22 protein-coding genes (1 of these 22 running past the window's edge) are annotated in these 57671 nt (G+C 39.6%); all 22 read right to left on the reverse strand.

Features of this window, described 5'->3' with window-relative positions; genetic code table 11:
* Positions 1-371: 371 nt before the first annotated feature.
* The gene (locus tag LC653_RS19850) at positions 372-1301 is read right to left on the reverse strand and encodes an oxidoreductase (protein ID WP_229496410.1); all 930 of its coding nucleotides are present in this window, start codon (positions 1299-1301) and stop codon (positions 372-374) included.
* 151 nt (positions 1302-1452) lie between these two features.
* Positions 1453-2817 carry an MATE family efflux transporter gene (locus LC653_RS19855; RefSeq protein WP_229496412.1) on the reverse strand — a complete coding sequence of 455 codons (1365 nt, stop codon included), beginning with the start codon at positions 2815-2817 and terminating at the stop codon, positions 1453-1455.
* 4 nt (positions 2818-2821) lie between these two features.
* On the reverse strand, positions 2822-3847 hold the full coding sequence (locus tag LC653_RS19860; RefSeq protein WP_229496413.1) for a ferredoxin family protein: 1026 nt from the start codon (positions 3845-3847) through the stop codon (positions 2822-2824).
* 76 nt (positions 3848-3923) lie between these two features.
* A complete protein-coding gene (locus LC653_RS19865) occupies positions 3924-4790 on the reverse strand; it encodes an SDR family NAD(P)-dependent oxidoreductase (protein ID WP_229496415.1) in 867 nt (288 codons plus the stop codon).
* Between the two features lie 63 nt (positions 4791-4853).
* On the reverse strand, positions 4854-6230 hold the full coding sequence (locus LC653_RS19870; protein ID WP_229496417.1) for a cytochrome P450: 1377 nt from the start codon (positions 6228-6230) through the stop codon (positions 4854-4856).
* Positions 6230-10342 (reverse strand): non-ribosomal peptide synthetase, encoded by a 4113-nt coding sequence (locus LC653_RS19875; RefSeq protein WP_229496419.1) that lies wholly within the window; start codon positions 10340-10342, stop codon positions 6230-6232. The genes LC653_RS19870 and LC653_RS19875 overlap by 1 nt, the downstream gene beginning before the upstream one ends.
* A gap of 150 nt (positions 10343-10492) precedes the next feature.
* A complete protein-coding gene (locus LC653_RS19880) occupies positions 10493-11248 on the reverse strand; it encodes a class I SAM-dependent methyltransferase (RefSeq protein ID WP_229496421.1) in 756 nt (251 codons plus the stop codon).
* Positions 11249-11292: 44 nt separating this feature from the next.
* Positions 11293-15912: a type I polyketide synthase gene (locus LC653_RS19885; protein WP_229496423.1), complete on the reverse strand. Its 4620-nt coding sequence runs from the start codon at positions 15910-15912 to the stop codon at positions 11293-11295.
* Positions 15905-20587 carry a type I polyketide synthase gene (locus tag LC653_RS19890; RefSeq protein ID WP_229496425.1) on the reverse strand — a complete coding sequence of 1561 codons (4683 nt, stop codon included), beginning with the start codon at positions 20585-20587 and terminating at the stop codon, positions 15905-15907. The genes LC653_RS19885 and LC653_RS19890 overlap by 8 nt, the downstream gene beginning before the upstream one ends.
* Before the next feature lie 56 nt (positions 20588-20643).
* Positions 20644-22284, reverse strand: coding sequence for a pyridoxal-dependent aspartate 1-decarboxylase PanP (gene panP, locus LC653_RS19895; RefSeq protein WP_229496427.1), 1641 nt, complete (start codon positions 22282-22284; stop codon positions 20644-20646).
* Positions 22285-22416: 132 nt separating this feature from the next.
* Positions 22417-25767 carry a non-ribosomal peptide synthetase gene (locus tag LC653_RS19900; protein ID WP_229496429.1) on the reverse strand — a complete coding sequence of 1117 codons (3351 nt, stop codon included), beginning with the start codon at positions 25765-25767 and terminating at the stop codon, positions 22417-22419.
* A gap of 265 nt (positions 25768-26032) precedes the next feature.
* Positions 26033-32104: a type I polyketide synthase gene (locus tag LC653_RS19905; RefSeq protein ID WP_229496431.1), complete on the reverse strand. Its 6072-nt coding sequence runs from the start codon at positions 32102-32104 to the stop codon at positions 26033-26035.
* Positions 32105-32250: 146 nt separating this feature from the next.
* Positions 32251-33387, reverse strand: coding sequence for an iron-siderophore ABC transporter substrate-binding protein (locus LC653_RS19910; RefSeq protein WP_229496433.1), 1137 nt, complete (start codon positions 33385-33387; stop codon positions 32251-32253).
* Between the two features lie 102 nt (positions 33388-33489).
* Positions 33490-36162: a TonB-dependent siderophore receptor gene (locus LC653_RS19915; protein ID WP_229496435.1), complete on the reverse strand. Its 2673-nt coding sequence runs from the start codon at positions 36160-36162 to the stop codon at positions 33490-33492.
* 167 nt (positions 36163-36329) lie between these two features.
* Entirely contained in the window at positions 36330-39608 is a 3279-nt protein-coding gene (locus LC653_RS19920) for a non-ribosomal peptide synthetase (protein WP_229496436.1), read from the reverse strand.
* 1 nt (position 39609) lies between these two features.
* Positions 39610-47595, reverse strand: a complete 7986-nt coding sequence (locus tag LC653_RS19925; protein ID WP_229496438.1) for a non-ribosomal peptide synthetase — start codon at positions 47593-47595, stop codon at positions 39610-39612.
* Complete coding sequence (locus LC653_RS19930; protein WP_229496440.1) at positions 47592-50339, reverse strand: non-ribosomal peptide synthetase; 2748 nt, start codon at positions 50337-50339, stop codon at positions 47592-47594. Before LC653_RS19930 ends, LC653_RS19925 begins: the two co-directional genes overlap by 4 nt.
* 56 nt (positions 50340-50395) lie before the next feature.
* Positions 50396-51652, reverse strand: coding sequence for a diaminobutyrate--2-oxoglutarate transaminase (gene ectB, locus LC653_RS19935; protein ID WP_229496485.1), 1257 nt, complete (start codon positions 51650-51652; stop codon positions 50396-50398).
* Between the two features lie 86 nt (positions 51653-51738).
* A complete protein-coding gene (locus tag LC653_RS19940; RefSeq protein WP_229496442.1) occupies positions 51739-53139 on the reverse strand; it encodes a condensation domain-containing protein in 1401 nt (466 codons plus the stop codon).
* Complete coding sequence (locus LC653_RS19945; protein ID WP_229496445.1) at positions 53136-56522, reverse strand: non-ribosomal peptide synthetase; 3387 nt, start codon at positions 56520-56522, stop codon at positions 53136-53138. Before LC653_RS19945 ends, LC653_RS19940 begins: the two co-directional genes overlap by 4 nt.
* 27 nt (positions 56523-56549) lie before the next feature.
* Entirely contained in the window at positions 56550-57620 is a 1071-nt protein-coding gene (locus LC653_RS19950) for an HAD-IIIC family phosphatase (RefSeq protein ID WP_229496447.1), read from the reverse strand.
* 4 nt (positions 57621-57624) lie between these two features.
* Positions 57625-57671 carry the 3' end of an acyl-CoA dehydrogenase family protein gene (locus LC653_RS19955; protein ID WP_229496449.1) on the reverse strand. Its footprint extends 1135 nt past the window's final position, so the window shows 47 of its 1182 coding nt (coding positions 1136-1182); its start codon lies beyond the right edge, outside the window; its stop codon occupies positions 57625-57627.

Consider the following 57671-nt stretch of genomic DNA (forward strand, 5'->3'; position numbering starts at 1 on the left):
CAGTTCTTCTTTGGGCAACTGGCTCAAACTTTCTCGGTCTAATTCTTCAGGCTGGCTTTGGTTCATATTTGTGATACTCACCCTCAAGTGTCCTCCTTGTCAATACTCTGCCACCTGAATCCTTACGAAGACGCTTCTAGAATTCGTACTAAACCTTTACCCCAGATTTTTGCTATCGCTCGTAATTTAACTCTGAATTTATATCGAAGTCAAATGTTTGAAAATATGGTACAAGCGAGGGCGTTTATGTTCATTTGGGTTAGACACACTTAAGCAATTTTTTAGAATGAAATAGCCCTGGGACTAATGCCCAGGATAAAAATATGAAGCTGGTAGATTACAAGTTGCTCAGAATCGGATATTGGTTCATCTTACCGTATTCCCAGTCCCATCTCCCCCGAAAAAAATCGCTCTCCTTGTTTAGCAACGCCAGTTTTCTCTGCTACCACTTCATCAAAATCAGTACTCAAAGATACTTCCTTCCAAGCATCCAACTCTTCTTTTATAAATTCCAATGCAGCATTAATAGTTTTTATGGTATCTGCTCCCAGTGCCAATCTAATTGGTGGGTTATCGCTATCAACAGCTTTAATCATTGCCAAAGCTGCTTTTTTTGGATCTCCAAGTGCGTTTAAATCGTGATTCAACATATTCTGGCGTATATTTCCAATTGATATTTCATAGTCTTCAATTTGAGTATCAATTACAACAACAGAACGTTTAATAAAATCTGTACGGAAAGCACCAGGTTCAACAATTGTAACCTTAATGCCGAATGGAGCAACTTCACTTAGCAATGTTCCAGAAATTCCTTCTAGCGCAAGTTTACTACTGTTGTAGAATCCCCAGGCATTAGCAGTGGAAAAGCAACCTATTGATGAAACATTAAGGATGTGTCCGCTGCGTTGTTGTCGCATATAAGGTAACACTACCCGTAGCGTTTCTAAAACACCAAAAAAGTTTGTTTCAAATAGACGACGAACTTCTTCATCGCTGACTTCCTCAATTGTCCCAATAGTGGAAACCCCGGCATTGTTAACAAGTACATCAATACGTCCAAAGTAAGCAATTGCCTGCTTTACTGCTTCCCTTACCTCTTCGGGTTTCCTAACATCAAGTTGCGCCACGATGGCACGACCTGGAAACTTTGAAGCTAAATCTTCAACTTTCTCAGCTTTTCGTGCTGTTAAAACTACTGCTTCACCTTTTTCTAGTACTGCTTCTGCTAAAGCTCGACCAAGACCGCTTGAGCTACCAGTAATAAACCACACCCGTTCTTGAGAAATAGAAGATGTCACCATGAAAACTCTCCATTGAATAATAAAAAGTTGTGAAATAGATGGATTACTGTTACTCAATAATGACAGGTAAATCCAACTTTACTCAGTAAAGTAAGACCTTGAGGCTTCGTATTGAGTATTAATATAATATCAATATAAAATAATAAAAATATCAGGTAAAGTTGAGTTTAGATAAATTATTAAATTCTATAAATGTTAAAACAAAAGTTAATAACATAAATAAAATATCTGCAAATATTGAGCCAATATATATACCTCTTAAACCTATCAATCTTGATAATAAGACCATCATTGGTACGTTGAAAACTATGCTTTTGAAAAATATGGCGAATAATACAATCTTACCTTTACCCATAGATAAAAATAGAGTATTGCTACAATATGCTAAAGGCCATAGCGGTGTTAACATATTGATAATTCTAAAATTTATTATATCATCTTTTGTGAAATTAATCCCTGGCAAAATTATGCCCAAGAATGTACTAGGAGATAATTGTAAAAGCAGCCAAATCGGTAGTAATACGATAGCTCCAATTATTGCAAAAATTAAGTATGCTTTTTTGAGCCTACTATAATTTTTTGAACCATAATTCATACCAATTACAGGTTGTAATGCTTGTGCAAAACCAACGACAGGAATAAAGAGTAATGAAATAACTTTCATTGTTGCTCCCAAAAAAGCAATATCACTATTTTTTCCGTAATAGGAAATTAAATTAAACATTACAACTTCTTGAACCAATATCATAGCTGGATAAAATAGTGCTGATATTCCCACTGAAAAAATTGCAGGTAATAAATCTATTGCGATCGCTAACTTTTTCGGATTAAATGGGATAGAACTTTTACCCGCAAAAAAGTACGCTAAGTTCATAATACTATAAATAACCATTGCAAGAACTGTAGCTAGAGCAATACCTTGGATTCCCCAATGATATACAGTAATAAATATATAATTTAATAAAATGTTAACAGCCACAAATATCAAGTTAAATATTGTAGTAAATCTAACTTGTCCCTCGGAATTTATAACTGTATTACAAGCTTCTCCTAATATCAAAAAGACAGAGCCTAGTATATAAGTCTTAAAATATTTCGTTCCTTCGGAAGCAACTTCACCACTTCCTCCCATGAATGCAATTAATTGTCGATCAAAATTATAGCCAATAATTGTAATAAAAAAAGAGATAACAATACTCATAATTATGAGGTTGCCAAAAACTTTGGACTGAGTTTTAATATCTCCAGAACCAATAACTCGACTGAGAACAGAAGCTGAACCTACCCCAATCAAGCCAGCAAAACCATTTACTACACTTGTAAGTGGTAGTGCAATTGATATACCAGCTAAAGCCGTTTCACCAATGAATCTTCCTGCAAATAAAGCATCGAGAAAAGTGTTTAAACTAAGCATCAATATCCCCAGAATACTGGGTATTGATAATTTAAACATCAATTTAATAAGATTGCCTTGAAGGATTTCATTCGTGATTTGAGATTGTTTTTGTGAAGTCATTTGTTTACTTAACCTTAACCAAATGACTAACACAATACTGCTTCACTGCTTTTAATTCCATTTCTTTGGCTGAGTTCAATGCACTCATCACCTCACTACAAACTTCAATTCTGGCTTCATAGGCACTTGTTTTGCCGCCATCAACAAAATCAATCCGAACTTCTGCCCAGTCAGGATTATGTCCTTGGACAACCTCTTCCATCGCCAGTACTTTGCCTGCTTTCAAATAATCTAACCAACTCCACCCAGACTGCATCCAAATTTCGCGCTCGGCAATTTGCTCAAATTCGCTTAAACCAGTCCATCCTCGGTAGTATTGACGCAAACCAGAAACTGAACCATTTCGCTGCACCAGTAAATCCAATACATCTGCCTCTAAATGTCCCCACAAACATCCTTGAGGTAAATCAATTAGGGTAGGAGCAAACTGATGTCCGCCAAAATGAGTTGTTTGCCAGACTCTTAACTTTCCGTTGGAAGCAGGAGCATATTCTTTACGTAATTGTCGATATATAGGATTCCCAAATCTGCCACAGGCAAGGTCTACTTGAGCATGGGTACAAACCATGAGTTCGCGAATGTCACTTGTTTGTTGTTGATATTGCTGAAATTCTGATAAATCATTGGGTTGTTGCAGCAACTGCTGGAATATTGCCGTTACTAAAGCAGCAGATTTGGTTTCTGGAACAATAAATTCTTGTTTCTCAAACTGAGAAAATAGCTTTGCAGGGCGATAGTAGTACAAGACACGGGTAAAGCCGGGATAAGAATACTCGCGGTCAGGAGCAATTAGTATCGGTTTTAATTTGACCCCATGATTAAAAACTAACTCCTGAAATAAACCCATCAACCCTCTAATAATGGGATTTTTCTCAAATATTTCTTGCGGCCAAGGTTGTGAAATTTCCATTATTAACCAATGATCGCAAGTATCTGCTGTACCAATTGGATCTTCTCCATTAGCTTTAGAAACTAAGGAACAAAAACGACAATCTGCTGTGAGTAATTCATGAGTATGTTGAGTTTGCATATTTTCTATACTCTGCTACAGATGTTTGTTATTGAAAAAGAATGAAAAAGGTGTAAAATACTAATTTTCATGTTTTTCATATATCCTTATAAAGATTGTCATAAAAATACTGGTGCGGTACTAATCTTTTGTACAATGCATACAGCTTCAACTGCCACGGTGATTGCACAACAAAATATTCTCTTTTGGGTTTCGGAGCTTGGAGAGCCTGCAATATTACTGCTGTAACTTTTTCAACTGGTAAACCTCCACTGCGATTTCCTTTTGCGGAATCTTCCATACATATTCTGAAATTCTTGCCATATATAGCTTTCATTTCAGTTGACATATTTCCTAAAACTTTCTGGCAATTAGCTTCTACTTTGTCAGCCTGTTCTGGGGTGATTATTCCCCCTGGTAATATGGATAGTACTTCAATTCCACTGGAACGTAATTCTATTCGCAAAGTATCTGTAATTGCCTCAAGTGCAATTTTGGAAGTAGATAAAAGCCCTCTATATGGTATGGCAAATCTACCACAAATTGCACTAATATTAATTATTCTACCTTTCACTTGTCGGAGCATTGGTAAAAAAGCTTGTGTGACTGCAATTTGACCGATAACATTTACTTCAAAATTCCATCTTATATCGTCTATTGGAATACATTCTAATGGCCCATCTACCCCAGCATATGCATTATTAATTAATGCGAATAATCCTTCATTACCGAGCGCCAATGAGACAAATTCTGAAGCTGATTTGATTTCTTGGGCTTTTGTGATGTCTATGATAATGGGTGTTAAATTTCCAGATGCAGCCTGCTTTAGGGATTCACCATCTTGTTCTGTGCGGATTCCCGCAAAAACTCGATATCCTTGCTTGTCTAGTAAAAGCGCGGTTGCTCGACCGAGACCTGTGGATGCTCCAGTTATAACGACAGCACCTTTATTATTCTTTGTCATACCTACTTCCTCGATAATGAAATATATTTTTAGCTTGAAAAAAATGGGTTATAAATCTGATGGCTAAAATAAGCCAGAAACAAGTGGTTGTAGCTGTCCTTTATTTTGACGCACACCGCGCACGACCATTTTCACGCCGCTAGCAGGGTAACAAATCAAACCTCCAAATTTGGGACGTTCTGGACGCTGACTGACTAGCTCTAACTCGTAACGTGAAAGAATGGTTGCTAATATCAGTTTCATTTCAAATAGGGCAAAAGTTCCGCCAATACACACACGAGAACCACCACCAAATGGCAGAAATTCGTAGGGAGAATATTGTTTTTCTAAAAAGCGCTCTGGCTGAAATTCTTTTGGTTGTGAATATAAATCTTCACGCTGATGTGTCGAATAAATATTAGCAAGCAGTATTGTTCCGGGGTTCAACTCGTAGCCCATCACCTTGACTGGAGACTCTACCAATCTAGGAAATGCAAATAACTGAGTTGGGTAAATTCGCAAAGCTTCATTACAAACAGCACTTAAGTATGGTAAGGCGAAAATGCTCATGGGGTCTGGGTTTTCACCAAGACTGTCGAGTTCTGATAGTAGGCGCGATCGCACAGCAGGTAAACGATGAATCCAATACAAAGACCAAGCGATCGCAGTTCCAGAAGCATCACCAGCTGCAAATATAGGAGATAATAACAGATCCCGTACTTCTTCATTGCTTAATGGTTGACCCGTTTCATCTTCAGCAAAGATCAGATCGCTAATCATATCAGCGCGTGAAAAATCTGCTTGCTTACGACGTTCTTCAACCTCAGTCAATAGCAATTGAAAAAGCTCTTGTCGAAGGTAGAGGAGATATCCTTGTGGACTCCATCGACCTAAATCTCTTTCTCCAAAAATATTCCTCAGAATCTTATCTATTGGTGATTGTCCATATCTCAGAATAGAAATAAACAAATGCTTGATTTTATCAGAAAGCTTTCCTTCAGTTAAACCCATTACAACTTCTATACCCACTCGTAAGGTAATATCTTCAATTGTTGGGTATGCAACAAAAGGCTTTCCAAATGTCTGTTTACTAATAATCTTTTCTGTGAGTTCGCAGATACGTCGCCCACAGGCTTGCATCCGCGCTCCATGAAAAGTTTGCATTAACAATTTGCGTCGATTTTTGTGAATTAAACCATCAAGTTGGAGAACTCCTTGATTTCCTGTCAACAAGGCGAAACCCAGGTTCAATTCGCCCCTAGCTGTAATTTCTTTAGTGTTGTTGAAAATCTCCTTTATTCCTGAAGGATTACTGACATAAATTGTTGGTGTAGAACCAAACATTAGAGTAACTATATCACCATAACATTTGGAAATAGCATCCATATAGCCAAAGGGATTGGTCTCGAATTGCAGAGCTATTAACCAAGAAGGAGTTTTTGGTCCTGGGGGTAGTTTCATCAGCTTCTTTTACTCGCATTATTTAGAACACATACAGCATTATCGATACAATTTCTGAGATGTTTAGCTAATTCTTGAATATGAGGTTCAACGAAAATAGAGAAATGATCCCCAGGAACTTCAATAACTTGAATAGGTTGACTAGAACATTTACCCCAACCTAATAAGGGGTCATTACTATACCATTCTGGATTGTCAAAGTCATGAATTATTTCTTGGTTAGCTCTAAATAAAGTTATGGACTGAGGATAAACTTGAGGCACATAATTCCGCATAGCTTTAACATGCGCTTTAAAAAGTTGGTAATGACGGAGGAAATCTTCAATTTCTGCATCACTAAAGATGAAATTTACCTTTTCATTAATTAAATTAAGTTGCTCAGTTAATGGCAAATCTCGAAGTTCTTCAAAAGGGACTGAAAAATCTATATTATTATCAGTTTTTATTGATTCAGCTATGCGAAGTAAAAATTTTGCATCGTCATCGTCTGTCGATTCAATGGGTGTTTCTGATAATATGGCATCGATAACAACCAATAAACCTACTGTTTGTCCCTGTTTTTGTAATTGTTGCGCTATTTCAAAGGCTAGTACACCGCCGTAACAATGACCACCTAAAAGATAAGGGCCATTTGGCTGTACTTTACGGATTTCTTGCAGGTAGCGAGTCGCTGTTTCTTCTACGGAAATGACTTCTGGTTTATCTTGTTCTAGAGTATCTTCCAAAGCATAAAGTGGATAATCTTCACCAAGCCTCTTGGATAAATTAAAGTATGGGCTAATATTTCCACCAGCACCATGTATACAGAAGAAAGGTATTTTGTCACCAGAAGAGTTAATTGCTACTAGATGAGAATTAGCAGTCTGACGGAATGGCTGACTAACAATAGTCGCTAGTTTTTCAATCGTGGGATTTTCAAAAAGAGTAGACAGGGGAAGATTATGCCCAAATTTGTCTTGAATCTGAGCCATCAAGCGGACAGCCAAAAATGAATGGCCACCCAAGTCAAAAAAGTTGTCTATCACCCCGACAGGGCTAGTATTGAGAAGGTTTTCCCAAAGTTTTACTAAAACTAATTCCGTAAAATTTCTGGGATTAACAAATGATTTATTAGTATTGTATTGTGTAATTTCATTATTTTGTAGCGCAAGTTTGTCTACTTTACCATTAGGTGTAAGTGCAAGTTTACTCAGTACAACAAAAGTAGACGGTAGCATATAGTTAGGCAACTTTTGCTGCAATTCTGGCAACAATTGTGTAGCTATATCCTGTTTATCTGTCACCAAATATGCAATCAAACGCTGATTTTCTTGAGCATCGTTACTGGCAATTACAACCGATTGTTGTACGTCTGGATGTTGTGTAATAACAGTCGCAACTTCACCTAATTCTACTCGAAAGCCTCTGATTTTTACTTGTTCATCATCTCGACCTAAATATTCTAGATTACCATCTTTGATATATCGGACTAAATCGCCAGTTTTGTAAAGTTGATTTCCTGGAATAAAGGGGTTATTAATAAATCTTTTTTCAGTTAATTCTGAACGATGTAAATAACCTTTTGCTAATCCGTCACCACCAATATAAAGTTCACCAACAACTCCTATCGGTGTTAGTTGTAAATCACGATTCAGCACATAAACTTGGGTATTGTCAATCGGACGACCAATGGGTACACTATTTGCTTGCTCTTGCAATAAAGTGGTGTCGTAGTAAGTGGCGTTGGCGGAAACTTCCGATGAGCCGTAAAGATTGATGAGTTTTGCAAATGGTATCAATTCTTGGAAAGTTTTAACTAACTTAACAGAAAGTGCTTCTCCGCTAGTTATCCAGACTTTTAGCTGTGATAACTTCTTGGCTAGATGGCTGTAATTATCAAGAAGCAAGCGTAGTAATGAAGGTACAAGTATGATCCGAGTAACTTTGTAATGCGCTAGAGTTTCTATAAATAATTGTGGGTCTAGTACAGTTGCATTGCTAATAATTACTGTAGGAGTTCCTTGAAGTAAAGGAGCAAAAATTTCCCATACAGAATCTACAAAACTAATGGCTGTTTTCTGACAACAAACTTCTCCTTCAGTAAAAGGATAGGTTTTCCATAACCAGTGTAAGCCGTTGATTGTACCGCGATGAGTGCCAAGAACACCTTTAGGTATTCCAGTTGAACCAGAAGTGTAGATAATATAGGCGAAATTATCAGATGAAGAGATGTTAATAGGATTTTCCAAACTTTCTTGAGTAATTTCGTCTTTGTGGATATCTAAACAAACGATTTTACTCGAAGACAATGATAGTTTTCCTAATATCTCTTGGTTGCTAATTAACAGCAATGCTTGAGAATCAGAGAGCATAAAATTCAGACGCTCTACTGGATAACTTGGGTCAAGAGGAATATATGCACCGCCAGTTTTCAGAATAGCTATAATTCCTACTACCATATCTATGGAGCGTTCTAGACATAGAGCAACCAGAGCTTCTTTTGCTACACCCTGTTTTTGTAAATAATGTGCAAGTTGATTAATTCTATGGTTAAGTTGACGATAAGTTAATTCCTCGGACTCGCTAATTAGTGCTAAAGAATCAGGTGTTAGTTCAACTTGCTGTTCAAATAATTGATGTAGAGACGCATCTTGGGGATAATCTGCACGAGTTTGATTAAACTTAAATAATAGTTGCTCTTGCTCAGAAGCAGTTAGTAGAGACAATTCCCTGAGATGCTGCTCTGGATTTACAACGATATTTTCCAACAGGGTCTCAAAGTTGTTGATAAATTGGGTAATTGTTGTTGAATCAAAAATATCCGTATTATACTCCAAACATCCTGTTAATCCCTCTTCGGATTCAGACATAGATAGGAAAATATCTAGTTGAGCAGTACCGCTGTCAAAGTCTAAAGTACGCAAGGTTAATCCAGACACTTCTTCCACAGACGTTGGAGTATTTTGCAGGACAAACATAACCTCATAAAGTGGATTTCGACTTAAGTCGCGTTCGGGTTGTAATTCTTCTACAAGCATCTCAAAAGGCAAATCCTGATGTGCATAAGCATTGAGAGTTACCTCACGCACTCGATGTAAAAGTTCGCGGAAACTGGGATTACCACTGAGGTTATTACGTAACACCAAAGTATTAACAAATAAACCTAACATCCCTTCTAATTCTGCACGGTTGCGGTTGGCAATTGGAGAACCAATTAAGATGTCTTCTTGGTCTGTGTAACGATATAATAATATGTTAAATGCTGCCAGCAAACTCATAAATAAAGTGGTGTCTGCTTGCTGGCTTAATTGTCTGAGTGCATTAGTTAAAACTGTGGAGAATGTAAAGTATTGTTTAGCACCAGTGAAAGTAGTAACGCTAGGTCGTGGACGGTTTGTGGGTAATTGGAGTACAGGTAACTCACCCTTGAGTTGTTGCTTCCAATAATTTAATTGGGTTCTGAGGAATTCGCCTTGAATGCGATCGCGCTGCCAAATGGTAAAATCTGCATACTGAATGGGGAGTTCAGGTAAGGGAGAGGGCTGATTTGTAGAAAAAGCAGCGTATAGCGTTGACAACTCCCGCAGGAACACACCACAAGACCATCCATCGGTGATAATGTGGTGCATGGTAACAAGCAAAACGTGTTCTCCTTCACTCAAGCGCAGTAAAGTTGCTCTGACTAAAAGACATGAAGCTAAATTAAAAGGTTTTTTTGCTGACTGTGCTGCAAGTTGTTTGACCTCTGATTCCCAATCTTTACCAGACAAATGCTCAAGATCAATCATGGGTAAATCCCAAGTTAATTCTGGTATAATATTCTGCACTGGCTCTCCATTGACAAGCGTAAAATTTGTCCGCCAAACTTCGTGACGCTTGAGGATTTCATTCAAACTTTGCTCAATAGCTGTGACATTGAGTTGGCCTTTGATATGAAAAGCGGTAGGAATATTGTAGAAAGAACTCCCGTGATAAAGTTGGTCAATAAACCATAATCTTTGTTGGGAGAAAGATAAAGGAATAGTCTCAGAAACTTGACGTTTGGGAATGGTGTCAGCTTGAAACTTTCCTCCTTTCCATTTTTCTAGAAGGGCTTTTTTGGCGGGTGATAAATTAGAGTATTTTTGATCCATGATTTGCACCTATATCCATACTAAACCTTTCGCATTAGATTGTGTATGAGCTATATAAAAATCCAATTCATAACAATCTAATTTTAGATATGCGTAAATCTATTATTTCTTGGAAGGGATATATCCCATCTCTACATTTACAATTGCGTGTTATATTCCTTTCTTTCGACAAACAAAGCAAGTCATACTATTATCGTCAGCGCCAAAATCTTTGAGATTGTAGTAACTAATATCTGTAAAACCCGCTTTTTCTAGACCAAATTGCACTTCTGCTAAAAAGAAATCTCTTCTTAACCAAGTAGTATCTGAACGTTTCCAAATATTTTCTATTAACTCAAATCCAGTAACCTTAATTTCCCAAATCCTTTCTTCTGGTTTATAGTGGAATATTTCAATCAGTGCACATTCGTCATTAACATTAACATGGTTGAAAATTGGTGGAGCAATTTCATGGAACCAATCTGTTATTGGTATAGTAAATACAAATAATCCATTATCTCGCAGTGCTGCATAGACGTTTTGGAAAACAGATGTTAATTCTTCAGCGTTTAAAATAAATAGTAGAACAATATGCGATAAAACGGCATCAAAAGTAGCTGGTAGTTCAAATTGACGTATATCATTAAGGATAAATTTACTCTTAGGTGCGTTGATTCTGGCATAACGCAACAGTTCCTTAGAAGCATCAAGTCCAGTCATTTGATACCCTTTAAGATGAAGCTGTTGTACTAATTTTCCTGAACCACAACCAAGGTCGAGAATATGTGCTTCCTTAGGAATATGTTGTAGCATTAAGTTTTCTAAAATAGGTATTATACCTGCTACTATTTCTTCATCTGTACTCTTTAATTCGTTCTGCATCCGAGCAAAAGCTTCATAATCTGGAATAGGACTGAGTAGAGACATAAACTATTTTTCCTGTTTGCAAATAAAAGTTGAAAATTGAATAATTATTGTGGAAGATTAGCTAAAAAAGATTCTACCTCTTTGTCGGATAACTCTTCAATTTTTTCTAACATAAGTTGCTCAATCATTTCTGCTTGTTTAGCTGGTATCATTGCTTCTAATAAAAGGTCGCGTAGTGGTAAATCTACAGGAAATTTTGCTCGCAATCGAGAAACTAGTTGGGTTGCAATGATGGAATCTCCTCCTAACTCATAGAAGTTATCGTAAATACCAACTTCTGCAATTCCAAGTACCTCTTGCCATATTTGGGTAATTTGTTTTTCCAACTCATTTGTTGGAGCAATATAGGAATTACTCAGATTAGGTCTGGAGTAGTGTGAGGATGAGTCTACTTGAGAGGAAGATTTTAAATCTGGTAAAGAGTCGAGATTAAATGTGCGCTCCCACCTAGCTTTTATATCTATCGTAGAAACAACAAACTGAGTTCCTTTATCTAGAGATAATATTCGTTTAAATACTTCTACAATTTCTGTTGGAGTAATGGCTAATTCCACCCCAAATGCTTGTTCAAGTGTTTTTTTATCTTGAGTCGTATTGAGTTGTATTTTGTCCCAATTTACAACGTACCACGGTAAAGAATTATTTCGGTTATGTCGGTTAGTAAAGGCATCTATGAAATGATTAGCTGCCGAATATAAACCTAAACCAAATCCTCCTAAAATGGAAGATAAAGAAGAGAATACAACACAGAAATCTAATTTTCTATTTTTTAAGACTTGTTCTAATACAGTAATTTGGCGATGTTGAGAGTCAAATAAATTTCCTAATTCTATCTTACCAATTTCTGGAATTGAACTAAATATATTTTCACGCTTTATTCCAGTCGAATAAATAACCCCATGAATTTGACCAATATTCTCAGGTGCAAGACTATCCTGCATTTGTTCATAGTTGGTTTTATTTGCCCCCAAGACCAAAATTTCTGCACCCAACTCAGCCAATGCTTGTAGTTTTTGGATTTTGCGGCTCATCTCATCTTCTGGCGTGTGAGTTTCCAGCCATCGTAAATATTCATCTTTTTCTGGAAAAGCAGAATCCTCGATAAATATGAGTTTGGCTTGTAGAGATTTTGCTAAATATTCTGCAAGTACAACTTCAATCGTTTCTAATCCACCAGGAAAAAGGTAAACACCCTGTTTCTTCAACGGTATTTTTTCTTCAACTATTGACTCTAAGCAAACTGGCTCAAATGTTTGTACCCAACGATAGGAACCACGATAAGCAACAACTAAATCTGAAGATACATTTGTTAACTCACTTAAAAGTTGATTAATAATACTTTTATCATTTTCTTCTTCTCCATCTTGTTGATTTTTGAAGGCAATATCAATACACTTACAGCTAATATTAGGATATTCTTGAGGAATAACTTTACACAAACCTAATATTGTTGCCTTTTCTGGGTCTAGTTTTTCATTCCCATTTACTTGTTGAATGTTGTTTGATATGACATAAAGTTGTAAGCGATCGCTAATCTTTAATTTACTAAGACTTTGCATTAAAAACAACAAACTATTAAATTCCAAATAATCCTCTTTTTGCCGATTTTCAAGATTATTGACGCTCCATAAATAGGCAATTTTTTGAGGAATTTTTCCTAATAATATTAATTCTTTAAACAGAGTATTATAATCTTCATTTATATATGGATTAATTGTATAAAAAACCTGACTTATTTTCCTAAAGCTGTCTCCCTGCTTAACCAAAATAAAATTTTTGCCTTGATTATTGAATGCATTAATTAATTGATCACCAATATCACAATCATCAACAAAAAACAGCCATTGTTCCTGTGTAGTTTTTATTTTATAAGAGTATAAATGAGGCAGCAAAGAGCGTTTCCATGAAGGAATATAGAACCAGTTGGCAATATCTTGTTTCTGATCTAATATTGCTAACTGGCTACTTAAAGAAGGTGATGAAGATTTAACATCAATCCAGTATCTTTGTCGCTCAAAGGGGTAAGTGGGCAAAGGTAGACGATGACGCCGTTCGTGAGTATAAAATTTTGACCAATCTATTTCTACACCAGAAAGCCATAACCTACCTAATGTTTGCAATAACCAAGAAACATCAGATTTTTCTTCTTTGACATGGTGTAATGAACTCACTACTTGCTGTTTAGCATTTTTATCTAAATGCTGTGTCGTTAATGTGCTTAAAGTTCGTCCTGGCCCCACCTCTATAAAAACACCTTCAAACTGCTTTAACAGTAGAGATATACCATCAGAAAATCTCACAGGTTGTCGTAGATGTTGGCTCCAATAACTGGGATTTGTAGCTTGTTCATTGGTAATCCAACTACCAGTTACATTGGAAATAAAGCGTATACGAGGTGGGCTGAACTTCACTTTTTTGAAAGCTTGGATAAATTCTTCTAATACTGGTTCCATCATCGCAGAATGAAACGCATGAGATGTATGCAACAGCCGACATTCAATTCCTTGAGAAGATAGTTGATTTTGTAGGACAGCAATTGCTTCGTTTGTTCCAGAAACAACACAGGAAGATGGGCTGTTAATCGCTGCTATTTGGAGATAATCTTTATCCAATGTTTGTGATTTTAACAACAATTGTACATCTTTTTCTGCAAGTGGAATTGCCAGCATACTTCCTGAAGATAACTGTTGCATTAGTTGTCCCCTTTTTGCGACAATTTCTAACGCATCTTCTAAAGAAAATACACCTGCAATGGTTGCGGCAACATATTCCCCAATGCTATGACCAATCATCGCCGCAGGTAAGACACCCCAAGACATGAATAACTGAGCTAGGGCGTACTCAATGACAAATAATGCTGGTTGGGTGAGCGCTGTTTGTTGTAGTTGTTGGGTAGCTGCTTCAATTTGTTCTTGCTGTGGAAAGAGTATATGACGGATATCAAGATTGAGTTGGGGTTGCAAAATAAGAGCGCAAGTATCTATATATCTTCTAAATGTTGGTTCGGTTTTGTATAATTCCCTTGCCATGTTTGCATATTGCCCCCCTTGTCCAGAAAACATGAAGATGACCGGACAATGACCTGGCTGACGGTGATAAGTAAAAATACGTTGTGAATCGAAAGAAGCCAGTGTTTTTAGTGCATCGTCTAGACCTTGGCAAACTAGTATGCGGCGATAGTCAAAACCCCGACGACCCACTTGTAAGGTGTAAGAGACATCAGTTAGGTTAATGTCAGGATTTTGCTCCAAGTAAGTACATAATTGGGCTGTAGCAGTTTTTAGAGCCGTGCTGGTTTTGGCTGAAAGCAGTAACAATTGCCAAGGACGCGAGGGACTAGAAGCTTCAATTACTGGAGCTTCCTCCAAAATAAGATGGGCATTAGTTCCGCCAATGCCAAAAGAGCTTACACCTGCTCTGCGAGGTATAGCATTGGTTTGCCACTCTGATAATTTCGTGTTGACGTAAAAGGGACTATTGGCAAAGTCTATCTCCGGGTTGGGTTTTTCAAAATGCAAACTCGGAGGTATTTGTTTATATTTTAATGCTAGGACTGTTTTTATTAGTCCTGTCACACCCGCTGCTGTATTCAAATGCCCAACATTGCTTTTTACTGATGCGATCGCACAAAATCCCTTTTCTTTGCTGCGTGCAAATACTTTTTTTAAGGCACTAATTTCAATCGGATCTCCCAATTGCGTACCAGTTCCATGAGTTTCGATGTAAGTGATTGTTTCAGGAGTAACCCCAGCGATCGCCTGAGCTTCAGCAATCACTTCAGCTTGACCAGCCACACTTGGAGCTGTGTAACCGACCTTAGCAGCACCATCGTTATTAATAGCTGAACCTTTGATTACTGCGTAAATATAGTCACCTTCTGCCAAAGCATCTTCTAATCTTTTGAGAACAACAAGACCGACTCCATCCCCGAAAATAGTTCCTTGGGAACTAGCATCAAAGGCTCGACAGTGACCATCAGGAGAAGTGATACCCCCTTCTTGATAAAAATAACCTTCTTTTTGCAGAGATTCAATACAAATACCACCAGCTAAAGCCATGTCGCACTCGTAATTTAGCAATCCTTGACACGCTGAGTGAACGGCTACCAATGATGTCGAGCAAGAAGTCTGAATATTGATGCTTGGTCCTTTAAGGTTCAATTTATATGAAACTCGTGTAGCGGCGAAATCCTGACTGTTGCCATATATAATCGGAAGACCAATAGATTCAATTAGGTCAGGATGGGAACTTAAATTTCTTAGAAAGTAAGAACTCATATTGGTTCCCACATAAACACCGGTCAAGCCTTTGCCTGAAGCAGGTTCATAACCAGCATTTTCCAATGCTTCCCAAGCACATTCGATAAGAATACGATGCTGAGGATCTATAATTTCAGCTTCCCTTGGCGATAAATCAAAAAAGGAAGCGTCAAACATCTCAATATCTGACAGAATAGCACCAGCTTTTACATACTGAGGGTTACTCAGCCATGTTGGATCTATGCCATTCGCCTCTAATTCCTCATCACTAAAAAAAGAAATTGACTCTCGTCCCTCGCACAAATTTTTCCAAAATTCATCAACATTTTTGGCTCCTGGAAAACGACCAACTACACCGATGACAGCTATGCCTTTAGTAGAATCGTCTATTTGTTGATTAGACATCTATTTTTCTCCTTTGCTTCATTAATTGTCGCTTTTCCTGCATAGCTGCTTCTTTTCTGCTAGCACGGTCATCAGCTTGTTGAAATATCGTTTCTTCAATCTGCTTTCCACCGATATATTCAGCTAAAGTACTTACTGTCGAATATTCAAATAAATCAGCAATTGATAAGTTTTTATTTAATATTTTTTTGATTTTACTGCGAACCTGAATTATTAATAGAGAATCTCCTCCTAATTCAAAAAAATTATCATGAAGACCTACATTTTTTATTCCCAGAATCTCTTGCCAAATATTGGCGATTTCTTGTTCAATTTCATTGCTAGGAACAACGTAAGGATTCTGCAAATCCGGTCTAGAATATAGTAAAAAATTGTTTTGCTGGCTCTCTGCTTGTTGTTGCAATGATTCGAGCTTAACCCATTGCTTAATTCTAGCTTGAAGTTCTCCAGTGGAAACAACTATGTGATTAAGTACAGCGTAATTTAAAATTCTTTCAAAAGCTTTGACTCCTTCTTCCGACTTAATAGCCAATTCAGTCAAATTTGCACCTAAATCTGTATTTTGTTCATTTTCATTTATGTTTTCAATTTGCCAGCCATCCCAACTTATGCTACTCCATGAAGCCGGATAATTTCGATTATGTTGCTCTACAAAAGCATCCATGAAGATATTCGCTGCTGAGTAGGCAACAAATCCTAATCCTCCTAACACCGACGATAATGAAGATAGTAATAAACAAAAATCAAGCTCTCTATTTTCCAAGACCTTTTCTAAGGCTAAAAGTCCATATACTTTTGGTTGAAATTGGTGTTCACAATCAGCATGGCTGATATTTTCAATTGCTTCAAAAGATTTGCCTTGAACAATCCCAGCAGCATGAATAACACCATTTATTTGACCAAATTGCTGTTGAGCTTGAACAATAGCACTTTGCATTTGTTGTGTGTTGCTCACATCAGCACTCACCACTAAAACTTCTGCACCTAAATGTTCTAGTTCCTGAACTTTGCGAATTTTATGACTAGTGTTATCAGTTTCATCATGAGTATTGAGCCATTGTTCCCATTCGTCTTTTTTAGGTAAAGCAGAACGTCCTATCAACAGTAGCTTTGCTTGTACAGTTCGAGCCAAGTATTCTGCCAAAACAAGTCCAATACCACCGAGTCCACCTGTAATTAAATAGACTCCTTTTTCTCTGAGTCGAGGATTTTCAATTTTAGTTTTCTCAAGGCGCACTGGCTCAAAAGTTTGCACCCAACGATTCAAACCTCGATAAGCAATGAGTTTTTCAGAATCAGGAACTTTAAATTCTGCCAGCAATTGTTCTAGAAGTTTTTCTTCTTGCCAACTTCCACTTTCTGGAAGTATAACATCAATACTCCGACAGTTTATATTTGAATATTCTTGAGATATAACTTTAATTGGACCAAGTAAAGTGGCTTTCTCCGGAGAAAGCACTTCATTTCCTGTTACTGACTGTAGGTCGTTAGAAATAACTGTGATTTCAAAATTATCAGTAGTGTCTTGTATTCCCAGAGCTTGGGCAAGAAATAAAAGACTATAAAATCCTGTTGTTTGAGCTTGATTAACTTTTTCAATTTCTAATTTTTGGTTAGTAGTCGGTGTGACATTCCATAAATGTATAATTTTTTTTTGTATTTTTTTTTGTTTGAATATTTCCTCTATTAGAACCTCATAATCATGATTTTTTTGGGGATTTATAGTATATTCAAATTCACTTTTTATAGTAAAAAGTTCACCAATTTTTACAGTAATTACATCCTGGTTTTGTTTCTCTAATTCGCTTACTAATTTGATACCCAAGCCACATTCATCCACAAACACCAAAATGCTGGATTTTTGAGATACTGATTCTTGATGTTGGAGTTGTAGTGGAGCTAAAGAAGGCTTCCAAAAAGGAATATAAAACCAGTCAGCTATATCAGCTTTTTTACTGAGTGATACTGGAGTGCGACCGCCATTTTGTCCTTGTCCTGACTTTTGAGGCTCAATCCAATATCTTTGTCGTTCAAAAGGGTAAGTGGGTAAAGGTAGACGATGACGGAATTCGTGAGTATAAAATTCTGACCAATCGATATCTATACCAGAAAGCCACAACCGACCTAATGTTTGCAACAACAAGTTACTATCCGATACTTGTTCTTTAACATGGCGTAAAGAAGTCAGCGCTACCTGTTTAGCACTTCTATCTAAATGCTGTTTTGTGAATGTGCTTAAACTATGTCCTGGCCCAACCTCCAGAAAAACTCCTTCAAACTGCTGTATTAATTGGCATATACCATCTGAAAATCTCACAGTTTGTCGTAAATGTTGCCCCCAATAACTGGGATTTGTGGCTTGTTCATTGGTAATCCAACTACCAGTTACATTGGAAATAAAGCGTATCCGAGGCGGATTTAGTTGAAATTTACTTACCCACTGCACAAACTCCTCTAATATTGGTGACATCATCACAGAATGGAACGCATGAGATGTATGCAACAGACGACATTCAACTTCTTGAGAGGATAATTGTTTTTGTAGTCTGGCAACTGCCTCGTTTGTTCCAGAAACAACACATGAAGATGGGCTATTAACAACTGCTAGTTCTAGAGAATCTTTATACAATGCCTCTGTTTCTAAGAGTAAGTGTAGGTCTTTTTCTGGAAGTTTAATCGCCAGCATACTTCCTGTGGATAATTGTTGCATCAGTAGTCCTCTTTTGGCCACAATTGCTAGGGCATCTTCTAAAGAAAATACACCTGCGATCGCTGCTGCAATATATTCCCCGATACTGTGACCAATCATTGCTTCTGGACGTATCCCCCATTCTATGAATAATTGAGCGAGGGCATATTCAATGACAAATAATGCACTTTGGGTAAAAGCTGTTTGTTGTAGTTGAAAAGAAGCACTTTCAATATCTTGTTCCCTAGGATAAAGTAGGCGACGAATATCAACACCAAGGTAAGGTTGCAATATAACAGCGCAATTATCTATATGTTGTTTAAATGTTGCTTCCCTTTCGTATAATTCCTTTGCCATATTTACATATTGCGCCCCTTGTCCTGAAAACATGAAGATGACTGGACAGTGACTAGGCTTGTAGTAGTTAGTAAAAACACGTTGTGGGTCGAGGTCAGCTAGCGCTTTAACTGCGTCTTCAAGATCACTACAAAGGACTATGCGGCGATGATTAAAAGCTTGACGACCCACTTGTAGGGTGTATGCAACATCAGGTAGGTTAATCTCAGAATTTTGCTGCAAATGGGCACTCAGTTGTGCTGTTGCAGTTTCTAAAGCCGTGCTGGTTTTGGCTGAAAGAACTAACAATTGCCAAGGACGCGAGGGACTCGAAGCCAGAATTACTGGAGCTTCTTCTAAAATCACATGGGCATTAGTCCCACCAATGCCAAAAGAACTTACACCTGCTCTCTTGGGTGTACCATTAGTTTGCCACTCTGATAATTTGGTGTTGACGTAAAACGGGCTATTAGCAAAATCTATTTGTGGATTGGGCTGCCTAAAGTGCAAGCTAGGAGGTATTTGTTGATGTTTTAATGCCAGGACTGTTTTAATTAATCCTGTCACACCTGCTGCTGTATCCAAATGTCCAATATTAGTCTTAACTGAACCAATAGCACAAAAACCTTTTTTATTTGTGCTAGCACGAAAAGCTTGTGTGAGAGCCTTAATTTCAATCGGGTCTCCTAAGATGGTTCCTGTACCGTGGGCTTCTACATAAGTAATAGTCTCAGGCTCGACTCCAGCCAAGGCTAAAGCTTCTAAAATTACTTCCCTTTGACCATCAACACTAGGGGCTGTATATCCAACCTTTAAAGAACCATCATTATTAACAGATGAACCCTTGATTACTGCATGAATAAAATCACCATCGGCAATAGCATCTTCTAATCTTTTCAAGACTACTACACCTAAACCATTGCCACCATTAGTTCCTTTGGCTTGAGCATCAAAAGCTCGGCAATGACCATCAGGAGATTGAATTCCTCCTTGCTGATATTGATAACCAGTTTTTTGCAAGACTCCAACGGCAACACCCCCTGCTAAAACAATATCACTTTCACCATTGAGTAAACTTTGGCAAGCTAAATGCACGGCAACTAATGATGTAGAGCAAGCAGTTTGAACGTTGATACTTGGCCCTTTCAAGTTCAATTTGTAAGAAACTTGCGTGGGTAAAAAGTCTTTGTCATTTCCAATCAAAATTTGGTGGCTGTCTACCGATTCCATCAAATCACGATTGGAATATAAGTTTGAAAGTAGGTATGTACTTGCAGCTACACCGGCGAAAACACCTATTTGACCGCTATAAGTTTCCGAGTTATAGCCAGCATTTTCTAAAGCTTCCCAAACACATTCTAGAAAAAGCCGATGCTGTGGATCTGTAATCTCAGCTTCTCTGGGAGAAAAGCCAAAAAATGAAGCATCAAATAAATCTATATTTTCTAATATACCGCTTGCTTTAACGTAATTTGGCTCGTTAAGCAATGACGGATCTACCCCAGTAGATATTAGTTCCTCATCTGTAAAAAAAGAAATTGACTCTACACCATCCCGCAAATTTTCCCAAAAGCTATCAACTTTATTTGCTCCAGGAAAACGACCCGCCATACCAATAATAGCAATTTCGTCTTTATTTGCTATATCCATAAGTAAAAGCCCAAATCTAAATATTTTTTGTCTAACATCCAAGCATTGAATGAGAATTATTTAATTGAAATTCCAGAAGCAATCTGAATCTGATCATTTAAAACTGCATCAATATCTTCTTCAGTAGTTAATGGATTGGCAATGACAGCACGCATGGCAGTTACAGTAATTTCTTTATCAAAGTTTATTCTATTTTTTGTCGTTCTTGAGATAAAAGTGCGACCAATATGACGCTGCATTTTTTGTAAATCTTCATTAAAATCGTTGATCATTTCATTAGTTTTTTCTGTTAACTGCTTATTGGCAACAGCTTTTCTAAATTTCTCTGGAATATACCGATAAATTAACAAATTAGTATCAGGTTCTGCCAACAATTCAAATTCGGGCATCGCTGAAATACGAGTAGCCATGTATTGAGTTTTCCTTATTCCTTCATCAATCAAAAACTCATATCCCTTAAGCCCAATTAGCTTTAAACCAGCGTGTAAAAATAAAGCCATGCCAGGTCGAGAACCTTCCAAAGCACGTTTACCTAAATCAAACGATCCCTTACGCATGGTATAACTAGCCTGTTTTTCTATTGAAGAAGCTAGATAAGGATCGCGGAAAAAGACCATACCAATACCCATTGGTAAATATAATTGTTTATGTCCATCAATGGTTACTGAATCAGCTTTTTCAATACCAGCAAGCTTATGTTGATGTTTTCGGGAAAAGATAACTGGCCCACCCCAAGCAGCATCTACATGAAAATGTATATTATTTTCTTGAGCGATCTCCGCAATATCTTCTAGGGGATCGACACTACCAGAATCTGTAGTTCCAGCAATGCCGACAATGGCTATGATATGTAATTTTTGTTCGCGGCATTCTGCAACAGCTTGACGTAGTGCTTGTATGTTAACTCGATTGTTCGAGTCAACGGTTACTCTAATCAAATTTTGGGTACTAATGCCCATCAAATCTGCAACTTTATCAAAAGAGAAATGCATCAATTCGGAGCCAATCACAACTGCTCCTTTGTAGCCATAAAAATTTAGGGCTGCTGTTAAACCTTCTTTTTCTATGCCTAAAAACTCATTTTTAGCTCCCAAGGATTTATTTCGCGCGCACCACAGTGCTGTAATATTGGCTGTTGTACCACCAGAAGTTAAAATTCCTAATGTACTCTGATTGTTTTGAATATGCTGGGTGTAAAAATTATCGGAAAAACTATAAATTTGTCGATGCATCATTGCTAAAGCTTCACGTTCATAAAAGCTCAAAGCTTTAGCAGTCTCTATTTTGACAGCATTTTGATTCATTGCTGTCATTAGTTTAGCTAGAGGTCGTACAAAAGAAGGAAGCGCCGAGGTCATGTGGCCGATAAATTGTGGCGAAGATGTATGTATAGAGTCAGAAACAACGTTATCACCTAAGTATTGGAAATAGCTTTCAAAATCAGTAGGTTCTAAAGGTATTTGGCTCTCACTAAATCTTTTGATTATCAAGTCAATCTCAACATTAGTATTTGCGCTTTTTGTAATTAAAAATTCCTCAGAAAAATCATTAACTATCTCATCTATCCGCGTTTCAATAGATTTCCCTAGAGTAGGTACAAACATTTGTTTGACATACTCACCAATTTCAGAATATAATATTCGCTCAGTTTGAGAAAAGCTATTTGTAGATAAAAAACTTTTTTCACTTAATGTCATTTTTTCTCCTGCAATAGGTAATTTTTATTCTGCATTGCTAATACTTTTGATAACTTACGCAAAAACCTTTCGATCTCTCATTTTCCCTGTTTTTTGCGCCATATACGGTTAGTTTCTTTAATTGGATAAATTTTATTGTTCACCTGATTTAGGCGAAACTATACCTTCTTTGATGGCTGTTCGGTGTTCTTTTCTGGCTTGTTTTCGACGCTGTAATGAAGCTGTCCTATCTTCAGAAACATGAGAATGTTTGATAAAAGATGTTTCTTCTCTTGATTCCTGACTAAAATATCTAGCTAGGTGGCTGATGGTTGGATATTGAAACATTTCTACCAACAGAAAATCTCTCTGAAATATTTTTTGCAATTTACTATGAACCTGAACTAAAAGCAGCGAATGACCACCAAGTTCAAAGAAGTTATCATTGATTCCTATGTTCTCAACATTAAGTACTTCTTGCCAAATATCGGCAATAGTTTTTTCGACCTCAGTTTGGGGTGGCTGGTAAACTGCTTCCAATTCAGGGCGTGCTGTATCAGGTGCAGGTAGCGCTTTGCGATCGACCTTTCCATTTGGTGTTAGTGGTAGTGTCTCCAGTGTGATAAAAGCTGTTGGCATCATGTAGTTTGGTAACTTTGACTCTAAAAAGTTACGTAGTTCAGCAATTATCAGTGTTTGCTCTTTTTCAGGGACTACATAAGCAACTATTAGTTGAGAATCTCCTGAATCATCGCGTATTATAACTACAGTTTCTTGCACTCCTGGGTGTTGACTGATGAGTGTTTCAATTTCTCCTAGTTCAATGCGGAAGCCGCGAATCTTCACCTGATCATCAATACGTCTCAGGTATTCAATGTCTCCATTGGGTAGATAACGCGCTAAGTCGCCTGTTTTGTACAAGCGTTCGGAATTTGAGGATTGGTCTTTTTTCCCTCCCCTGCCTCTTGGGAAGGGGTTAGGAATAAATCTTTGAGATGTTAGTTCTGGCCGGTTTAAATAACCCCGTACCACGCCAGCACCACCAATATACATTTCGCCTGATACTCCGATGGGTACTGGCTGGCGATCGCTATCTAGTAAATAAACTTGCAAGTCAGGAATTGGACGACCAATTACACTTCCTGATGGTACTTCTAAGTCTACCATTGTTAGGGGACGATATGTAACATGCACGGTTGTTTCCGTAATGCCGTACATATTGACTAACTCTGGAGACTGGTCGCCATGACGCTCAAACCAAGGTCTTAAACTCTCAAGTTGCAAAGCTTCCCCACCGAAAATAACTTTTCGCAGGCTTAAGTTGTTACTATTTCCCAGCGATTCCTCTACCTGCATCAGTTGGCGGAAAGCGGAAGGTGTCTGGTTAAGTATCGTTACTTGTTGTGTTACTAGCAATTTATAAAAGTCTTCAGGTGAACGACTCAGCCAGTACGGTACTACTATCAATCGTCCACCATACAGCAAGGCACCCCAGATTTCCCAAACAGAAAAATCAAAGGCTATTGAATGGAATAGTGTCCATACATCCTGTTGGTTAAAGTTATACCAGGACTGTGTTGCAGCTAAAAGACGGACAACATTGGCGTGATTAACTAATACAGCTTTGGGTTGACCTGTCGAACCAGATGTATAGATGATGTAGGCTAAATTATCAGTTTTACAGTCATTAATGGGGTTTTTTTGGCTTTTTTGAGCTATAGTTTTCCAATCTGTGTCTAGACAAACAATTTTAGTCTGATGTTTCGGTAAATTCTCTATTAAGTGTTGCTGTGTGAGTAATATTGTCACTTCAGCGTCTTGCAACATCAAGGCTATACGTTCTGGGGGATAAGCTAGGTCTATCGGTACATAAGCACCACCAGCTTTGAGGATGGCTAATAACCCGATGACCATAGAGAGCGATCGCTCTACACAAATCCCCACCAATACCTCTGGTTTTACTCCCAATGAACGCAAGTAATGCCCTAGCTGATTTGCTCTGGCGTTGAGTTCCTGATAGGTTAGCTGATCATCTTCAAACACCACTGCAACAGCATCAGGTGTCAATTCTACTTGAGTCTCGAATAACTGATGGATACATTGCTGTTGAGGATACTCAACTTCTGTATTATTCCACTCCAGCAGTAATTGATAACTTTCTTGAGCAGTAAGCAACGGCAAGTGCCGAAGTTGTCGATCAGGGTTAGCCACGATACCCTCCAGCAAGGTCGCTAAATGTCCTAATATTCGACTAATGGTATATCTGTCAAAGCGACGGGTATCATATCCAATAATCAGTCTCAATTCTGAACCAGGATAGACTTGTACACTAAGGGGATAGTTCGTCTTTCCAAAAAACGACTGAGAACCGCCGACAATCATGCTTTGAGCTAGCTTTTCTTGGCTAGGATCTACTAAATAGTTATTAAAAGCTAAAAGGCTCTCAAATAGTGGTAAACCACCGGGGATCTCACTCCATTGTTGGATTTGCATCAGCGGACTATACTCGTACTGACGTATTTCCGCTTCTTTAGACAGAAGCTCTTTCAGCCAGGGTACGAGGAAAGCATTAGATGGTACTTGTACTCGTAGCGGTAGTGTATTGATGAACAGTCCCATCATAGACTCTGCCTCCGCCAGTGCAGCAGGTCGGCTTGAAGATGTGGCTCCAAAAACTATATCTTCCTCCCCACTGTAGCGGCTCAAAAGCAGCGCCCAACATCCCTTTATTAGAATGTTCAAAGTTATCTGATGCTTTTGCACAAAGGATTTTATGGCGGCTGTCACAGTCGCTGATATCTGGATCTCCTGTTGATCTTCATAGTCTTTTTCTTGGCTAGAGAAGCTACTTAAAGCCTTGCTTACCAAAAGTGGTGTCGGTAACGTGAATCCTCTGAGGGTCTCGCGCCAGAAATCTTCAGCCTTGGATAAATCTTGCTGTTGTAGCCAAGCAATATATTCTTTGTAGGGACGGGGGGGTTCTAGATGTAAATCCTCACCTTTGCAAAAGGCATTATAGAACTCATAGAATTCCTTCCACAGCCAAGTTAAAGACCACCCTTCCATTAGAATGTGGTGATAGCTAAAGACAAATTGATAAGTGTTGTCAGCTACCTGAATCAATGTCAAGCGTAATAGTGGTGAGTCGGAGAGTTTAAAGCCTCGCTTGGGTTCCTCTGTTAAAAAAACTTCTAGTTGCTTTTGTTGCTCGTGTAAGGATAGTTTCCGCCAGTCTTGAAATTCCCAAGGTAAATCCACTCGCCGATACACCACTTGATATGGCTTATCAAGATTTTCCCAATAGAAGGAGGTACGAAAAATCGGGTGTCGCTCTATAATTCGCTGCCAAGCTTTCTGAAAAGCTAAGATATCAAGCTGAGTTTGCAAGGTGTAACAAGACTGCTCAAAATACACTCCGGAATTAGGTGCAGCAAGCGTGTGGAAAAGCATACCCTGCTGCATGGGTGAAAGTTCGTATATATCTTCAATATTCTTTTGTTTCATTAAAAATTCCTCCTGTCAGCAATACCTTCGCCAATTTACGAGCCTTGATATAGAACAAACCTAAGATTTTACACGCTTGTTTTTGCTGGATGGCAAAAAACTGAGCCAATAAAATCTGCAAAAGTTTGTGTGGAAGTAATAATGAAAGTCCTGTACGTCTGGACTGGGGTTTTACGTTTTACTTAATAATCAAGCATGGTCTTGTGTTGGGCTATTTCAGCAAAAGCTAGCAGAACTTCTTTTTTTGGCTAAGGTATTGGTCAGATTAACCAATCTGAGTCAGTAACTTACTCAAATTTTCTTGATTGATGTTTGCTTGCAAAAAGTCTGAAGGAGTGTACTCCCCTGCCTCAGGAGACTGACAGTGGGCAATGAGAGACCTGAGCGCTTCTACAAAACTATGAGATAGTTTTTCTATTGTCTCACGTCTATGAACATTCGAGCTATACATCCATGACACTTCTAACTTTCCTTCAACAATACTCGCATTCACACGTAGCAAATGAGTCCGGTTCGCTTTGGGACTGAGCGTCGACCCAGTGAATTCTTCAGTCGGTTTGAATAGGGAAAACTGAGGAAAGCTCTTACCAAATTGACCAAAATAGATGAAAAATACCTCTGCTTGGGGAATTGACCGAATTTTGTCTGCAATTACTGTATCCTTGCTTAGGTAGCGTAGCACTCCATAGTCAATGCCTTTATTAGAAATGCGACGAAATTGCTCTTTGACGGCTTTCAATGCATCGCCTGGATTGTCGGACTTTTCCAAATCCAAAAGTACAGGATAGAGAATAGTAAACCAACCAACTGACCGTGATATATCCACATTATCTATACCACCTGTACTTACCTCCCGCCCATTTTCTTCCAGATCAACTAGTAGCAAGTTTACGCCTGTCCATTGGGCAAAACTCTGTACAAGGGCACTCAGCAGAATTTCTTGTGTATTAGTTCGATAGACTGCTGGAACTTCCTGAAGCAATGCTTGAGTCTCTTGTGAGTTCAGCATTATTGACAAAGTTTGCTCCGACACAACAGTGTTAAGGCCTCCAGGATAATCCATAGGTAGGCGGGAAACTTCTTTGTGACGTTCGCTCAGCCAGTTATTTTGCCGTTTGTGCAACTCTGCTGATTGAGCGTATTCTTCTAGTTGTAAAGCCCACTGTTTGAAGGAAGTTGTTTTTTGTGGAAGCTCAATTGCCTTACCATGACTGAGCTGCTGACAAGCAGTCTCAAGATCCTCTAACAAGATCCGCCAAGAGGCGGGATCTACAGTCGAGTGGTGGATGATGATTAGCAAGCGACTTGGCTTGTTGGCGCCCAGTTCAAAAAGGGCAACCCGCACAGTCGGTCCTTCACAGAGGTTGAGGCTAGTTTGTAGTTCAGCGGCAGCTACCTCCTGAGCAGATTTTTGAATCTCTGTTGACAATGCCGACAAATCTATGTATGTAAAAGGTATCACTTCTTGAGGGCTAGCGTTGACCTGCTGCCAGCCAGATTCAGAGGGTATAAACCGAAGGCGAAGTGTATCGTGGTGTATTAATAATTGCTGCAATGCTTGTTCCAACAAAGCTGGATCGAGAACTTGCAGTACCTCTAAGAAGACTGATATGTTCTTGTGGTGCGGTTCTGGTTGATTCTGTTCAAAAAAATTGTGTTGGATAGGTGTAAGAGGCAGCGAACCAGTTACTAAGCCTTGTTCAGCCTGTACTACTTGCTTTATGCTTACCACGTTTGCTAGAGCGGCAATTGTTTGGTGCTCAAATAATTGCTGAGGAGTCAGCCGAAAACCTGCTTTAGCGGCTCTACCACTGACTTGAATGCCAATTACGGAGTCTCCACCTAACTCGAAAAAGTTATCTTCAATGCCTAAGCGTTCAATTCCAAGGAGTTCTTGCCAGATATTGGCTATGGATTGCTCTATCTCATTTCTAGGAGCAACATAGTCATTATCTAAATTAGGTCTTAAATAAAGTGAAGCAGAACTGGCTTTTTGTGTAAGTTGATGACCTGGACTAAATTCAAGTTTAATCCATCTTTTGATACTAACTTGCAAGTCTACCGTTGATGTGACTACCTGAGTAAATTTTCTCACAGATAAGGCACGTTTAAAAACCTCTAGTCCTTCTTGCCTTGTCATCATCGAATCTGCACCTTTGGATAAGGTTACTGATTCCGAAGATTCTTGAGTAATCCAATCGCCATAATTAATACTTTGCCAGGGGAAAAGACTTGTTTGGTTCTGTTTATGTACAAAAGCATCAGTAAATAGATGCGCTGCTGGATAGGCAGCCATGCCCATTACCCCTAAAATAGATGCTAATGAGGATATGACTACGCAAAAATCTAGCTCTTTTCCTTGTAGGATATTTTCTAATACAAATAATCCATAGCCTGTTGAGCTTAATTGACTTTCACACTCAGTTTTACTTATCTGTTGAACAGTGCTAAACAACTTTATCCCTGCTGCATGGATTACACCATGAATCTGACCAAAACGGTTTGATGCTTCAGTCATTACTGCTTGCATTTGTTCGAGATTAGCAACATCGGCGCGGCAAATTATAATCTCAGCACCCAATGCTTCCAATGCTTGCATTTTCTGAATTTTGCAAGTGATATCATCATTTTCATCATGAGTTGCTAGCCATTGTGACCACTCTTGTTTTAAAGGAAAACTAGAACGCCCTGTGAGAATTAGCTTGGCATGTGCTGTTTGGGCGAGATATTCTGCCAACACCAAGCCAATATCTCCCAAACCACCAATAATTAAGTACACTCCTTCATCCCTGATGGGAATTGTTTCTTGATTTGGTTCCTCAAGTTGTATTGGTTCAAAAGTTTGCACCCATCGATGTTTACCACGGTAGGCAATCATATTCTCAGATGCCGTCTGAGTGAGTTCTGTTACGAGTTGGCCTATGAGTTGACTGTTTTGAGATGTTCTTGATTCAGGAATGACAACATCAACATTACGACAGGTGATATGGGGATACTCTTGGGGAATGACTTTACAAATTCCCATGATAGTTGCCTTTTCTGGACACAACTCTTCATCGCCATTTACCTCTTGCACATTGTTGGTAACAACCAGAATTTGCAAATCATCGGTAACTTCTTGTCTTCCCAATGCCTGCGCTAGGAAAAGTAGACTATAAAAACCATTATTTTGACATTCTTTAAAGAACTGATGGGATGATTCTGGTTGTGTGTTGGGGATGAGACTCCAAAAATGAGCGAAATGCCATCCGGCACGCTCCGCGATCGCATTTGGTTTAAAATCCAATAGTTCCTTTAACAAGGCATCATAATCACAGCTAGCTTGGGGATTAATTGTGTAGGAGCGATCGCTTAACTTAGTAAACTGCTCTCCAACAGTTACAGTAATCACATCATGCCCCTGTAATTCCAACTGTTTGGCAATTTCTGAACCAACTCCAAGAGTATCAACAAATACTAAATAACTTAACTTTTGTGCTGGTTTCGCTGGTATATGTGGAGAACGTTTCCAGGAAGGGATATAAAACCAGTCGGCAATATTTGGTTTTTTGTGTAATTCTTGTGGCAATCGCGTTGCCAAATTCGCTTCCGGATTAGCATCAACCCAGTAACGCTGACGTTCATAAGGATATGTCGGTAAGGGGATGCGATCGCGTTGTTCATGGGCGTAAAAACCAGACCAGTCTACTTTTACCCCTGCCAACCAAAGGCGCCCTAATGTATTCATTAAAAAGGCTACATCTGACTGTTGCTCGTAGGAATGCCGTAGGGAAGGGAGCATCACTGATTTGGCTCTATCATCACTTTCTAGACATTGCAGGGCAAAACTACTCAATGCCTGACCGGGGCCAACTTCCAGTAATATGGGATTGTCTTTTTGCCACAATTGTTGTACTCCCGAAGCAAAGCGGACTGCTTGACAGAGATGCTTCACCCAATAACTGGGATCTGTTGCTTGTTCGGCTGTAATCCAAGTTCCGGTAACGTTAGATAAATAGGGAATTTTCGGTGGTTTGAGGCTGAAGGTTTGCACTAAATCGTGAAAAGTCGGTGCGATCACCTCCATCATCACAGAATGAAAAGCATGAGAACTCTGTAAACGCTTCCCAACTAAACCCCGTGTACTCAATTGTCGTTCCAATTCTTCTATAGCATCTGTGGAACCTGCAATCACACACAAGGATGACCCGTTAATTGCAGACATAGAGAGTTGATCGTTCAACAGAGGCTGTATTTCATTTTCTGAGAGAGCGATCGCCAACATTGCCCCTTCCGGCAACTCTTGAATCATTTGCGCTCTTTTAGCTACCAGGGTTAAAGCGTCTTCAACAGATAAAACCTCGGCTAGAGTTGCTGCTACATATTCACCGATGCTGTAGCCAATCATTGTCGCCGGACGAATCCCCCACGATATCCACAATTGAGCTAAAGCGTATTCAATGACGAAAATAGCTGGTTGGGTGAGAAAGGTTTGATTCAGTTTTTGAGTGCGTAGATCTGCTTGTTCCGTTCCCCGACCTAACATTTTTCGCAAATCTAGCCCAGCAGAGAGAGTGCTTGATTTATTTCCATTCTCACTGTTTCTACTGGGATACAGGACATCTCGCAAATCCAGACCAAGGTGGGGTTTGAGGAGTTCACAACATTGGTCAACACAAAGGCGAAATGTTGGCTCAGTTTGGTAAAGTTCAAGAGCCATATTAACGTAGTGAGTTCCTAGTCCAGAAAACATGAAGGCAACAGGGCGTTCCTGAGTTTTCTGAGTAGTGGTGATAACTCGCTTGGAATCTTGAAGTGCGTTGATAGCATCTTGAAGATCCCGACAGACAACTGCACGCCGATAGTCGAAAGTTCTGCGCCCAACCTGCAATGTGTAAGCCGCATCGGCAAGGTTTAAATCGGGATGTTTTTGCAGGTAATTAACTAGATTTGTGGTAGCTGTTTCCAGGGCCGAATCGGTTTTGGTGGATAACATCAATAACTGCCAAGGGCGTGAGGGGCTGGAAACTTCGACCATTGGGGCTTCTTCGAGAATCACATGGGCATTGGTTCCTCCTAACCCAAAGGAACTAACTCCTGCACGTCGGGGAGTGCCATTTGTTTCCCATTCAGTAAGTGTGGTGTTGACGTAGAAAGGACTGTTGGCAAAATCAATTTCGGGATTAGGCGCAGTAAAGTGTAAGCTGGGAGGTATTTGTTTGTGCTTGAGTGCCAGTACTGTTTTGATTAATCCCGTCACACCGGCCGCAGTGTCCAAATGCCCAATATTGGTTTTGACGGAACCAATGGCGCAGAATCCAATATTTTGGGTACTAGAACGAAAAGCTTGTGTTAGGGCGGCAATTTCAATGGGATCTCCTAAGGCTGTTCCAGTACCGTGAGCCTCGATGTAAGTAATTGTCTCCGCTTCTACTTCTGCTACTGCTTGGGCTGTTCTAATTACTTTTGCTTGGGTATCGATACGGGGTGCTGTGTAGCTTACCTTGAATGAACCATCATTATTGATTGCTGATCCTTTAATTACAGCATGAATGCGATCGCGATCGTTCAAAGCATCTTCTAATCGCTTTAATACCACAATACCCACACCCTCACCGCCCACAGAACCCTGTGCATAAGCATCAAATGCACGGCAATGTCCATCGGGAGACAATATTCCCCCTTCTGTGTACAGATATCCAGTTTTCCTTTCCGCATTGATAGCAACGCCACCAGCCAAAGCGATATCACATTCACCATTCAGTAAGCTCTGACAAGCTAAGTGGACAGCAACTAATGAAGTTGAGCAGGCAGTTTGCACAGCATAACTGGGCCCTTCTAAATTTAGTTTATAAGAAACACGCGTGGTTAAATAGTCTTTATTGGCTGCTATGGTGAGTTGCTGAGGATCGATAGAATTTATGATATTTTGATTTAGATAAATATTAAGTAAGTAGCTGCTCAGACTAGAGCCACCATAAACACCAACAGCACCTTTATAAGTTTGTGAATCGTATCCAGCACTTTCCAGGGCTGACCACGCACATTCTAGGAAAAGTCGGTGTTGCGGATCTGTGATTTCTGCTTCTCTGGGATTAAAGCCAAAAAACGAAGCGTCAAATAATTCTGCATCTTCTAGTACAGCCTGTGCTTTTACATAGTTAGGGTTATTTAATATCGATGAATTTATACCTGAAGACAACAATTCTTCATCTGTTAAAAAAGAGATTGATTCTATTCCATTTTGGAGATTATCCCAGAATTCATCAATATTTTTGGCTCCAGGAAACAGTCCTGTTAAACCGATAATCGCTATTTCTGAGCCGTTTCTATAAGTAGAGGCTATTGGAATAGTCATAATTTCACTTAATACTTGAATATTTTCAATGGATATATTTGAGGATATTGGAATGATTAAATTCTTGTTTAGATTTAATCATTGAAAATGAGCATAAGTTTCAATCAAGTAATTTAAATTTGGGTATGATGTTTTGGGGCATAGGTTTAGGGTGTATTAACTAAGTACTTAAATAAGTCATCAATAACGGCGTTCATTGCCAAAACATCAAAACCGTACCAATTGTAAGCATCGACGAAATAAACCCGATTTTTTTGAACTACTTTCAGATTTTGCCATAAAGGAGATTGTTTCAGCTTTTCTAAAACTTCTTTGCCCGACTCTCCTCCCCAGTGCGAAAGGAATAAAACATCACCATCAACTTCAGATAGATTCTCCTGAGAAATATTGCTTTTTGTGAAAAAATCCCCCCTTTGTGCGGATGGGCGTTGTAATCCAATATCATTTAGAACTACCCCAATGGGAGACTTTTTCCCATAGGTGTATATCCCATAATTTTGATCCACAGTGGCAACGGATACCTGAAGATGATGGCGGCGATTTTCCTTTGGAGAGGCTACGCCAACGCCCAAAGCTTGTTTGAGTTGTTTAATTCGTTGCCAATATTGATCGATTAACTGTTTTTTCTCCTGTTCCTTATCAAAGAGGCTGGCAACATCTTCTAGATGTTTTTCCCAAGAAGAAGGTGGGGTGGAAATATCCATGACAACTGTAGGTGCTATGTCAGATAGCTGCGTATAAATATTCTCTAAGTAAGGTCGAGTCATCGACAAAATTAGATCGGGTTTTAGTAGGAGAATCTTTTCTAAATTTGGTTGGACTAAGGTTCCAACAGATTCAACTCCGTCGGCTTTGCCTTGAAGATATTTTGGCAAAGGTTCACCTAGACTTTGTGTAGTTGCAATGGGTTTGATACCCAATGCTAAGGTGTTACCAAAAGTACTCATCCATAGAGTTACAATTCGTTGTGGATTTTGAGGAATGCAGGTTTCACCCATCGCGTGTTTGACGGTTCGGCAAGGGGCAAGAGATGCTTCTGAAGCAGGCGTTGGAACTCGCTCAATCACCGTACTACTACAAGCTGAGGCGATCGCAATTATTAGTAGTGATAACAATAGCCATTGCTTTACCCCCCTCAATCCCCCCTTTGCAAGGGGGGAAGCTAGGTCTTGCTCCCTCCCCTTTGCAAGGGGAGGGGTGGGGTGGGGTCGATCGCCGTAACTGACGAATCGTCTGAGCAATCGCCTCCACCACCTTATCCAGTTGTTGATAGACCTGCTCATTCGTAAACCTCAAAATATAAATTCCCTTTTAGGATTCTCAGTTGTGTGTCAATCTTTACCCCCCTTAATCCCCCCGATGGATTGGGGAGGGCTGGGGAGGGGTCAAAGCTCAAAGGAAATTGTCCCCTGCACCGTCAACGGATCACCCCGATAAACTCGAGTCCTAGCGAAAGCAGTTTCAATGTAATCTACATCAAATAAATTCCTAAAATTAAGGGCAGCGCGAAACCGATCGCGTTTATAAAAAATTGCGGCATCCGTCCGCAGATAGCTGGGTACTTGAAAGGTATTGTTGAAATCGCCCTGCCGTTCTCCGACAAAGAATAATCCCAGTCCAAATCCTAACCCTTGCAAATCACCCTGCTGAATTTCATAGCTTGTCCACAGGTTAAAGGTATTTTCAGGGATACCAAGAAAACGAAGACCCACGGGAAGCGTGGTGTCCCGAGTCACTTTTGCATCGATGTAGGCATAGCCCGTAGTAATGTTCCATCCCGGCAGAATTTCTCCCCCAAGGGTGAGTTCAACGCCTCGGCTGTTCTGTTCACCCACTTGAATCGAATTCCCGTCAGGCACGCCTGGTCTGGTGTCTTCAGTCAAAACATTGGATTTGGTCAGGTCGTAGAAGGAAAGCGTCGCCGAAAGTCGGCTATTTAAATCTGCCTTGATCCCAACTTCGTATTGGGTGCCGCGCTCCGGTTGAAAGACATCACCACCAAAGACAGTGCCAAGCGTTGGAGTGAAAGAGCGACTGTAGCTGGCATAGAGTGAAATTGGCTCAACAGGCTGATAGACAATGCCCACACGAGGACTAAAGGCATTGCCAGATTGATTTGTTTCTGTATTAGCGAGAAAATTCTGATCATTTTGACTAAAAGTATCGAACCGCCCGCCCAACAGCAGCTTCAAATTTTCAGCAAGTGTGATCTGGTCTTGCACATAAATGCCCAGTGCATCTGTTCTACTAAAACTATCATTCCTGAAAGTAACATCACCAAGTGGTTGACCATAGACAGGATTGAATAGGTCAATGGGAGCTGCTTGGCCACTAAACCCAGCTGAGTCCAATTCGCTTCTGGTAAGGTTAATACCTGTCACCACTTGATGACGAATACTACCTGTAGAAAACTCACCAACAACGTAAGTGTCAGAGTTGAAAAATCTGTTGGAATATTCTGTTGTTTCACTGTAGTTTCGGCTCAGAATTCGGTTATTATCAGCTAAGGCAGTGCCGTAGGCAAATCTCCTACGTAGCTCACCTTGCGTATATTTCAAGGCATTTCGTAGCTGCCAATTTTCGCTAAAGCGATGTTCGAGGTCATAGCCAACTCGAGTCGAATACGAACTTTCTATATCATCCGGCTCACCTATACTCCGGTTACGTGGTATTTCCCCATTAGGGTTTGGCAACGCAGTTCCTACGGCTGGGAGACCATAGCCTTGATTGGAGGATTGGGGTCTAGCAAGATATTCCGCAGCTAGGGTCAATTTTGTGCGATCGCCAATCTGAAAAGCGAGTGTTGGTGCGACAAAGTATCTCTGCGCGTTGAAGAAATCAAAGAAACTTTCTGTCGTTTGCGCGGCTAGATTCAGTCGGTACAACACTGTTTTGCTGTCATTGAGCGGTCCCGAAAGGTCAATAGCACCGCGATAAAAGCTGAAACTACCCGCAGAAGCTTCTAACGAATAGTAGGATTCACTCAATGGCTGTTTGGTTACATAGTTAACAGTTCCTGCTAGCCCCCCTTGACCGTAGAGAACGGAGGCAGGTCCCCTAATAACCTCAATCCGTTCAATCCCTGCTGCATCAAAGCCGACTATACCAGCACCCGGATTTTCCCTCCACCCATTCCACAAGACATCGGCGCCAGCATAAAAACCTCGGAGGTAGAAAGCTGACTGTATAAAAGATCTGGAGGGATTATCCAAGCTTGCACCAGGGACATTTCTGAGGGCTTCACCTAGATCAGTGACGTTTTGATCCCGTAGCACTTGCTGGGGTATCACTTGAATCGACTGGGGAATATCCCGCAGGGGCGTATCGGTGCGAGTGCCTATACTGGCATTAGGAACACGATACCCATCTTGCTCTCCCGTCACTACCAACTCAATTGGCTCATCATTTTCTGCTGAAGGTGTCTCTGGCGGTGTTTCACTTGTTGGCTGCTCAGGTTCAGTTTGCTGTGGTGGCTGTATTGCTGTTGTCCCAGGTGTCAACGCAAAAATCAACCCTTCATTACTGTCAAACAACTCTACTGTTGGCAAAAGAGTCTCACCCGTGACTGTCACTCGGATAGTATTGGCATCAAGGTTTGTAACTGTTATTTCACTAATTCCCTCAACTGGTTTTTGGGAGCGGAATGTGAAAGCATCGCCACTGGGTAAACGTAATTGAGCATTAGGTATATCAGCGATAAAGTTATTCTTAGCACTGCGATTGGTGATTTGCAATTGTTCTCCACCAGTCGTCTGTAAAATCACCTCCACCCTTTTCTCTGTGGGATTAGCTTGCACTCCCGTCACCTGTGCAATTTCTGATGAGGGGGCTGTTTGGGGTGCTGGCGACTGCACCAGCATGATTACCCTAGTGCTGGGACGCTCAACTTCACTCAGTTTGGGAATCTCTCTAATTGACCGGGATTTACGTACTAGTGATGCAATCGATTTACTCTGTATCTCTGACTTTGGTATATCTTGAGCCGTTGCGCTCATTGCACACCACAGCCAAACAGAACTCGTTAGTAATAAAATTGGCGATAACTGCTTTGGTTTCATTGACTACTCTACACACCTGGATATACTATCTAGCTAAAGAGAATCAATGCTAGTAGCACATGAGTTATTTACTCTAACTTCAAGAATAAATCTTACAGGAAATGGTTTAACAATTGCAAGTTTTTATCATTTGTTATTTACAAAACTAGTTACATAACGATCCATCCTTAAATATTTTCAATTGATTTCATTTTTTGCAGACGCTTTCTTTGTTGAGCTTTACCATCAGCAATTTTTTCTGTAGCAACGTCTACTACACCAGAAGATAGTTTTCCATTTTTGAGTTGATTAAAATAATCTACTAAAGAGCTTATGGTCGGATATCTAAACAGATCGAGGATAGATAAATCACTCTGAAATACTTCACGCAATTTGCTATGAACCTGAACCAAAAGTAGCGAATGACCACCTAATTCAAAAAAATTATCATGGATTCCTACGTTCTCAACATTCAGTACTTGTTGCCAAATATCAGCAATAGTTTGTTCCACTTCAGTTTGGGGTGGCTGATAAACCACCTCCAATTCTGGACGTGCTGTATCAGGTGCTTTTAGTGCTTTGCGATCAACTTTACCATTGGGTGTGAGAGGGAGTGCCTCTAGCAATACAAAAGCTGCTGGCATCATGTAGCTTGGTAGCTTTGACTCTAAGAAGCTTCGCAATTCAGAAATTACCAGTGTTTGCTCGGTTTGCGGGACTATATAGGCTACTATTCTTTGAAACTCTGCTACCACAACTATAGTTTCCCGCACTGCTAGGTGTTGGCTAATGAGTGCTTCAATTTCTCCCAATTCAATGCGGAAGCCGCGAATCTTCACCTGATCGTCAATACGTCCCAGGTACTCAATGTCTCCATTGGGCAGATAACGCGCTAAGTCACCGGATTTATAAAGGCGGGCATTTAGGCGATCGCTAAAGGGATGGGAAATAAATCTTTCAGTTGTTAGTTCTGGCCGATTTAAATAACCTCGTGTGACACCAGCACCACCAACATACATCTCACCCTTAACTCCAATCGGTACTGGTTGTTGATACTGGTCTAATAAATAAACTTGCAAGTCAGGAATTGGACGACCAATAATACTTCCTAATCCTACTTCTAAGTCTGCCTTTGTCAATGGGCGATATGTAACATGAACGGTTGTTTCCGTAATGCCGTACATATTGACTAACTGGGGAAAGCGATCGCCATGACACTCAAACCAAGGTCTTAAGCTTTCAAGTTGCAGCGCTTCTCCACCGAAGATGACCAATCGTAGATTTAGCCCTTTGGCAGTTCCCAAAGATTCCTCTACCTGTATGAGTTGGCAAAAAGCGGAAGGCGTTTGGTTAAGTACCGTAACTTGTTGTGTTAACAACAATTTGTAAAAGTCTTCGGGTGAACGACTTAGCCAGTAAGATACTACCACTATTTTGCCGCCATACAGCAGCGCACCCCAGAGTTCCCAAACGGAAAAATCAAAGGCTATGGAATGGAACAGTGTCCAAACATCATCTTGATTAAATTTATACCAAGATTCGGTTGCTGCTAATAGACGAACCACATTGCTGTGATTGACTAATACCCCCTTGGGTTGACCTGTTGAACCAGATGTATAGATAATATAAGCTAAGTTATCAGTTGTACAGTCATTGATTGGATCTTGTTGACTTTCCTGAGTTATACTTCCCCACTCTGTATCTAAACAAACAACCCTAGTTTGATGTTGTGGTAAATTCTTTATTAGGTGGTGCTGCGTTAGTAATAATGATACCTGAGCATCCTGCAATATAAAGGCTAAACGTTCTGGTGGATACGCTGGATCGATTGGGATATAAGCACCACCCGCTTTCAGGATGCCTAATATTGCAACCACCATAGAGAGCGATCGCTCTACACAAATCCCTACCAATACCTCTGGTTTTACTCCTAGCTTTTGCAAATAGTGTGCTAATTGATTCGCTCTAGTATTTAGTTCACGATAGGTTAGTTGTTCCGAGTCAAATACTACAGCGATTGCATCAGGTGTGCGTTCTACTTGTGCTTCAAACAATTGATGAATACATTGATGTTGAGGATAATCAACTTTTGTATTATTCCACTCCACAAGTAACTGATGTCGTTCAGTTTCTGTTAAAAGCGACAATTCACAAAGGCGCTGCTGTGGATTAGCCACCATACCCTCTAGCAGAGTCTGCAAATGTCTGAGCATTCGGGTAACGGTATCGGAGCGATCGCTATCATCGTAAGTAATCTTGAATAATAACTCCTTACCTGGAATAACAGTTAGAGTTACAGGATAGTTAGTTCTTTCAAAACCATGAAAATCTTCTATTTCAAAATTTATATCCCTCTCTTGCACAGAAGGATATATATGATAATTCTCAAAAACTAATATATTATCGAACAGAGCAAAACCTTTAGGAACTTCACTCCATCCCTGGACTTTTACTAACGGACTATATTCGTATTGACGCGCTTCAAGTAATTGAGTTTGAATTTTTTGCAGCCAAGGTAAAAGAAATTCTTTGGGCGAGACTTTGACTCTAACTGGTAGTGTATTAATAAACAGTCCTACCATCGACTCGGCTTTAGCTAAGATTGGGGGACGACCAGAAGCTACTGCCCCGAAAACTACATCTTCTTGACCACTGTAGCAGCTTAACAGCAAAGCCCAAGCTCCTTGTACCAGAGTATTTGGCGTTAGTTGATGCTGCTGTGCTACGGATTGCAATACTGCGGTTGTGACTGCTGAAAGTTGAATTTTCTGTTCGGCATAGCCATCTTCTGAAGTCAGTGATTTTCTAGCACCTTGATCTGCCCACAGCCATGTTGGAGTCGTAAAACCTTTGAGTGTCTCTCGCCAGAAAGTCTCAGCCATAGATAGGTTTTGTTGCTGTAGCCAGACAATGTAATCCCGATAAGGGCGAATAGCTTCTAAGTATACGTCTTCACCGTTGTTGAAAGCTTTGTAACAAGCAAGAACTTCCTTAAAAATTAGGGCAACAGACCACCCATCTAGTAACAGATGATGATGACTCCAAGTAAAGTTATAGGATGTATCTGAAAGTTGAACCAGTGTTAGACGCATCAATGGTGGTTGCGTAAGTTCAAAGCCACTAGAGCGATCGCTCTGCAAGAAAACCTCTAACTTTTGTTGTTGTTCATCTGGAGACAGATGCTGCCAATTATACTCCTGCCACAGTAGAGTTACCTGTCGATGCACAACTTGTACTGGTTCTTTTAAGCCTTCCCAAACAAAACAGGTTCGTAGAATTGAATGGCGCTCTACAATATGTTGCCATGCGCTATGGAAGACTGTAATGTTTAGTTTTCCGTGGAGAGTCCAGCTAAACTGTTCAAAATAGTTGCCAGATTTGGGGGCTGCAAGACTATGGTAGAGAATGCCCTGCTGCATGGGCGAGAGGGGATAAAAATCTTCAATGTTTTTGTTTTTTACGCCCATGTCAAATATCTCCTATAGCTGCTGTAATGGCATCAAGATCGGTTTGCTCCCATTGGCTTTGCTGAAACTCAGCGAAATCGGAAGGGGTAAAACCTCCTGCATCAGAAGATTGGCAATGAGTAATCAGCGATCGTAATGCCTCAATAAAGCTTTGAGCAAAAGTTTCAACCGTGGATTGACTATGCAACTGATTGCTGTAAGTCCAGTTCATTTCCAGGCGTCCTTGAGAAATACCGCCGTTAACTTCCAGCAAGTGAGTTCGTTGACTTCGCAAATTACGACTGGAACCACTCGATTCGGTAGCAAAGCCAAATAAAGACGATTGTGGTAAAACTTGGTCAAACTGTCCTAGATAATTAAAAACCACTTCAGCTTTCGGCAAACGACTGATTCGTTCCCTAATTTCCATATCTTTGCTGAGATAGCGCAACACTCCATAACCAATACCTCGATTTGGAATCGCTCTTAACTGCTCTTTAATTGATTTGAGGGCTTTTCCTGGTGAGTCGAAAGCACTGTCAAGACTCAGATGTACCGGGAAGATAGTTGTGAACCAACCCACAGTCCTCGATAAATCTACATCCTCGAATAGTTCTTCTCGACCATGCCCTTCTAAGTCAATTAGTAATGAAGTTTCTCCTGTCCATTGGCTAAATGTTTGTACAAGTGCAGTTAACAACACATCATTAATTTGCGTCTGATAAACTGCTGGCACTTGTTGTAATAAAACTTGAGTTTCTTGTTCACTCAGCGATACAGTCAAAGTACAAGCTGATTTTTCTAGATTGTTCCCATAGTTAAAATCTATGGGTATAGACCTAACAGGTTGCTGCTGTATTGTCAGCCAGTATTCTAGCTCCGAATGCAATGCAGGCAATTGTGCATATTCTTGTAAATAACTAGACCACTGCTTGACAGAAGTTGTTTTAAGTGGCAGTTGTAGTGCTTTGTCCTGACAAATTTGCTCGTAAGCTGTTTGAAAATCTTCTATTAAAATTCGCCAAGAAACTCCATCAACAACTAAGTGATGAATCACCCAAAGTAAGCGACTTGGTTGATTAATACCCAGGTCAAAAAGAGCAATTCGGAATAATGGTCCTTGTGTCAAGTTCAAGCTGGCTTGTAGCTGAACTGACATTTCTTCCATCTGTACCACTTGTTGATCTTTTGGTAGTGCTGACAAGTCTAAATATATTGTTGGTATTAAATTGTCAGGACTGACTATAATCGCTTGAAGACCTAATTCATTTTTTATAAATCGTGAACGTAGCGCATCATGATGCTTTTGTAAAAATTGTACTACCTTTTCTAAAGCTACAGGGTTAATGCGCTCTTTAACTTCTAGCATTACCGCTTGATTCCAGTAGTGTGGTTCTGGTTGCTCTTGTTCAAAAAACCAATGCTCAATAGGTGTTAACTCTAGCGAACCAGTGATTAAGTTTTGTTCTGCTGAAATTTTCTGACTTGTACCACCTACAGCGGCTAGTTTTGCTATGGTTTGGTGTTGAAATAATTGCTTAGGAGTTAAGTGCAGTCCTGCTTGGTCGGCTTTGGATATTATTTGAAGGCTGAGGATAGAATCCCCTCCTAATTCAAAAAAGTTGTCGTTTATACCTATTTTTTCTAAACCTAGTACCTGTGACCAGATAACAGCCAATTGTTTTTCAATGGTCGTCTGAGGTGCGATGAAAGCTTTTTCTAGTTCTGGAGGCACTGTGTCAGGTGCAGGTAATGCCTTACGGTCAACTTTACCATTGGGTGTGAGTGGTAGTGCTTCTAATTTGACAAAAGCTGCTGGTATCATGTAATTTGGCAACTTTGACTCCAAAAAGACACGTAGTTCAGGAATTAGCAGTGTTTGCTCTTTTTGTGGAACTACATAGGCGACTATCCGTTGAGAATCTGCTTGTGAACAATAAACTGCAACTACAGTTTCTCGGACTACGGGGTGTTGAGTAATGAGCGCTTCAATTTCTCCTAGTTCAATGCGGAAACCACGTATTTTTACCTGGTGGTCAATCCGACCAATGTACTCTATTTCTCCATTCGGCAGATAGCGTGCTAAATCTCCAGTTTTGTACAGACGTGCTGCTGCTTTATCACTAAAAGGATTGGCAATAAATTTTTCTGCTGTCAAATCGGGACGGTTTAAGTAACCCCTACCTACTCCCACACCACCAATATAAACTTCACCTGCTACACCTATAGAAACAGGATTGAAATACTTATCAAGTAAATAAATTTGAATATTTGCTATTGGTCGCCCAATCGGAACTGTTTTTTGGTTGCTAAAACTATCTTGACACTGCCAAAAAGTCACATCTACGGCTGCTTCAGTAGGACCATAAAGATTATACAATTGGGCATCAAGTCGATTAAAAAAGCTCTGTTGTAGTTGGACTGTTAACGCTTCACCACTGGCTATGACTCTTACCAAAGACTGACATCTTTCTAATCCTTCTGCTGACAAGAATGCTTGCAGCATTGATGGCACAAAATGTAAGGTCGTAATTTGCTGCTGTAGAATTAAGTTAACTATGTAGTTGGGATCTCGATGACCTTCTGGTTGAGCTACTACTAATCGCGCACCCGTCATCAACGTCCAGAAAAATTCCCACACAGATACGTCGAAACTGAAGGGCGTTTTTTGCAAAACACTATCTGCTGCTGTTAATTGGTAGGTATCCTGCATCCACAGTAAGCGATTGCAAATTCCCTGATGGGTGTTCATTGCACCTTTGGGTTTTCCTGTGGAACCAGAGGTGTAAATGACGTAAGCAAGGCTCTCAACTGTGATGTTGCATTCAGGATTTTCTCTGTTTTCATCAGCGATTAGTTCCCAGTCGCTATCGATGCAAATTACTTGAGCTTTGTTAATTGGTATACTTTCTACTAAGTTCTGTTGTGTTAACAATACACCTGGTCGAGAGTCTTCCAACATATAAGCCAAGCGTTCTTTGGGATAGCTAGGATCTAGTGGTACGTAAGCACCACCTGCTTTGAGGATGGCTAATATTGCAACCACCATAGAGAGCGATCGCTCTACACAAATTCCCACCAATACCTCTGGTTTTACTCCCAGTGATCGTAAGTAATGCGCCAGTTGATTTGCTTTGGCGTTCAGTTCCCGATAGCTCAACTGTTGGTCTTCAAAAACGACTGCGATCGCATCAGGTGTTTTCTCTACCTGCGCTTCAAATAATTCATGGATACATTGTTGTTGAGGATACTCAACTTCTGTATTATTCCACTCCAGTAGTAATTGATGCTGCTCAGATTCACTTAACAGTGGTAATTCCGACAAACGCTGCTGTGGATTCGCAACAATTCCAGACAGCAACATTTGCAAATGAGCCGCCATTCTTTGTATGGAAGTTTGGGCAAATAAATCAGTATTGTATTCTAAATTCCCAACTAATCCTGACTCGGTTTCTGTGATGAATAGGGTCAAATCAAATTTAGCAGTATGACTATCACTTTCCACATGACTCAAAGTCAAACCAGGCAACTCCAAGACAATCGGTGCATTCTGAAGCACAAACATCACTTGAAATAGTGGTGTATGGCTTAAATCTCGCTGTGGTTGTATTTGTTCAACTAACAACTCAAACGGTAAATCTTGATGTGCATAAGCTCCCAATGCTACTTCCCGCAACCGTTTGAGTAGCTCCTCAAAGCTGGGATTTCTAGCCAAATTGGTTCTCAACACCAAAGTATTGACAAAAAAACCAATTAACCCTTCTATCTCTGCTCGATTACGGTTAGCAATGGGTGAACCAACCACAATATCTTCTTGCCCTGTGTAGCGCCATAGCAGTGTTTGGAAAGCTGCTAGCAGAGTCATGAATAAGGTACTCCCCTGCTGCTGGCTTAATTTATTCAGAGAAACAGAGAGTTCCTTAGATAAATTAAATGAGTAAGTTGCACCCCGGAATGTCTGAATTGCTGGTCTGGAATAATCAGTGGGTAACTCTAATACTTTGGGCGCATTTTCTAACTGTTTTCGCCAATAAGATATTTGAGTTGAGAGTACTTCTGCTTGCAGCCATCGTCGTTGCCAAGCAGCGAAGTCTACATATTGTATCGGTAGTTCAGTTAAGGGTGATAATTTTTCATTACAGAAGGCTGGATAAAGTGTTGCCAACTCTTGCACCAGTACGCCGATTGACCAACCATCAGAAGCAATGTGGTGCATCGTCAGTAGTACAATGTGTTCTTGTGCATCGAGACGTAATAGTTTTACTCTTAGTAAATAATCGCTGCTAATGTCAAAGGGTTGTTGTGCTTCTTGTGCAGCCTGTTGCCTGATTTCAACTTCTTGTTTATCTAAAGATAGTTCGCTAATGTCGATTGTTGGTAATCTTAAGGGCTTTGTTTCAGAGATCACAGCTATTGCTTGCCCTTCAACTGTCTGGAAATTGGTTCTCAATGCTTCGTGGCGGCTCAGAATTTCGTTGAAAGTTTGTTGTAGCGCCTTGATGTTTAATTCTCCTTTCAGGCGAACAGCCGCAGGTATGTTGTAGAAGGGACTGTCTGGCTCTAATTGAGCTAGGAACCATAACCTCTGTTGAGCAAATGATAGCGGTAATTGTGGCGATCGCTCAATTGGCTCAATCTTTGTTGTTGCAAGTCCTAAGCCTGCTTTGTTGGCTGCTTCAATTTCTTTGGCTAACTCTGCGATTGTCGGTTTTTCAAATAAACAACGTAAAGGCAGTTCTATTTGAAATACTTGCCGGATTTGGGACATGACGCGAGTGGCGATTAATGAGTGACCGCCTAATTCAAAGAAATTATCATGAATACCTACTTTGTTAAGTCCCAGTATTTCTGCCCAAATCCCTGCTAATAAATTTTCTATTGGTGTGGCAGGCGGAATATAATTGGGTGATGATAGCTGTGTTAATTCTGGTGCGGGCAGTGCTTTCCGGTCAACTTTGCCATTAGGTGTTAGTGGTAACGTCTCCAATATGACAAAAGCTGTTGGAACCATGTAGTTTGGCAACTTTGATTTTAGGAAGCCACCTAGTTCAGTAATTCTTAGTGTTTGATTTTTCTGAGGAACTATATATGCAACTAGTCGTTGAGAATCTGCTGAATCTGAGCGTACTACAACTACTGTTTCTTGTATTCCTTGGTGTTGTGTAATGAGTGTTTCAATTTCTCCAAGTTCAATGCGGAAACCACGTACTTTAACTTGGTTGTCAATCCGACCAATGTACTCTATTTCTCCATTCGGCAGATAACGTGCCAAGTCTCCTGTTTTATACAGACGTGTAGTTTCTTTACTAAATGGGTTGGGTATAAATTTTTCTGCTGTTAGGTCAGGGCGCTTGAAATAGCCTCGTGCAACACCATCTCCACCGATATGCAATTCCCCTGCTACACCAATAGGAACTAACTGGCTGTGTTGGTCTAAAATGTAAAGTTGTGTGTTCGCGATCGGGTGACTAATTGGTACAATCTTACCATCAGTTTTTATCTGAGATGCTGCTGACCAAATGGTGGTTTCTGTGAGGCCGTACATATTCCACAAAGAGGCACACCGATGCAATAATTGATTAGCTAAGTGTGCGGGTAAAGCTTCTCCACCACAGAGAATTTTTAATTGATGATTTCCACTCCAGCCTGCTGTTAGAAGTAGCTGCCAAGTCGCTGGTGTGGCTTGCATAACTGTAGCTTTTGAGTCTATCAGTTTTGCTGACAACTGCGTTCCATCGGAGGCGATTTCTCGACTGGCGATTACCAAGCGAGCACCTACTATGATTGGTAAGAAAAGTTCTAGCGCAGCAATATCAAAGGATATAGTGGTGAGTGCTAGTAAGGTATCTTCCTCAGTTAAACCTGGGGTTTGCCTCATTGAGTACAAAAAGTTGCTCAAAGTGCTGTGGGGGATTTGTACGCCTTTGGGTTTGCCTGTTGAACCAGAGGTGTAGATGACATAAGCTAGGTTGTTAGTACTTAGTTCAGAGAATAAATTTTCTTTGCTTTGTTGGGCAATGCTCTGCCAGTCAGTATCTAAACAAATGACTTGCGCTTTGTGTTGGGGTATTGTCTCCACAAACGAGGCTTGAGTGAGCAACACTGGCGCTTGAGTATCTTCTAGTATAAAAACTATGCGTTCTTGAGGATAACTAGGGTCTAACGGTATATATGCACCACCTGCTTTGAGGATGGCTAATAGTCCGATGAGCATAGAAAGCGATCGCTCTACACAAATTCCCACCAATACCTCTGGTTTTACTCCCAGTGAGCGCAAATAATGAGCTAGTTGATTTGCTCTAGTATTTAGTTCATAGTAGGTTAATTGCTCATCTTCAAACACAACTGCTACAGCATCAGGTGTTTTTTGCACCTGCGTTTCAAATAATTCATGGATACATTGTTGTTGAGGATATTCAACCTCTGTATCATTCCACTGTTTGAGTAATTGATGTTGCTCAGATTCACTCAACAATGGTAACTCCGACAAACGCTGCTGCGGATTCGCAACAATTCCTTCAAGCAAAGTTTGCAAATGAGCCGCCATCCGACATATTGTATTTTCATCAAACAAATCAGTATTATAATCTAAAGCTCCATCCAGTCCCTCCTCTGTTTCTGTAATATGGAGTATTAAATCAAACATGATATCGCGATTACTGTCAGTTTCCACAGACCCGAAAGTTAAACCAGGCATCTCTATATCAGATATTGGTGCATTATGAAGCACAAACATCACTTGAAATAGAGGTGTGTAACTCAAATTTCGCTGTAGTTGCAGCTTATCTACTAACAACTCAAAAGGCATATCTTGGTAATTATAAGCTCCTAAAGTTGTTTCACGTATACGCCTCAGCAATTCTTGAAAACTAGGATTACCACTCAAATTAGTACGTAACACAAGGGTGTTGACAAAAAAGCCAATTAGTTGTTCAATATAGTCCTGATTACGATTAGCGATGGGTGAACCAACTAAGATATCGTTCTGACCACTGTAGCGATGTAGTAATATCTTAAACCCCGCTAATAAGGTCATGAAGAGAGTCGCATCTTCATTGCGGCTAAGTGTCCTTAACGCTCGTGTTAAGTCTAGGGATAGAAAAAATGATTTTCTTTTACCTGAGAAAGTCTGAATTGCTGGTCGGGGATAGTCTGTGGGTAATTGCAAGACAGGCAAATTTCCACTCAGCTTTTCTTTCCAGTAAGTGAGGAGATTGTCAAGAACTTTTCCCTGTAGATACTGTCGTTGCCAAACAGCAAAGTCTGCATACTGAATAAATAATTCAGGTAATGGTGAAGCTTGATTCTGAGAGAAGGCTTTGTAGAGTGCTGTTAATTCATTATTAATTATCCCCACTGACCAACCATCTGTAATAATGTGGTGGATTAATAACAATGAGATGTGTTCTTCTTCACTTAACTTTATCAGAATACACAATAGCAATGGGCTTTCAGTTAAGTTAAATAATTCTGATGGATCGAGATTATCAATAAGCCTTTGAATTTCAATTTCCCGCTCTGCTTCTGGTAATTCTTGCAAATCGACTACAGGTAAGGATAAGCTTAAAGTAGGATGAATTATTTGAACTGGTTGCCCTTCTACTGATATAAAATTTGTTCTAAGTATTTCATGTCGCCGCACTATTTCATTGATGGCACATTCCAGTACTCCTACATTCAGTGAGCCTTTTAAGTATGAAATAGTAGGGACATCAAACACCTGACTAACTTGTGTCAATTGTTCTGTAAACCAGGTACGCTGTTGAGCAAATGATAGCGGTAAATTTTCCTGCCGTTTTAGTGGGCGAATAGGCTGCTTATCAGCAACTAAAGCTACACTGTTATTGCCCAAGAAAGCGAGGATATCTTCTTTGCGTTCAGCTAGTTCTTCTTTGATAACTGGTGTCAGCACATCTTTTGGAGCGCTACAGCGTAGACGATTCTCTTCAACCCAGAGTTTGACATCAAGACTGCAAAGATAAGACAAAAACTCTTCAATAGCTTTCATAATTCTATCTCCTCGCGGTCATTGTCTAATGCATCTGTAGAAATAAGCTGTAGTTGTTGGACTGTAAGCATCTTCTCGATACGTTCTACCAGTTGAGCTACTGTAGGTGCTTCAAACAAACTGCGTAAAGGTAACTCTACCTTAAATGCTTGACGCAACCTGGAAATAGCTTGGGTCGCGAGTAAAGAGTGCCCACCTAAATCAAAGAAGTTATCGTGAATACCTATATGCTCTTGCTTTAGTATCTGACTCCAGATGTCAGCGACTATCTCCTCTGCGGGATTACGGGGTGCAACGAAGCCAAATTCAGATTCATTCTTGAAATTTGGTACAGGTAATGCGCGACGATCTACTTTACCACTGGGGCTTAGAGGTAATCCTTCGAGCGGTACAATAGCAGAGGGTATCATATACCCTGGTAGTTTTTCTTTGAGTAAATCGCGTAACTGTTGAACTAGTTCGCTACTAGTTGGGTCATCCTGATGAAACTCAGGGCTAGGAACAACATAAGCCACTAAGCGTTTATCATCAGGGTTCTCTTCTCTAAATACAACTACAGCTTCCCTAACAGCTCGGTGTTGACCCAAAAATGCCTCAATCTCTCCAAGCTCAACCCGGAAGCCACGAATCTTCACTTGATTATCAATACGTCCGAGGAATTCTATATTCCCATCAGTAAGCCACCTTCCTAAATCTCCAGTTTTATAGATTAAATCTCTACGATTATCTGGTAAGTTCTTCCTAGTATCTGTAAACGGATTGGGAACAAAGCTTAAATTAGTTTTTTCTTCATTTTTCCAGTAACCATCACCTACACCAATTCCCGATACACAAATTTCTCCAGGAACACCAATAGGTAATAGTTCCATTTCCTCATCAAGAATGTAGAGATTTAAGTTTGCTAATGGTTTACCAATTGGAACTGTCCGCTGATTTTCTGGCAAAGGCTTGTTAATAATAAACTCGGTAATATCATCAGCAGCTTCGGTGGGGCCATAAACATTAACAATTTTGATTTCGGGATACATTTGGAGCCACTTATTTACCCAACTTACTGATACCGTTTCACCCCCAACAATCATCCATTTCAAATCAGGTAATTCTCTTTCATGACTAGGTAGCTGGGAAGTATATTCAAGGAAGCCTACAAATAATGCTGGTACTAATTCAACAACTGTAATTTTTTGTGCTTTCAGTACCTTAAATAGGTTGTCAGGAATAGCAACGGTTTCTATATCTACAATTACTGTTTTTCCACCTATTAAAAGTGGTGCCAAAAATTGCCATACAGAAATATCTGTGGAAGAAGGAGCGCTTTGCAGAAAACAAAAATCCTGCGTTAACTCCAACTCATCGACTTGGGCATAAATATGATTGATTGCGCCATCATGCCTGACAATTGCCCCCTTGGGTAATCCTGTAGACCCGGAAGTATAAAGCATATAAGCTGGGTCTACAGCATCATTAATATGTTCTACATTATCATTAGGCAGTTGAGCAAAATCCAATTTGTTATATATCTTTAATCCTACTTTATTAGCAAGATTACTTTTGTCAACAATGATGTCATCTAAACAAATAATAGATGATAACTTTGAACAATTTTCTACTAAATACGATAAGACATTTAATAGTAAATAATCTGTTAATACAAATCTAACTTCGCTATTAGATAGCATATATTGAATTCGATTTTGTGGATAAGTACTATCAATAGGTACATATGCTCCACCTGCCTTGTATATAGCAAGGATAGCAACTAGGAAATTTATATCGCGGTCTTTAAAAATGCCTACAAACTCTCCTTTTTTAACTCCTAATCTCTGCAATAATCTAGCTAGTTTATTAGCTTTTTGATTTAGTTCTTGATAAGTTAATTGAGTTCCTTTATGAATAACAACTATATTGTTTGGAGTCTGATATACTTGCTTCTCAAATAATTTATTTATTGTTTGCTCAACTGGGTACTCCTTAGCATTGTTGTTATATGATTTTAGCAACTGATATTTATCAGGTTCTTTCAATAAAACAATATCTGATATTTTAGTATCAATATTATTGATAATGCTTTCAACGACATTGGTATAACATCTAATCATCGATTTTATACTTTCATTTTGAAATAAATCTTCCCTGTACTCTATATTGGCACTAATATTTTCACCGTTAACTTTCAAAGAAATTGTTATGTCATTATTGAGTTGATTTAAATTAGTTTTACTATGAATATTATCTAGTAAAATTACTATATCAAAAAATGGACAACGATTAGGAATTTTTGGTATTTCTAGCAATTTAATTAATTCATCAAAATTATAGTTTTGATTGTTGTAAGCACCGATAATTGCGTCTTTTACTTGAAAAAGAAAATCTTTAAATGAAAGTTGAGGTTTTACTTGAGTACGTAAGGGAATAACTTTAGTATTTACGCAATTTGTACTAATTTCCTCGTATATAGGTATTCCAACAATAACATCATTATTTCGAGTATATTTTTGCAACAATATCTTCAATGCAGATACAAGTATCCAGTACGTTGAAAAGTAAGAGCCTTTAGTTAGTTTAATGATTCCTTTAGATAAATTATTTGGTAAATCAAAGCTAAGAGATTTGTTATTAGCACTAGAAAGTAAAGGTCTTACATAGTCCAGCATCAGATTTGTTTCTGGCAAATTTCCCGACAATTTATTTATCCAATAAATTTTTTGAGATAATAAGTCATTCGAGTGTAGATGTAGATCCATAGTTCTTATCCTTAATAACCAATTGTTTGCTGAGTTATAAACACTAATATATAAATTTACTGTGATATGCAATTATCAAAAACTTTTTTGATAATTGAACAACCTTTTTGTAATGTAGACATATCAATTACCAATGGGGGCATAATTTTAATTACGGTATCATTTCTACCTGCTAGTTCAACTATTAAACCTAGCTCAAAACAACGAGAGGTTATACTTTTGGCTAAACTGTTACCGCCAAAATTTTTAACATCAATACCCCAAATCATGCCAATTCCACGTACTGCTATTTTTTCACTAATTGATGCTATTTCTTGAGTGAGAAAATTTTTCAAGAAAAGCTCTTTAGTTTTGACATGCTCTTCAAGACTACTACTTTCTCTATATTCTAAAGCAGCTGTTGCTCCTATAAATGCCAACTGATTACCCCTAAAAGTACCACTATGCTCACCCGGTTCCCATATATCCAAATCTGGTTTTATTAATAATAGCGACATTGGAAACCCATACCCACTAATAGATTTAGAGAGTATTACCATATCAGGAACGATATCTGCTCTTTCAAAAGAAAAGAAAGACCCTGTTCGCCCGCAGCCAACTTGAATATCATCGCAGATTAATAAAATATCATGCTTGTCGCATAACTTTCTCAGTCGTTGCATCCAGACAATAGGAGCTATAACAATTCCACCTTCTGCCTGTACTGTTTCAAAGATAATTGCTGCTGGTTTTTCAATTCCCGAATTGACATCATTTAAGACTGTTTCTATATATTCTATTGTGTCAAAAGTTTCCATGAATCCATAGGGATAAGGCATAAAAGTTACATTACTTGATGTCCCAATTACCCCGGCTCGGATTCCGATATTACCAGTAATCGATAAGCTACCTAAAGTCATTCCATGATATGCTCCCATAAAGGAGAATATACCTGATCTTTGTTTGACTTTCCTCGCTAATTTTAAAGCCGCTTCAACTGCATTTGTTCCTGTTGGCCCGCAAAACTGAATGCGATAATCTAGGTTTTTTGAACTTAATACTACCTCATCAAACTTGGCTAAAAACTTCTCTTTAGCTGAAGTATACATATCTAAAGCATGGGCAATTCCATCGGCATCTAAATATGACATGACTTTTTGTTTTATGTAGTCATGATTATGTCCATAATTTAAAGCGCCGGCACCAGCAAAAAAATCTATATATTCTTCGCCTGACTCAGCATAAACTATAGAATCTTTAGCTCGATGGAATACAGCAGGAAATTTTCGGCAATAGCTTCTGACGTTTGATTCGTGCTTCTCAAATATATTCATGAAAATTTTATTTTTGGGATTGCAAAATACATTAATAAATTTTGAAGTCAAAATCCTTGATATTTAAGGATTTATTTCTTAGCCATTTAATTGGCCAAAACAAAATCGAAGTCCAATGACATTTCTTTGTCTAACATTAATAATTTTATATCAGGTGTTTGCTCCGTAAGCAACAATAACTCCTTAAGATGTACTTTAGGATTCGTCACCATGCCTTCGAGCAATATTTTTAAATGCTCTAATATATTAATGATTGTTGCAGCATCAAAGCGGCGAAAATCATAATTAATTCCAATCGTCAGTTCTAAGCCAGGATACCCAACTATAGTTAGAGGATAATTTGTTTTGTAATAACTAGTTTGCTCAGAGATGTTTAGACTTCCCCATTCTTGCAGAAACTTGCCTGTTTTTTGGTTCTCAAACACTACAAAGCTCTCAAACAATGGTACATTACCCGGTACTTTACTGCACTTTTGAATATCTACCAGTGGAGAATACTCATACTCTCGAACTTCTACCAATTGAGTTTGTAATTGCTGAAGCCAAGATAATAAATACTCGTCCAAATCTATCTTGATGTTTACTGGTAAGGTATTAACCATTTCCCCTACCATTGACTCCGAGCGCTCTAAATCTACTGGACGACCAGAAGTAGTACAGCCATAAATTACTTCATTTTTGCCACTGTAACTACTAAGGAGTATAGCCCAAGCTCCCTGAACTAGTGTATTCATAGTCAGGTGATGCTGTCTTGCTAATGAATCTAGATTCTTTGTAGTTGCTGCTGATAGACTGATTTGTATATCCTCATAGCGTTCTTCTAAATTAGACAAGTTGTTTGAGTATAGGTTAGTTAGGGGAGTAGGCTCTTTTACTCCACTGAGTTGTTGTCGCCAAAACTCCTCTGCTTTGGATAAATCCTGCTGTTTCAACCATTTGATGTAGTCTTTAAAGGAACTGCCCTCTGCTAAGGATGGATCTTGACCCCGACAATATGCTTCATAAATTTCAATCACATCATTTAATACCAATGGATATGACCAACCATCTAGAATGATCAGGTTGCTACTCCAAACAAGATAGTAAGCGTGTTCTTGAATCTGGATTATAGCCACACGCATTAGAGGTGCTTGGGAAAAATCAAAACGCCGCAGGCGATCGCTGTCGATAAAAGATTTTAAACGCTCTTGTTGTTCTAATGGATTGAGTTCCTGCCAATCCTGGTACTCTACAGGTACTTCTACTTGCTGATGCACAACTTGTAATGGTTTATCTAATTCTTCCCAATAGAAGCTGGTACGCAAGATTGTGTGTCGGCTTGCGACTTGCTGCCAAGCATATTTAAAAGCAGCAAGATTCAGATTACCACTAAAAGTGTAGACAAACTGCATATGGTATAGTCCCATTTCCGGGGCGTGCAAACCATGAAAGAGAATACCATGCTGTATTGGAGATAGTGGGTATATATCTTGGATATTTTCTCTCATTTTGTTTTATTACTCCCTGAGTTGATTTTTCCCAAAAACCGTTCGAGGTCTTGTTGGTTTAAGTCTGCTTCTGGAAAGTCAAATTGTATTGGTGTAAGAGAGACTAAGCCTGTGATGAGTCCTTGTTCAGCTTGGTTTACCTTTTTTATAACTGCTACAGATGCCAAATCAGCAACTGTTTGATGTTGAAATAACTGTTTAACGGTCAGTTGTAAACCAGCTTTGTTCGCTTTAGTGATAACTACAATAGCAAGGATAGAATCCCCGCCTAACTCGAAAAAGTTATCCAAAATACCCACTTGTTCTACACCAAGCACTTCTGCCCAAATTTCAGTCAGCTTGGCTTCTACAGAATTACGCGGTGCTACTAGTTCTTTGTCTAATTCTGGTCTTGCTGTATCAGGTGCGGGCAGTGCTTTCCGGTCAACTTTGCCATTAGGTGTTAGTGGTAACGTCTCCAATATGACAAAAGCTGTTGGAACCATGTAGTTTGGCAACTTTGACTTTAGGAAGCCACCTAGTTCAGTAATTCTTAGTGTTTGATTTTTCTGAGGAACTACATATGCGACTAGTCGTTGAGAATCTGCTGAATCTGAGCGTACTACAACTACTGTTTCTTGTATTCCTTGGTGTTGTGTAATGAGTGTTTCAATTTCTCCAAGTTCAATGCGGAAACCACGTACTTTAACTTGGTTGTCAATCCGACCAATGTACTCTATTTCTCCATTCGGCAGATAACGTGCCAAGTCTCCTGTTTTATACAGACGTGTAGTTTCTTTACTAAATGGGTTGGGTATAAATTTTTCTGCTGTTAGGTCAGGGCGCTTGAAATAGCCTCGTGCAACACCATCTCCACCGATATGCAATTCCCCTGCTACACCAATAGGAACTAACTGGCTGTGTTGGTCTAAAATGTAAAGTTGTGTGTTCGCGATCGGGTGACTAATTGGTACAATCTTACCATCAGTTTTTATCTGAGATGCTGCTGACCAAATGGTGGTTTCTGTGGGGCCGTACATATTCCACAAAGAGGCACACCGATGCAATAATTGATTAGCTAAGTGTGCGGGTAAAGCTTCTCCACCACAGAGAATTTTTAATTGATGATTTCCACTCCAGCCTGCTGTTAGAAGTAGCTGCCAAGTCGCTGGTGTGGCTTGCATAACTGTAGCTTTTGAGTCTATCAGTTTTGCTGACAACTGCGTTCCATCGGAGGCGATTTCTCGACTGGCGATTACCAAGCGAGCACCTACTATGATTGGTAAGAAAAGTTCTAGCGCAGCAATATCAAAGGATATAGTGGTGAGTGCTAGTAAGGTATCTTCCTCAGTTAAACCTGGGGTTTGCCTCATTGAGTACAAAAAGTTGCTCAAAGTGCTGTGGGGGATTTGTACGCCTTTGGGTTTGCCTGTTGAACCAGAGGTGTAGATGACATAAGCTAGGTTGTTAGTACTTAGTTCAGAGAATAAATTTTCTTTGCTTTGTTGGGCAATGCTCTGCCAGTCAGTATCTAAACAAATGACTTGCGCTTTGTGTTGGGGTATTGTCTCCACAAACGAGGCTTGAGTGAGCAACACTGGCGCTTGAGTATCTTCTAGTATAAAAACTATGCGTTCTTGAGGATAACTAGGGTCTAACGGTATATATGCACCACCTGCTTTGAGGATGGCTAATAGTCCGATGAGCATAGAAAGCGATCGCTCTACACAAATTCCCACCAATACCTCTGGTTTTACTCCCAGCTTTTGCAAATAGTGTGCTAATTGATTCGCTTTGGTATTAAGTTCGCAGTAGGTTAACTGTTCCGAGTCAAATACTACTGCTACAGCATCGGGTGTGCGTTCTACTTGCGCTTCAAACAACTGATGAATACATTGCTGTTGAAAATATTCAACTTCAGTGTTATTCCACTCTAGTAATTGATTTAACTCATCTGCCGTCAATATTGGTAAATCTGATAATCTTGCTTGTGGATTTGCTACAATCCCCTCTAGCAAAGTCCGGAAATTCTCTACTATCCGAGTAATAGTTTCAGCATCAAACAAGTCGGTGTTGTATTCTAATAACCCCCTCAATTCTGGCTCTGCATCTACTATGTGCAGAGTTAAATCAAACCTAGCACTCTGAGTATGAGTAGGTAGCCAATTCAGAGTTAAACCAGGTAGTGTCAGTTCCTTTTGAGTATCTTCCTGCCAGGCAAACATCACCTGAAACAAAGACATATGACTGAGATTTCTATCTGGTTGCAGTTCTTCTACCAATTGCTCGAAAGGTATATCTGCATGAGCATACGCACTCACACACACTTCGCGCACTTTATTCAGGAATTTTAAGAAACTTGGATTACCAGAAAGATGAGTCCGCAGCACAAGGGTATTGACAAAAAAACCAATTAACCCTTGAATCTGGCTTTGATTGCGGTTAGCAATTGGGGAGCCAACGCAGATATCTTCTTGCTCAGTGTAGCGGTGCAACAAAGCTTGAAACGCCGCCAACATAGTCATAAACAGGGTTACCCCTTCGGCGTTGCTCAGATCCCTGAGCATATCAGTTAGGCTCGCTGATAGCTCAAAAGAAGCAACTGCGCCTTGGAAGCTTTGGACTGGTGGCCTGGGACGATCTGTGGGCAGAGCTAAGGTTGCAGCACCTGCCAACTGTTGCTTCCAATAGTCAAGCTGCGTCTTTTGTAATTCCCCTTGCAACCACTGACGCTGCCAAATAGCAAAGTCTGCATACTGAATGGGTAATTCAGGAAGAGGGGATGTTTTGCCTGTAGAAAAGGCTTCATAGAGTACTACTAATTCACGGATTAACAATCCTATAGACCAGCCATCAACAGCAATATGGTGGATCGTGAACAGCAGCAAGTATTCTTTGGCACTTGTTTGTAGCAGCATAGCTCGCAGCAACGGAGCAGTTGCTAAGTCAAAAGGTTTTTGAGCTATCTCTGTTGTTAACTGCTCGATTTGTGCTTGTCGTTCAACTTCTGGCATCAAGTGCAAGTTCACCACTGGCAGCTTTACGGTTACAGCAGGATGAATCACCTGAACTGCTTGTTCCTCAATTGTTTCAAAAGTAGTACGTAACGCTTCATGGCGTTGCACAATCTCGTTGAGACTTTTTTCTAACGCATCCACGTTGAGCGCACCCAAGAGATGTACACACGCTAGTTCACTATAGTAAGGATTGTCAGGATCTAACTGATGAAGAAACCACAGCCGTTGTTGGGCAAAAGATAGGGGAGCAGGACTTGTTTGGGAACGTCTGGGAATAACTTCTAATTGAGAATCAACTTCACCCCGCAGCCGTTTTTCGAGGAGCGATCGCTGAGTGAGTGAAAGTTTTGACCGTCGTTGTAAAAGTTTATCTTTTGTGTTGTCCATAATGTCCCTATTAAGTTACAAGCACTTCTAATTGAGAATATTGACCTTTACATATTCAGGAAAGGGTTGAAGGCGTGTGAGTTCATTTTCTAAAATTTGCAAATCTCCGTTCTTGGCAATTTCCTGGAAACCTGCAAACTTGTAAGAGACATACATCATTCTATTGCGATCGTTAGAAAGGAACTCAGAACGCAAACGAACATTGTTATTTTTAGCCAATGTCATAATATAGTTCAGCATAATTGTGCCGACGCCTCTGGACATAACACGACAAGACATCAGCAAAAGTTTTATAGTCCATACCAACTCTTGGCATTCCACAAGAACTAACCCAATTTTGCCGTAACTACCGTACTTATCATCCAAACTTGCGATTAGTAGTTTATGCTTGTCTGATTGCCGAAAATGATTGAGTTCATCATAGGAGTATGTATAGCCAGTTGTATTAAGTTGGTTGGTTCTGACTGTTAATTCTTCGGCTCTTTGCAAATCCTCTTCTTGGGCAGAAGAGATAGTAAAAGTCATATTGAGTGTAGCTAAAAATTCTTCTTGAGTGCCGACAAACTTTTTTTCAGAATTATTTCTAACTAGATCACTAATATACATTAATCGTCTTATTTTTGAATCTTTCGTAATAAAACGAGGATTCATTTCTGGCATATCTAGCAAATCTGCTAGTTGAGCCACATTAATACAAAGAACTTCAGGCAGTGAAAAATTGACTTCTTCTAATTCAAATAATTGGTCATCTATAAAAGCAAATGTATCAATACCCAGGTTGAGGGACTGAGCAATTTCCTGAATAGAACTAGATTTGGAGTTCCAGTTTATTTGGGGATAAAGAAAATATTCGTGCAATTCAAACTCTTGGAGTTGTGCCATTGCTTTGGCGGCATCATTTTTACTAGCGATAGATTGTAAAATGCCACGACTATCCAATATTTTGATAATCTCGACTACCTCGTTTCGCAAAGAAACGCGATCATCTTCCAACAACACACCATCCCAAAGTGTATTATCCAAATCCCAAACCACACATTTAATAGCTTTTTGACCAGCTTGTTTGTTATTTAAAACTTCAGATTTTATACTAATCATGTTTTCACATCCTTGCCAATAATTTTTGAGGCACAGTAAGAGTAGATTGTG

This window comes from Nostoc mirabile CHAB5784 (genome assembly GCF_020829645.1).
Lineage (GTDB): Bacteria > Cyanobacteriota > Cyanobacteriia > Cyanobacteriales > Nostocaceae > Nostoc > Nostoc mirabile.

What these genes read in the sequence shown, in the direction of transcription:
- ectB (WP_229496485.1), bottom strand. Translation starts at nt 51,652, where the DNA reads ATGAATATATTTGAGAAGCACGAATCAAACGTCAGAAGCTATTGCCGA.
- LC653_RS19885 (WP_229496423.1), bottom strand. Translation starts at nt 15,912, where the DNA reads ATGTCTAATCAACAAATAGACGATTCTACTAAAGGCATAGCTGTCATC.
- LC653_RS19925 (WP_229496438.1), bottom strand. Translation starts at nt 47,595, where the DNA reads ATGAAAGCTATTGAAGAGTTTTTGTCTTATCTTTGCAGTCTTGATGTC.
- LC653_RS19880 (WP_229496421.1), bottom strand. Translation starts at nt 11,248, where the DNA reads ATGTCTCTACTCAGTCCTATTCCAGATTATGAAGCTTTTGCTCGGATG.
- LC653_RS19860 (WP_229496413.1), bottom strand. Translation starts at nt 3,847, where the DNA reads ATGCAAACTCAACATACTCATGAATTACTCACAGCAGATTGTCGTTTT.
- LC653_RS19870 (WP_229496417.1), bottom strand. Translation starts at nt 6,230, where the DNA reads ATGAAACTACCCCCAGGACCAAAAACTCCTTCTTGGTTAATAGCTCTG.
- LC653_RS19940 (WP_229496442.1), bottom strand. Translation starts at nt 53,139, where the DNA reads ATGAGAGAAAATATCCAAGATATATACCCACTATCTCCAATACAGCAT.
- LC653_RS19915 (WP_229496435.1), bottom strand. Translation starts at nt 36,162, where the DNA reads ATGAAACCAAAGCAGTTATCGCCAATTTTATTACTAACGAGTTCTGTT.
- LC653_RS19920 (WP_229496436.1), bottom strand. Translation starts at nt 39,608, where the DNA reads ATGGGCGTAAAAAACAAAAACATTGAAGATTTTTATCCCCTCTCGCCC.
- LC653_RS19875 (WP_229496419.1), bottom strand. Translation starts at nt 10,342, where the DNA reads ATGGATCAAAAATACTCTAATTTATCACCCGCCAAAAAAGCCCTTCTA.
- LC653_RS19950 (WP_229496447.1), bottom strand. Translation starts at nt 57,620, where the DNA reads ATGATTAGTATAAAATCTGAAGTTTTAAATAACAAACAAGCTGGTCAA.
- LC653_RS19865 (WP_229496415.1), bottom strand. Translation starts at nt 4,790, where the DNA reads ATGACAAAGAATAATAAAGGTGCTGTCGTTATAACTGGAGCATCCACA.
- LC653_RS19900 (WP_229496429.1), bottom strand. Translation starts at nt 25,767, where the DNA reads ATGAAACAAAAGAATATTGAAGATATATACGAACTTTCACCCATGCAG.
- LC653_RS19910 (WP_229496433.1), bottom strand. Translation starts at nt 33,387, where the DNA reads ATGAGCAGGTCTATCAACAACTGGATAAGGTGGTGGAGGCGATTGCTC.
- LC653_RS19890 (WP_229496425.1), bottom strand. Translation starts at nt 20,587, where the DNA reads ATGGATATAGCAAATAAAGACGAAATTGCTATTATTGGTATGGCGGGT.
- panP (WP_229496427.1), bottom strand. Translation starts at nt 22,284, where the DNA reads ATGACATTAAGTGAAAAAAGTTTTTTATCTACAAATAGCTTTTCTCAA.
- LC653_RS19905 (WP_229496431.1), bottom strand. Translation starts at nt 32,104, where the DNA reads ATGACTATTCCAATAGCCTCTACTTATAGAAACGGCTCAGAAATAGCG.
- LC653_RS19850 (WP_229496410.1), bottom strand. Translation starts at nt 1,301, where the DNA reads ATGGTGACATCTTCTATTTCTCAAGAACGGGTGTGGTTTATTACTGGT.
- LC653_RS19945 (WP_229496445.1), bottom strand. Translation starts at nt 56,522, where the DNA reads ATGGACAACACAAAAGATAAACTTTTACAACGACGGTCAAAACTTTCA.
- LC653_RS19855 (WP_229496412.1), bottom strand. Translation starts at nt 2,817, where the DNA reads ATGACTTCACAAAAACAATCTCAAATCACGAATGAAATCCTTCAAGGC.
- LC653_RS19930 (WP_229496440.1), bottom strand. Translation starts at nt 50,339, where the DNA reads ATGGATCTACATCTACACTCGAATGACTTATTATCTCAAAAAATTTAT.